Source organism: Chryseobacterium sp. UNC8MFCol (assembly GCF_000482305.1).
Taxonomy (GTDB): Bacteria; Bacteroidota; Bacteroidia; order Flavobacteriales; family Weeksellaceae; genus Chryseobacterium; species Chryseobacterium indologenes.
Genome location: NZ_AXUZ01000004.1, coordinates 1 through 57,671 on the forward strand (window position 1 = coordinate 1; position 57,671 = coordinate 57,671).

Annotated in this window: 50 protein-coding genes (1 of these 50 running past the window's edge); 23 read left to right on the forward strand and 27 right to left on the reverse strand. The window is 36.7% G+C overall.

Features of this window, described 5'->3' with window-relative positions; all coding sequences use genetic code 11:
- The 5 genes from M030_RS23655 to M030_RS0103140 all read left to right on the forward strand — a co-directional run.
- On the forward strand, positions 1–1,467 hold a 1,467-nt coding region (locus M030_RS23655; RefSeq protein ID WP_034722050.1), incomplete at its 5' end, for an RHS repeat domain-containing protein.
- Entirely contained in the window at positions 1,467–1,919 is a 453-nt protein-coding gene (locus M030_RS0103120; RefSeq protein ID WP_027372204.1) for a hypothetical protein, read from the forward strand. The genes M030_RS23655 and M030_RS0103120, both read left to right, overlap by 1 nt.
- A 675-nt stretch (positions 1,920–2,594) precedes the next feature.
- The gene (locus M030_RS24855; protein ID WP_228375178.1) at positions 2,595–4,166 is read left to right on the forward strand and encodes an RHS repeat domain-containing protein; all 1,572 of its coding nucleotides are present in this window, start codon (positions 2,595–2,597) and stop codon (positions 4,164–4,166) included.
- A complete protein-coding gene (locus M030_RS0103135; RefSeq protein WP_027372207.1) occupies positions 4,166–4,618 on the forward strand; it encodes a hypothetical protein in 453 nt (150 codons plus the stop codon). The genes M030_RS24855 and M030_RS0103135 overlap by 1 nt, the downstream gene beginning before the upstream one ends.
- Before the next feature lie 478 nt (positions 4,619–5,096).
- Positions 5,097–7,220, forward strand: coding sequence for a TonB-dependent receptor (locus tag M030_RS0103140; RefSeq protein WP_027372208.1), 2,124 nt, complete (start codon positions 5,097–5,099; stop codon positions 7,218–7,220).
- Between the two features lie 139 nt (positions 7,221–7,359).
- On the opposite strand, the gene M030_RS0103145 is transcribed toward M030_RS0103140, so the two are convergent.
- The 8 genes from M030_RS0103145 to M030_RS0103180 form a co-directional block, all read right to left on the reverse strand.
- A complete protein-coding gene (locus M030_RS0103145) occupies positions 7,360–8,535 on the reverse strand; it encodes a M28 family peptidase (protein ID WP_027372209.1) in 1,176 nt (391 codons plus the stop codon).
- Positions 8,536–8,745: 210 nt separating this feature from the next.
- Positions 8,746–9,921, reverse strand: coding sequence for a M28 family peptidase (locus tag M030_RS0103150; protein ID WP_027372210.1), 1,176 nt, complete (start codon positions 9,919–9,921; stop codon positions 8,746–8,748).
- A 40-nt stretch (positions 9,922–9,961) separates the two neighbouring features.
- Complete coding sequence (locus tag M030_RS0103155; protein ID WP_027372211.1) at positions 9,962–11,155, reverse strand: M20/M25/M40 family metallo-hydrolase; 1,194 nt, start codon at positions 11,153–11,155, stop codon at positions 9,962–9,964.
- A 261-nt stretch (positions 11,156–11,416) separates the two neighbouring features.
- Positions 11,417–11,761, reverse strand: a complete 345-nt coding sequence (rplT, locus tag M030_RS0103160) for a 50S ribosomal protein L20 (RefSeq protein WP_027372212.1) — start codon at positions 11,759–11,761, stop codon at positions 11,417–11,419.
- A gap of 122 nt (positions 11,762–11,883) precedes the next feature.
- A complete protein-coding gene (rpmI, locus tag M030_RS0103165) occupies positions 11,884–12,081 on the reverse strand; it encodes a 50S ribosomal protein L35 (protein ID WP_002979658.1) in 198 nt (65 codons plus the stop codon).
- A 129-nt stretch (positions 12,082–12,210) separates the two neighbouring features.
- Positions 12,211–12,786 (reverse strand): hypothetical protein, encoded by a 576-nt coding sequence (locus tag M030_RS0103170; protein ID WP_027372213.1) that lies wholly within the window; start codon positions 12,784–12,786, stop codon positions 12,211–12,213.
- A gap of 319 nt (positions 12,787–13,105) precedes the next feature.
- Positions 13,106–13,690, reverse strand: coding sequence for a hypothetical protein (locus M030_RS0103175; RefSeq protein ID WP_027372214.1), 585 nt, complete (start codon positions 13,688–13,690; stop codon positions 13,106–13,108).
- 189 nt (positions 13,691–13,879) lie between these two features.
- Positions 13,880–14,701: an alpha/beta fold hydrolase gene (locus tag M030_RS0103180; protein ID WP_027372215.1), complete on the reverse strand. Its 822-nt coding sequence runs from the start codon at positions 14,699–14,701 to the stop codon at positions 13,880–13,882.
- 768 nt (positions 14,702–15,469) lie between these two features.
- Here M030_RS0103180 and M030_RS0103190 point away from each other — a divergent pair.
- The 4 genes from M030_RS0103190 to M030_RS0103205 all read left to right on the forward strand — a co-directional run bounded on the left by M030_RS0103190 (position 15,470) and on the right by M030_RS0103205 (position 19,991).
- The gene (locus tag M030_RS0103190; protein WP_027372216.1) at positions 15,470–16,102 is read left to right on the forward strand and encodes a hypothetical protein; all 633 of its coding nucleotides are present in this window, start codon (positions 15,470–15,472) and stop codon (positions 16,100–16,102) included.
- A 78-nt stretch (positions 16,103–16,180) separates the two neighbouring features.
- On the forward strand, positions 16,181–16,708 hold the full coding sequence (locus M030_RS0103195) for a hypothetical protein (RefSeq protein WP_227533092.1): 528 nt from the start codon (positions 16,181–16,183) through the stop codon (positions 16,706–16,708).
- A 443-nt stretch (positions 16,709–17,151) separates the two neighbouring features.
- Entirely contained in the window at positions 17,152–19,365 is a 2,214-nt protein-coding gene (locus M030_RS0103200; RefSeq protein ID WP_027372218.1) for an ATP-binding protein, read from the forward strand.
- The gene (locus M030_RS0103205) at positions 19,362–19,991 is read left to right on the forward strand and encodes a response regulator transcription factor (RefSeq protein ID WP_027372219.1); all 630 of its coding nucleotides are present in this window, start codon (positions 19,362–19,364) and stop codon (positions 19,989–19,991) included. The genes M030_RS0103200 and M030_RS0103205 overlap by 4 nt, the downstream gene beginning before the upstream one ends.
- 187 nt (positions 19,992–20,178) lie before the next feature.
- Here M030_RS0103205 and M030_RS0103210 read toward each other — a convergent pair whose 3' ends face one another.
- Both M030_RS0103210 and M030_RS0103215 read right to left on the reverse strand, forming a co-directional pair.
- Positions 20,179–20,745 carry a hypothetical protein gene (locus tag M030_RS0103210; protein WP_027372220.1) on the reverse strand — a complete coding sequence of 189 codons (567 nt, stop codon included), beginning with the start codon at positions 20,743–20,745 and terminating at the stop codon, positions 20,179–20,181.
- Positions 20,746–20,859: 114 nt separating this feature from the next.
- Positions 20,860–21,933, reverse strand: a complete 1,074-nt coding sequence (locus tag M030_RS0103215) for a hypothetical protein (RefSeq protein WP_027372221.1) — start codon at positions 21,931–21,933, stop codon at positions 20,860–20,862.
- Between the two features lie 159 nt (positions 21,934–22,092).
- Here M030_RS0103215 and M030_RS0103220 point away from each other — a divergent pair, with 159 nt between their 5' ends.
- Positions 22,093–22,653 (forward strand): hypothetical protein, encoded by a 561-nt coding sequence (locus M030_RS0103220; RefSeq protein WP_027372222.1) that lies wholly within the window; start codon positions 22,093–22,095, stop codon positions 22,651–22,653.
- 81 nt (positions 22,654–22,734) lie between these two features.
- Here the strand turns inward: M030_RS0103220 and infC are convergent, their stop codons facing one another.
- Entirely contained in the window at positions 22,735–23,235 is a 501-nt protein-coding gene (infC, locus tag M030_RS0103225; protein ID WP_027372223.1) for a translation initiation factor IF-3, read from the reverse strand.
- Positions 23,236–23,407: 172 nt separating this feature from the next.
- On the reverse strand, positions 23,408–25,327 hold the full coding sequence (gene thrS, locus M030_RS0103230; protein WP_027372224.1) for a threonine--tRNA ligase: 1,920 nt from the start codon (positions 25,325–25,327) through the stop codon (positions 23,408–23,410).
- A gap of 555 nt (positions 25,328–25,882) precedes the next feature.
- Here thrS and M030_RS0103240 point away from each other — a divergent pair.
- The gene (locus M030_RS0103240; protein WP_027372225.1) at positions 25,883–26,851 is read left to right on the forward strand and encodes a dipeptidase; all 969 of its coding nucleotides are present in this window, start codon (positions 25,883–25,885) and stop codon (positions 26,849–26,851) included.
- Between the two features lie 136 nt (positions 26,852–26,987).
- On the opposite strand, the gene M030_RS0103245 is transcribed toward M030_RS0103240, so the two are convergent.
- Complete coding sequence (locus M030_RS0103245) at positions 26,988–28,532, reverse strand: hypothetical protein (RefSeq protein ID WP_027372226.1); 1,545 nt, start codon at positions 28,530–28,532, stop codon at positions 26,988–26,990.
- Between the two features lie 148 nt (positions 28,533–28,680).
- On the opposite strand from M030_RS0103245, the gene M030_RS23665 reads away from it, so the two are divergent.
- From M030_RS23665 to leuB, 4 genes are read left to right on the forward strand one after another with little or no spacing between them, the layout of a single operon-like run.
- Entirely contained in the window at positions 28,681–29,844 is a 1,164-nt protein-coding gene (locus M030_RS23665; RefSeq protein WP_081806289.1) for a 2-isopropylmalate synthase, read from the forward strand.
- A 29-nt stretch (positions 29,845–29,873) separates the two neighbouring features.
- Positions 29,874–31,262 carry a 3-isopropylmalate dehydratase large subunit gene (gene leuC / locus M030_RS0103255; RefSeq protein WP_027372227.1) on the forward strand — a complete coding sequence of 463 codons (1,389 nt, stop codon included), beginning with the start codon at positions 29,874–29,876 and terminating at the stop codon, positions 31,260–31,262.
- 13 nt (positions 31,263–31,275) lie between these two features.
- Entirely contained in the window at positions 31,276–31,884 is a 609-nt protein-coding gene (gene leuD, locus M030_RS0103260) for a 3-isopropylmalate dehydratase small subunit (RefSeq protein ID WP_027372228.1), read from the forward strand.
- A complete protein-coding gene (gene leuB / locus M030_RS0103265) occupies positions 31,865–32,989 on the forward strand; it encodes a 3-isopropylmalate dehydrogenase (RefSeq protein WP_027372229.1) in 1,125 nt (374 codons plus the stop codon). The genes leuD and leuB overlap by 20 nt, the downstream gene beginning before the upstream one ends.
- A gap of 128 nt (positions 32,990–33,117) precedes the next feature.
- Here the strand turns inward: leuB and M030_RS0103270 are convergent, their stop codons facing one another.
- From M030_RS0103270 to M030_RS0103315, 10 genes are all read right to left on the reverse strand, one after another.
- Complete coding sequence (locus tag M030_RS0103270) at positions 33,118–33,300, reverse strand: hypothetical protein (protein ID WP_034722054.1); 183 nt, start codon at positions 33,298–33,300, stop codon at positions 33,118–33,120.
- Between the two features lie 11 nt (positions 33,301–33,311).
- Positions 33,312–33,917, reverse strand: coding sequence for a DUF4230 domain-containing protein (locus tag M030_RS0103275; RefSeq protein ID WP_027372231.1), 606 nt, complete (start codon positions 33,915–33,917; stop codon positions 33,312–33,314).
- A gap of 3 nt (positions 33,918–33,920) precedes the next feature.
- Complete coding sequence (locus M030_RS0103280) at positions 33,921–34,484, reverse strand: thioredoxin family protein (RefSeq protein WP_027372232.1); 564 nt, start codon at positions 34,482–34,484, stop codon at positions 33,921–33,923.
- Positions 34,485–34,486: 2 nt separating this feature from the next.
- On the reverse strand, positions 34,487–34,954 hold the full coding sequence (locus M030_RS0103285; RefSeq protein WP_027372233.1) for a nucleoside triphosphate pyrophosphohydrolase family protein: 468 nt from the start codon (positions 34,952–34,954) through the stop codon (positions 34,487–34,489).
- 180 nt (positions 34,955–35,134) lie between these two features.
- Positions 35,135–35,551 carry a hypothetical protein gene (locus tag M030_RS0103290; RefSeq protein ID WP_027372234.1) on the reverse strand — a complete coding sequence of 139 codons (417 nt, stop codon included), beginning with the start codon at positions 35,549–35,551 and terminating at the stop codon, positions 35,135–35,137.
- A gap of 10 nt (positions 35,552–35,561) precedes the next feature.
- Positions 35,562–36,272, reverse strand: coding sequence for a glycohydrolase toxin TNT-related protein (locus M030_RS0103295; protein WP_027372235.1), 711 nt, complete (start codon positions 36,270–36,272; stop codon positions 35,562–35,564).
- A gap of 504 nt (positions 36,273–36,776) precedes the next feature.
- Positions 36,777–39,014 carry a zinc-dependent metalloprotease gene (locus tag M030_RS0103300; RefSeq protein ID WP_027372236.1) on the reverse strand — a complete coding sequence of 746 codons (2,238 nt, stop codon included), beginning with the start codon at positions 39,012–39,014 and terminating at the stop codon, positions 36,777–36,779.
- A gap of 182 nt (positions 39,015–39,196) precedes the next feature.
- Positions 39,197–42,127, reverse strand: a complete 2,931-nt coding sequence (locus M030_RS0103305; protein WP_027372237.1) for a reprolysin-like metallopeptidase — start codon at positions 42,125–42,127, stop codon at positions 39,197–39,199.
- A 365-nt stretch (positions 42,128–42,492) separates the two neighbouring features.
- Positions 42,493–42,990 (reverse strand): DinB family protein, encoded by a 498-nt coding sequence (locus tag M030_RS0103310; RefSeq protein WP_027372238.1) that lies wholly within the window; start codon positions 42,988–42,990, stop codon positions 42,493–42,495.
- A gap of 19 nt (positions 42,991–43,009) precedes the next feature.
- On the reverse strand, positions 43,010–44,149 hold the full coding sequence (locus M030_RS0103315; protein ID WP_027372239.1) for an acyl-CoA dehydrogenase family protein: 1,140 nt from the start codon (positions 44,147–44,149) through the stop codon (positions 43,010–43,012).
- Between the two features lie 190 nt (positions 44,150–44,339).
- On the opposite strand from M030_RS0103315, the gene M030_RS0103320 reads away from it, so the two are divergent.
- The 7 genes from M030_RS0103320 to M030_RS0103350 all read left to right on the forward strand — a co-directional run bounded on the left by M030_RS0103320 (position 44,340) and on the right by M030_RS0103350 (position 51,591).
- On the forward strand, positions 44,340–46,223 hold the full coding sequence (locus M030_RS0103320; protein WP_027372240.1) for an endonuclease: 1,884 nt from the start codon (positions 44,340–44,342) through the stop codon (positions 46,221–46,223).
- A 97-nt stretch (positions 46,224–46,320) separates the two neighbouring features.
- A complete protein-coding gene (locus M030_RS25705; protein ID WP_185097377.1) occupies positions 46,321–46,473 on the forward strand; it encodes a hypothetical protein in 153 nt (50 codons plus the stop codon).
- A gap of 186 nt (positions 46,474–46,659) precedes the next feature.
- A complete protein-coding gene (locus M030_RS0103330; RefSeq protein ID WP_027372241.1) occupies positions 46,660–47,265 on the forward strand; it encodes a SatD family protein in 606 nt (201 codons plus the stop codon).
- A gap of 1 nt (position 47,266) precedes the next feature.
- Positions 47,267–47,962 (forward strand): DUF3307 domain-containing protein, encoded by a 696-nt coding sequence (locus M030_RS0103335; RefSeq protein ID WP_027372242.1) that lies wholly within the window; start codon positions 47,267–47,269, stop codon positions 47,960–47,962.
- Between the two features lie 36 nt (positions 47,963–47,998).
- A complete protein-coding gene (gene purC / locus M030_RS0103340) occupies positions 47,999–48,721 on the forward strand; it encodes a phosphoribosylaminoimidazolesuccinocarboxamide synthase (RefSeq protein WP_027372243.1) in 723 nt (240 codons plus the stop codon).
- 141 nt (positions 48,722–48,862) lie between these two features.
- Positions 48,863–50,362, forward strand: coding sequence for an amidophosphoribosyltransferase (gene purF, locus M030_RS0103345; protein WP_027372244.1), 1,500 nt, complete (start codon positions 48,863–48,865; stop codon positions 50,360–50,362).
- 284 nt (positions 50,363–50,646) lie between these two features.
- Positions 50,647–51,591: a glycerophosphodiester phosphodiesterase family protein gene (locus tag M030_RS0103350; RefSeq protein WP_027372245.1), complete on the forward strand. Its 945-nt coding sequence runs from the start codon at positions 50,647–50,649 to the stop codon at positions 51,589–51,591.
- An 85-nt stretch (positions 51,592–51,676) separates the two neighbouring features.
- Here the strand turns inward: M030_RS0103350 and M030_RS0103355 are convergent, their stop codons facing one another.
- The 3 genes from M030_RS0103355 to M030_RS0103375 form a co-directional block, all read right to left on the reverse strand.
- Positions 51,677–52,384 carry a porin family protein gene (locus M030_RS0103355; RefSeq protein ID WP_027372246.1) on the reverse strand — a complete coding sequence of 236 codons (708 nt, stop codon included), beginning with the start codon at positions 52,382–52,384 and terminating at the stop codon, positions 51,677–51,679.
- A gap of 911 nt (positions 52,385–53,295) precedes the next feature.
- Positions 53,296–53,880, reverse strand: a complete 585-nt coding sequence (locus M030_RS0103370) for a porin family protein (protein WP_027372247.1) — start codon at positions 53,878–53,880, stop codon at positions 53,296–53,298.
- A gap of 280 nt (positions 53,881–54,160) precedes the next feature.
- Entirely contained in the window at positions 54,161–54,805 is a 645-nt protein-coding gene (locus tag M030_RS0103375; RefSeq protein WP_027372248.1) for a porin family protein, read from the reverse strand.
- 430 nt (positions 54,806–55,235) lie between these two features.
- Between M030_RS0103375 and M030_RS0103380 the strand changes: the two genes are divergently transcribed.
- The gene (locus M030_RS0103380; protein ID WP_027372249.1) at positions 55,236–57,104 is read left to right on the forward strand and encodes a tail fiber domain-containing protein; all 1,869 of its coding nucleotides are present in this window, start codon (positions 55,236–55,238) and stop codon (positions 57,102–57,104) included.
- Positions 57,105–57,172: 68 nt separating this feature from the next.
- Here M030_RS0103380 and aroB read toward each other — a convergent pair whose 3' ends face one another.
- Positions 57,173–57,671, reverse strand: the final stretch of a protein-coding gene (gene aroB, locus M030_RS0103385) for a 3-dehydroquinate synthase (protein ID WP_027372250.1). It continues 548 nt past the right edge of the window; only the last 499 of its 1,047 coding nucleotides appear in the window; its start codon lies off the right edge, out of view; it ends in the stop codon at positions 57,173–57,175.

Genomic DNA, 57,671 nt, shown 5'->3' on the forward strand with positions numbered 1-57,671 from the left:
ACCTACGATCTCAATGGGAATATAGGCACCCTGAAACGAAAAGGAAGACAATTCCCGGGATACACGGCTCCGGAAAATATGGATGATCTGGCCTACGAATACGAAGGAAACCGATTAACCAAAGTGGATGATCTGTCTCTAAACCCTTCAGGATATCCTATCGGAGGGAAAGCCTTTGGGTATGATGACAACGGAAATATGACTGTGCAGGAAGATAAGGGCCTTACCATCGCCTACAACTACCTGAATTTACCACAGAGCATTCTTTCTCCACAAGGTAACACCTCGTATCTATACAGCGCCGATGGAACGAAGGTGAAAAAGACTGCAGGAAGTAAAGTGGTGGATTACCTGAATGGCTTCCAGTATGAAAATAATGCTTTACAATTTTTCCCAACCTCAGAAGGCTACTTTGATGTGGTAAAAAATAAGTATATTTACAACTATACAGATCATCTGGGAAATGTACGTTTAAGTTACATGAACAGCGGATCAGGAGTAGAGATCATTGAGGAAAGTAATTATTATCCTTTTGGGTTAAAGCATGAAGGGTATAATATACTGACCGGAAATGCTGCGTATCAGTATAAGTACCAAGGACAGGAGTTACAGGAGACTGGTTTCTACTCGTTTAAGTGGAGAAATTACATGCCCGATGTGGGAAGGTTCTTTAATATCGATCCTTTGGCTGAAAAATACACTTACAATTCTACCTACGCATTCCAAGAAAATAAATTGGGAATGGGTGTTGAATTGGAAGGTTTGGAATTACTGAAAAACCATACCGGATTTTTTGCAATTCATGGCAATGCAATGAAAGTTGTTCGAGCTCCGGGATCACAGATGAGTAACGGACGTGCAACATTTACAGCCGCAGATATTGGATTGACTACAAAAGGATATAATCCTAATGGTGCAAGAATATCCGATGGTTCATCAGGTTTAAGATTAAAATCTCATGCTTATAGTGGTCCTACGCCAAACGGAGCAACAATGGAAAATGTACAGGAAACGCCGGAAAGTATGGATAGCCAAAAGTTTACTACTACTAAGAGAGGTTTGGAAATGACCAACAAAATGATAAAGAATTATGATAAGCTTAATACTGCCGCAGGTGGAGCGCAAGAATTGGTCGGTTTAATGGATTTAGCTTCTAATATTCCTGATGCCATAAAAAGCACAGGAGCCTATGTACAGGCTTCCAAAGACATAACAGCAATTGATGGTCAAGCAAAAACAATGGATAGAGCTATAGATTTGATAAATTCTAGTGGAATTGACATGACAACCCAAACAAGGAATGATGTGATAAATTATGTTTTTGATGGAACCGTACCTAATCCTGGAGCAGGACTAATGCCAAACTCTTTGATCATTCAAAATGGAACACAGATTTTAAGAAATAATAAACTGCCAATACAGCCTCTGGATGAGCAAATAAACACTAAAAAATCAGTTTTACCATAATGAAAACAATTAAATATATCTCATTAATCTTAATATTATTAAGTATAAGTTGCTGTGTAAATCAGAAACAAAAAGATGAAGAGGAAATTAAAAATACAATAAGAGAGTATTGGAAAGCGGTCAAAACAAATGATTTACAAAAATGCAATAGTTTGATTTATGATAATGAGACTTTTTTCGGAGTTATTCAAGGAGAATTTTATTTTTTACATGATAATTATAATAAAGTAAATCCAAATGACATTCTATTAAAAAATATTAAAATTAAAGATACTGTTGTCATGTTTGCTGAAAATAAACAAAAGTATGTTCAATATACAATTAAAAAAGAAAATGATACTACTTATTTGAAAAAGCCTTTAATTATAACTTTTATGTTTTATAGACCTGTTGGATTTAATAAAATATATAATCCTGTGATTTTAGAAAACCATATTGGTTGGGATAAGTAATAAGAAAATCCCTCGCTCCCGCATGATTTTATCGTGTGGCAGATAAATAAAAACCTCGCATTTTGCGAGGTTTTTTTATGTTATTTAGCAAACGCCTGTTTAGTTTTAAAATTTTGGATAATGTTGACCCGCTCTGCGAAGTTTGTAACTTCGCAGGAGATAAAAAAAACCACTGCAACTGCGGTGGTTTTTGTGTTTATATGTTGTTCTGTTTTTGTATATGGAAACAGAACAATAGAAATAAATCTTTGGGATAATGTTTAGGTATAGAATAAAAGGGTTGAATTTTTTATTTTTGTAGTAATGAATAAAAAATCATGATGGAAAAGCTAAAGAGTTTACGAAAACAGCGGGGCTATACCCAGGAATATATGTCCAAAATCCCCCCGCCGCCGCACGAATCCTTTCGTGGCATTTTATTAATAATTACTAACCTCAGCTAACGTTAGCGTCTCTCTCGTGTCTTATGAATAACATAAAAACCATTTTCATTTTTGCAATGGTTTTTATCATTTTGAGTGCAAGAAGCTTTGTATTTATTGAGGTAAGCGTCTCATAAACAATAAGCTTTTTGCCTATGAGCTGAGATACAACAACCCGAATTCCCAATACAACGGAACAGCCAGATACAACGGAAACATCTCCCAGGCCGCCTGGATCACCCAAAACGATGCGGTGTTAAGGAATTATTCTTACCAGTATGACGCGCTGAACCAATTAACAGAAGGCCGTCTCTGGGATGCTATGAACTTAGACCGGGGAGAATATACCGAAAGTCTGACCTACGATCTCAACGGGAACATAGGTACCCTGAAACGAAAAGGAAGACAATTCCCGGGATACACGGCTCCGGAAAATATGGATGATCTGGCCTATGTTTACTCAGGAAACCGATTAACCAAAGTGGATGATCTGTCTCTAAACCCTTCAGGATATCCTCTGGGAGGTAAAGCCTTTGGGTATGATGACAACGGAAATATGACTGTGCAGGAAGATAAAGGCCTTAGCATCGCCTACAACTACCTGAACCTACCACAAAATATTCTTTCACCACAAAGCAATACCTCATATCTTTACAGTGCTGATGGAACGAAGGTGAAAAAGACAGCAGGAAGCAAGGTCGTAGATTACCTGAACGGTTTCCAATATGAAAACAGTACATTACAATTCTTCCCGACTTCAGAAGGCTACTTTGATGTTGTGAAAAATAAGTATATTTACAACTATACAGATCATCTGGGAAATGTACGTTTAAGTTACATGAACAGCGGATCTGGAGTAGATATCATTGAGGAAAGTAATTATTACCCGTTTGGGTTGAAACATGAAGGGTATAATATCCTGACCGGAAATGCTGCGTATCAGTATAAGTACCAAGGACAGGAGTTACAGGAGACTGGTTTCTACTCGTTTAAGTGGAGAAATTACATGCCCGATGTGGGAAGGTTCTTTAATATCGATCCTTTGGCTGAAAAATACACTTACAATTCTACCTACGCATTCCAGGAAAATAAATTGGGAATGGGTGTTGAATTAGAAGGCTTGGAATTACTGAAGAATCATACCGGATTTTTTGCAATTCATGGGAATGCAATGAGAGTTGTCCGAGCTCCGGGATCACAGATGAGTAACGGACAGGCAACCTTTACTGCTGCCGGTATTGGATTGACCACAAAAGGATATAATCCCGGTGGTGCAAGAATATCGGATGGTTCATCAGGCTTAAGGTTAAAATCTCATGCTTATAGCGGTCCTACACCAAATGGAGCAACAATGGAAAATGTACAAGAAACACCGGGAAGTATGGATAGCCAAAAGTTTACCACTACAAAAAGAGGTTTGGAAATGACCAATAAAATGATCAAAAATTATGATAAGCTCAATACTGCCGCAGGTGGTGCACAGGAACTGGTTGGATTATTAGATTTAGCTTCCAATATTCCTGATGCTATAAAAAGTAATGGAAATTATATAAATGCAACAAATGATGTTAAAGCAGTTGATTTTCAAGCTACGCAAATGGGTAAAGCAATTAAATACGTTGATGGAAGTGGTATAGACATGACATCGCAAACAAGAAATGATGTTGTAAATTATGTATTTGACGGAACTTTGCCTAATCCCACAGCGGGACTAATGCCAAACTCTTTGATCATTCAAAATGGAACACAAATTATGAAAGCTAATAACGTCCCTATTCAACCACTTAATAAACAATTAAACGCTAAAAAAAAAGTTTTACCGTAATGAAATTAACAATAATATATTCAATTTTATTTTTGTTCTGTATAAGTTGTGTATCACAAGATCAAAAAGATAAAGAACAGATAAAAGAAACAGTTTTAAAATACTGGAAAACAGTAAGAGAGAATAATTTACAGTCATATAATAGTTTAATTTATGATTCTGAAAATTATCCTGGAGTAACAGCCTCAGAATTATTTTTTTTGAACAAACATTATAATGAAATCAACTCTAAAAAAGATTTGTTAAAAAACCTTAAAATAAAAGATACTGCAGATATTTTTATTCCAAGTGTTAAAATGAAATATGTTCAGTATATTATAGTTAAAGAAAATGATCCTGATAATTTGAAAAAGGATCTTATCATAACATTAATGTTTTATAAACCTAATGGACTTAATAAAATATATAATCCTGGAGTTTTAGAAAACCATATTGGTTGGGATAAGGAATAAGATAATAGGAAAAGCCCACGCTGCCGCGCGAATCCTTTTGCGTGGCATTTTTATTATTGACAGTGAAAAAAATAAGTATAATTACCATTATACAGATCACTTAGGAAATGTGTGTTTAAATTACATGAACAGCGGATCGGGAGTAGAGATCATTGAGGAAAGCAGTTATTATCCGTTTGATTTGAAGCAGAAGGGTATAATACTTCAGTTGGTAACGTGGCAATGAGTACAAGCACAATGGGAAGGAAACTCAGGAGATCAATATGTAAATTATGAAGCAAAAGAATTCACTATGATGATTATCAGTTGTAATAAATATTATAATATATATTGATTTATGTGGTTTATTATTTTCTATGAATGTTTCAAATTGTAATATTTTAAGCTGATTCATCGACAAAACTGTTAAAATGACTTAATTTGTCTAGATAATTAAAAGCCTTACTTTTGTTTTAAATTATTCTAAATAACACTAAGTATGAAGAAATCTATTTTTTTAATAGGGAGTTTGATAACGTTTTATCAGGTCGCTGCTCAGGAAAAAGATTCAATAGGACACAACAGGCTCGATGAAGTTATTGTTACAGCATCAAGATCTCCTGAAATTGTAAAAAAGACAGCTTCTACGGTACATATTATCAACAAAAAAGAAATAGCCGAACAAGCGTTGATTTCGCCGGATCTCAGTAATATTTTAGCTTATAAAGTACCCGGATTGGCATTTGGAAATAACCTTGTGAGCAACAGAGGGCAAACCCTGAGAGGAAGAAATGTTCTGATTATGATCGACGGAATTCCACAATCCAGCCCGTTGCGAAACAACGACAGGGAAATCAGAAGTATAGATCCTTCCGTTTTGGAAAGGGTTGAAGTCGTAAAAGGAGCCACTTCCATCTATGGAAACGGAGCTGAAGGTGGTATTATCAATTATATTACTCAGAAAAGTATTTCCGGTAAGCCTTTTTCAGGAAGAACGGTTTTAGGATTTACCAGCCATGATCTTTTTAATAACAAAATGTTCAAATCGGACGGTGGTGCCGGCTACAGGGTTTCACAAAGCTTCTTTGGAAAGGTTGGAAAACTGGATTATCTTGTTAACGGAACTTTTACCCAAAACGGAGTGAAAATAGATGGGGAAGGGCTGGTTCAGAATCCAAGATATGGTTTGGGAGAAACCGCCGTTAGTAATGCTTTTGCCAAGATCGGATATGATTTTAATGATACTAACAGGGTGGAAGCGATGTACAACTATTATTCAAGCCTGCAGGATTCAAAATATATCCTGGATATCGGTAAATACGGAGAGCGTCCTTCTACTGGCAAATTGGGTGAAAGAGAAGGCGTAAAAGAAGGAACGAGATATAATCATAACGGATATTTTAAATATATCAACAAAAATATTTTCCGTAATACAACCCTGAATACAACCTTGTATTTTCAGGATTTTTATACCATCTATGATTATCGGAATGCACCAAGATGGAAAACCGGAGGCCAGTCGGCAATTTTAGAAAAGAAGTACGGATTCAGAGCAGATTTCAACACTGAATTTGGAAAAGATAAAGGATTAAAAGGTTCCTTAACCTATGGTGCTGATCTTCTTAATGAGAAAACAAGCCAGCCATTGGTGGATGGCAGAATTTGGGTTCCCGAAATGAATATGCTGGCTATCGCACCTTTTATGCAGGGAAAATTATTCATTACCGATGATCTGACCGTAAAGGCAGGACTCCGATGGGATAAAATGTCGGTTAAAGTTCCGGATTATACCACTCTGCCTTCCAATAAAGATATTCCGTTTAATGTGCAGGGAGGAAGATTAAATTATTCGAACCTGTCTTATAACGTAGGATTGAGCTATGTAGCCTTTGAATTCTTTCAGCCTTTTACTTCCTATTCCAGAGGATTTAATATCTATGACCTGGGACGGGTCTTGAGAGATGCCAAAAGCAATGTTTTAAATGAAATCAATACCGATCCTGTGGTTATCGACAATTACGAAATTGGATTCAACACCAAGATCGGACAATACGTAGATTTCTCTGCAAGCTATTTTTATAATTATTCCAAACTGGGAGCAGATCTCGTTTCAGTTAATGGTTTCTGGACACCGCTTCGTGCTCCGCAATACATCAATGGAATTGAGCTGTCTTTGAACGTGTATCCCACACAGGGCCTGTCAATAGGAACCAATTATACTTATCAGGAAGGAAAAGTAGATGTGAAAAATGATAACAGCTACGAAAAATATTTAAGCGGGCTGAGAATTGCTCCCGCACGACTGAACTCTTATATTAAATGGAATGATAAAGCTCAGAAATTACAGTTGGGAGCCTATCATATGTATTCATTTAAAAGAGATAAGTTTGAGCCTGCTGCAACAGGGAAATATGACGAAGGGGAAGGCCCTGTGAAAGCTTTCAGTATTTTTAATTTTCAGGGAAGCTATAAGGTCAATAGCCTGATGTCTGTAGGATTGGGAATAGAAAATATATTCAATACTTCATACTTTACCCCGACCTCGATGTATACCGCACGCGACGCAGAATATGTGAGAGGAAACGGAAGATATTATACAGTCTCTCTTAGTTTTAATTATTAACAGAAATACATCCATAATAAATGACCTTTGGAATTTTTCAAAGGTTTTTTATTCGTTCTTAGTTCCGGAAAAATACTAAAAAAGACAGAGCAGTATTCCTGCTCTGTCTCATTAAAAATCTAAAAATAGAATACTTATATCATCTGTCGATCAGAATATTTTTTACAACCGTCTGTTCACCGGCTTTCAGGATTCCGATATAAACTCCTTTTTCAAGACCGGACACATCGATTTTTGTTTCGTTGTTCTTTTTAAGCAGTGATTTTCCGGTCAGATTGGTCATCTCAAAACTAAAACGTGTTAATGCAGGATCCGGCATTTCAATATTCAGGATCGTACTGGCGGGATTGGGGTAAAACCTGGCGGATTCCAGAGAATTCGCTGCTGCCGTCTTATTCACTGTTAATGTGGTAGAAGCGGTTGCGAAATGCTGTAAAGCCCCTACGGCAGCTTTTCCGATATTATAAACATATACAGGATCTACATTGGCAAAAGTATCTTTGGATGTGTGTGGATAGCTGCTTCTTATTCTTTCAAAAAATCCTGTGATAACTTCTCCTTTTTGTTCAAAAGGAATATAATCACTGGCTTCTGCAGGATCAACAGCGGTCTGAAGAGGAGAGTAGAGTGCCGTACAGTTTCTGAGCTGTTGAGTCACGGCAGCAGAGGCAGTATTATTACTGGAAACACCTCCCTGATCTTCATCACAATAGACTGTATTGTTGTTGTTTCCTTTCACGCCACCCACCTGATCAAGGTTAAAGACCAGTTTGATATCCAGTTTGCGGACACCTCCCTGATATACAACGTTATTTACATAATGCGTGCTTCCTATAAGTCCCTGCTCTTCACCGGAAAAATGGATAAACTTGATTGAATACTCGGTAGGGACATCCTTTAATATTCTTGCAGCTTCCAGGATAATAGAAGTACCGCTACCGTTATCATTTACACCTGGCCCGTTGAGGGTGTCATAGTGTCCGCAGATAATAACAAATTTGTTCGGATAAAGTGTTCCGGTTTTGGTGATGATCAGATTTTTAGAAGTTTTTGATCCGTACGTGAATGAGCTTTCTACCATTTGACTTGCCGTATACCCATAAGAAGTATATTTGTTTTTGATCCAATTCAGAGCATTGGTATTAGCAACAGACCCGGTTGTTTTTATCCCTAAATTTCCAAACTCCTGTAGATTGGTAGTGATATTTGTCTGGGTAACCATATCTGCTCTGTCCTTATAAGCCTGGATAAAGGTCTGGGCAGTAATACTCTGTAGCATTACTGAAACACATAAAATTGTTGTGATTTTTTTCATATTAATATTTTAGTTGTGGATTACGAATATAATAAATAAATCCCAAAACTGTGTTTAATTTTTTATAATTGAATGGTAATTTTCATTACTTCGTCAATGATTGTTGCGGTAAGGTTACATTTATTGTTATGATATAAGGTTATTCATAAAAAAACCTTTTGAAATATTTCAAAAGGTTTGTATGTAGAGTGCGGTCAATGAGGGGGAAAATTATTTTTTAACAAGAATCTTTCGCACCACAATCTGATTTCCGGATTTTAAAATCCCGATGTAAGCTCCGTTTTCCAAATTTGAAATATCAATTTCAGATTCGCTGACTTTTTTTAATAGAGAGTGTCCTGCTAAATCTGTGATTTCAAAACTAAAATTTTTTACAATAGAATCCGGGATGCGGATACGAATCATATCTTTTGCCGGATTGGGAGAAATTTTTATTTCTTCCAGTGCGTTTTTTGAGCGTACTTCATCAGTTCCCAGTGTACCGGTAGCGACAGCAAAGTGTTGTATAGCTCCTACAGCAGCTTTACCGATATTATAAATATAAACAGGGTCCGTATTGTCAAAAGTATCATCAGACGTATGCGGATAGCTGCTTCTTTTCCTTTCAAAAAAACCGGTAATCACTTCTCCTTTCTGTTCGAAAGGAATATAATCGGTTGATTCGGCCGGGTCAACAGCGGTCTGTAGCGGAGAGTAGAGTGCTGTACAATTTCTAAGTTCCTGAGTAACTGTAGCTGATGCGGCATTATTGCTGGAAACGCCTCCAAGATCCTGATCACAATACACCGTATTATTAAGATTTCCCATTACACCGCCTACCTGGTCCAGATTGAATACTAATCTGGTATCTAAAACACGTGTATTACCCTGATAGGCAACAGTATTTGCGTAATGTTTACTTCCTAATAACCCTTGTTCTTCCCCCGAAAAATGGATGAATTTTATCGAATATTCCGTAGGAACATCTCTCAGAATCCTTGCTGCTTCCAGGATAATCGAAGTTCCACTACCGTTATCATTAACGCCTGGACCATTAAGAGAATCAAAATGCCCGCAAACAATAACATATTTGTTAGGATATAGCGTTCCGGTCTTTGTAATTACTAAATTTTTGGAACTAATACTTCCTGAAGTAAAAGGGTCTTCTGTAATCTGGCCGGCAGTATATCCGAAGGAAACATATTTACTTTTAAGCCATTCTAAAGCATTGGTATTCGCAGGGGATCCGGTTGTCTTGATTCCCAGATTGGCAAAATCCTGAAGATTTGTCGTAATATTTGTCTGGGTCACCATATCAGCCCTGTCCTGGTAAGCCTGAATAAAGCTCTGGGCTCCCATGTTTTGTGCAATAATTCCTGTTAATAAAAGAACCGCGATTTTTTTCATTCGAAATAATAAAATAATGGCAAACTGATATTTATACGGACTATTTTTCAACAATTATTTTCTTAGTGATATCACCTTTGTCTGTTTTTATGGTGACTGTATACACTCCATTTGTCAATGCTGAAATATCTAATTTATTACGGTTGGCAATATTCATGACTCTGTTTCCTGTCATATCATTGATCTCTACACTGTACGATTGTACCTTTTGCGGCAATTCTATCATGAGTGTATCTTTAACAGGGTTAGGATATATTTTTATGGCGTCCAGTAATTTTTGATGGGCAATTTCAGCTGTCCCCAGATTATCAGAAGTTATAGAAGCTACTGCAAAATGCTGCAAAGCACCTACTGCTGCTTTACCCACATTCAAAACATAGACCGGATCTATATTCGCAAGAGTATCATTTACCGTATGTTCGTTATTACTTCTTGTGTATTCGTAAAAACCGGTGATCGTGTAGCCTTTGGCCTCGAAAGGCATATAATCAGAACTGTATGCATAAGATATAGAAGTTTGAAGAGGCGAGTAGAGGCCTGTACACGTCGCTAATTCCTGTGTAGCAGTATTGGAGGCTGCATTATTTCCGGGTACTCCGCCTGTATCTCTTTCACAGGTAATAGTGGTATTTGTATTTCCTATTTTTCCTCCTACCTGGTCAATATTAAGAACAAGCTTAATATCCAGCTGACGGGTATTTCCCTGGTAGGCAATATTGTCGGCATAATGATAACTGCCTTCCAGTCCCTGTTCTTCTCCGGAAAAATGGATGAATTTTATGGAATATTCTGTAGGAACATCTTTTAATATTCTTGCAGCCTCCAGTAAAATGGAAGTTCCGCTTCCGTTATCACTGACTCCTGGACCAACAATGGTATCGTAATGGCCACAAATGATAACATATTTATCGGGATAGACGGTTCCTGTTTTAGTGATCACAAGATTGGTACTGTTGACTGTTGTATTTCCAATGGTGAAACTGAAAGGATCTTCTGTAATCTGACCAGCCGTATATCCGTAAGAAACATATTTGTTCTTCAGCCAGTTTAAGGTGTTGGTATTCTGAACTGAACCCGTTTTTTTTACTCCAAGATCAGAAAATTCCTGGAGGTTGTTGCTGATATTAGCCTGGGTTACCATATCTGCTCTTTGCTTATAAGACTGAATAAGGCTTTGGGCAGTTATATGTTGTGTAATGACAGATGTCAGTAAAAAAGCAGCGATTTTTTTCATTTCTATATCCAGATTGTTTTTTGATTGCTAATATACCAAATAATCACTGTTTTATAAGATGAAATACAAATCAATTATCTTTGTTTATGTAAATAATTTATTATTATGAATTTTATACTATAAATAAATATTTTTATTGTTTAAAATTCAACAATACTCTATTTTATGTTTGTTTTTTTTACGAGATCTTACAGTATAGATATAACAAAAAATCCCGGATAAAATCCGGGACTATATTGATAACAAAAATAGTATTCTACATTATTTTACTTGATCTACAACAGCTTTGAAAGCTTCAGGGTGATTCATTGCTAAATCTGCTAAAACTTTTCTGTTAAGCTCAATGTTGTTCTTTTTAAGAGCTCCCATAAATTGAGAGTAAGACATTCCGTGCTCTCTGGTTCCCGCGTTGATACGAGTGATCCAAAGGGCTCTGAAGTTTCTCTTTTTCTCTTTTCTACCACGGTAAGCATATTGCATTGCTTTTTCTACCGCGTTTTTAGCTACTGTCCAAACGTTCTTTCTTCTACCGAAAAAACCTTTAGCTTGCTTTAAAACTTTCTTTCTGCGAGCTCTTGAAGCTACGGCATTTACTGATCTTGGCATAATTTAAATTGTTTTTTTGAAATGTGCGACAAACTGTTTCATTGTACTTGGTTGCTCCATTTCAGGGTTAAAATTTTGAATTTGTTTTGAATTCTTATAAACCGAATATAGATTTATAAAAACTACTTAATTGCTAATTGACGTTGAACGCTTTTCTCATCCACTTTAGCTACGTAAGAAGTAGTAGTAAGATTTCTCTTCTGCTTAGTTTCTTTCTTAGTTAAGATGTGGCTTTTGTAAGCGTTTTTTCTTTTGATCTTACCAGATCCGGTAAGAGCAAAACGTTTCTTAGCACCTGATTTCGTTTTTAATTTTGGCATTGTCTTGCTTTTTTATTGTTTTTGTTATCAATATCTGTTTTGGCTATCCCTAAGGACATTAGGAATAATGGTTTGCAAAGATACAAAAAAAATCAATGCAAATTTTTATAATCTGTGATTTTATTGTATTTATAGACGTATAGTAATATCTTCAACATCCACCTGGAATACATCATTCAGATTTTGATTGTTTCCTCCCAAAACAAATTTGATCCTATGTCCTACATAGCCAAATATATCTTTTTTTGAAAATAGCTGAAGCTTCATGTGTGGATCATTCACAAAAAAGTTAACTGTTTTATTGGTATTCCAGATTGGAATTCCATTGTTATAAATGACCATATTTCCGTCATTCTGTGCAATAAGCTGTGTAGAACCACCTTCGGGCCTGTAGCTGTTGGATTTCCATACCGGAGTAGTGCGATTTCCTGCTATCTGGTACAAGACAAGGTTATTATCGTACTGCATGACAAGCTGGTATTTTACACCTTGGTCCTCTACGGTAATGGCCTGCCCTGCGTTGAGTACAGAAGGATGGTATACTTCCTTTATTAAATTTACAGTTGTAGTACCAATACGGGAAGCCTTATCTCCGTTTACTGCGATTTGCTTTTCAGCTGGCATTACGTCATCACGGGTTTCATCCTGAGCACAAGATACCAATAGCATCGAAAGACTTAAGAAAGTCATTAATTTTAATTTCATAGGTTATTTTTTGACAGGAGCAAATATATAAAATTTTGCATTAATTCACTATGTTAAGATTTTAAATTTGTAACAAATGCTTTATTGATGGTGTTTTACAATTTTACTTAACACACTTTTTAGTGTTTATTTATGAAAATGTAAATAGATTCAGTGGTGAATTTTCAATAGTGCAGGGGAATTTAATTATGACTGAAAAAACTCCAATTAATCTTTACCGGTGATTTTTTGTGGTGTTACAGGGATAGAGTAGACCAAAATAAGTTTCCCGCTTCTGTTCAAGAAACGGGAAACATTTATATCTCTGTATTCTATATAATTAATTGAAGTCTTCCACAATTAAATCCTTTCTTTCTTCATTATTTCCACCAAGAATAACTTTAATTCTGTACCCTGAAGGAATGAAAGCTCCTGTTCTTGTATAGAGCTGGATTTTAATGTGTGGCGAGTCCACATGATAGTTAACGGTAGTATTAGAATGCCAGATTGGAATACTATTAACCGGAATACTATTACTAGCATAAATTACCAGATTCCCATCGGTTTGTGCAATAAGTTTCGGCTTTACAACATCGATCCTGTGGGTATTGGAATGCCATAATACAGTTTTGTGCCCTTGTCTTTCTCTGTAAAGAACCAGGTTGTTATCAATCTGCATGATTAATCGATACACACTACCATTGTGCTCCAACGTAAGAGACTCATCTGTGTTTAATACTTGCGGATGCATAGGACCGGATTCTTTGATGAATTTTACAGAGGTAAGACTTCCAAAACGATCGGTATTACTTCCATTTACAGCAACTTGTTTTTCAGTTGGCATTACCTCATCGCGGGTCTCATCCTGAGCACACGATGCCAATAGCATCGAAAGACTTAAGAAAGTCATTAATTTTAATTTCATAGGTTATTTTTTGACAGGGGCAAATATATGAAATTTATATATTAATTCACTATATTAAGATTTTTAATTGATAATAAATGCTGTATTGATGGTGTTTTACAATTGTATTTAACGCACTTTTTAGTGTGTTTTAATAAAATAACCACAGCCGTACGACTGTGGTTATTGAAAATTATAGGTATTATGTTATTAGGATTTGATAAAAGCCAAAAGATCTCTGTTAATCGTTTCAGCTTCTGTGGTCGGCATCCCGTGTGGGAAACCCGGATAAGAAATCAATTGACCATTCTTAAGCAGCGTGGCCGCTACTTTTCCGGTTGTTTCGAACGGAACAATCTGATCATCTTCACCATGCATTACCAGCACAGGAACATCCACACTTTTAAGGTCTTCTGTAAAATCTGTTTCTGAGAATGCTTTAACACAATCGTAATGGGCTTTGATGGAACCGCTCATTCCTTGTCTCCACCAGTTTCTCTGGATTCCGTCTGAAACTTTGGCACCTTCTCTGTTGTAGCCATAAAAAGGGAAGGTAATATCAAAGAAAAACTGGGATCTGTGCTTGGCTGTATTATTTCTGATATCATCAAAAACAGAGATAGGAACTCCATTTGGATTATTCTCGTTCTGAACCATCAGAGGAGTTACCGCACTTACGAGAACAGCTTTTGCAACTCTTCCCTTACCATGTTTAGCTACATATCGAATGACCTCTCCGCCACCTGTAGAGTGTCCTACATGGATAACATCTTTTAAATCCAGGGCTTCAACAAGTTCGGCGACGTCAGAAGCATACGTATCCATATCATGCCCGTAAGGTGTCTGCTCAGATCTTCCGTGTCCTCTTCTGTCATGGGCGATTACTCGGTATCCTTGCTCAAGGAAGAAAAACATCTGTGCATCCCAGTCGTCACTCGATAATGGCCATCCATGATGGAAGAAAATAGTTTGCCCCTTTCCCCAGTCTTTGTAATAAATCTCTGTTCCGTCTTTTAATGTAAGTGTGTTCATAAATTCTTTTTATAATTAATATGAGTGTGTTTGTATTTAAGATGAGAAATCCTCACCATATATTATATTACTCTAAGATACTATATTGGTGAAAATTTTAAAGCAACAGAAAGTGTGATTAACGTTAATTTAACAACTGATGTTCAGGTCGAAATTGGTCCCTGAAGAAAAATAAATGATTACCAATACGTATAATATAGCTGATAACCGGGATTGTATCATTCTTCACATCTTACTAATATTGACGGCTAATATGAGTAACAGATTGCACATGAATACGACAGGATAAAAAGATAACACAATTTTGGTCTGAGTTAAAAGCTATCCGGAATGGAATATTCGTGAAAGCGGTAACACAAAAAGACATACGTACCATAAACTAGAGATATCTTTTATACTTCGGCCTGTCAGAACTCATCAGGTTTCAGGACATATGACCTCACTCTATTAAAAAAATCTAAATATGCTTTCATCCGCAGACTTACATCTTGAAAGAATTTTGCTCCTCACCGCTCTGACTATATTTTTCGGGGCAGGTTTTTCTTGTATGCTCATTATTTTTATCATAAATTCTGTAAAAAAGAAACCGAAAAGTGGGCTTTATTACCTTCTTTGGTTTCTGATCCCCGGAATTACGGTATTAGCTTTGGCAACATTGTATTTGTATATGATGTTAATTTAAAAAGAAAAGAAATACATCAGAATGAATTAACCTGATTCATGATAAAGAAAAAATCAAGAAAACCTAATAGATTAAAAATTACAATTATGATTTTCAGAAAACTACTACCTGTTGTGGCTTGTGTGATAAGCTTGTCCTCTTTTGCGCAAATAAGAACAGCAGTATATTTTTCTTCAGATAAAAAATACAACGAAGTTATTGAGGAACTCGGAAATCCATTATCAGGCAAGCCGGTGCTCATAGCACAATCATTTGTGCCCAACTACGGAAGTTATGTCTGGTTTTTGAACGAAACTAAAGCTGTAAAACCCGCTTACTTCGGTGGAAATCCGAAAGATTTAGAAGCTGGTATTTTTCTGGAAGATCACGGCGGATTACTTCCGCAGATAAGCTTTAAAGACTTTGCCGAAGGGTTGTCTCAACCTCGTTACATGATTAATTTTTGTGAAATCCATGATGCTGATCATGATGGCTTTCCCGAATTTTACCTTACGTATTTTGAAGAATCAGACGGATTGGATGCCAAACCTTTAAAGGTAATTGTATACACGAGTCCGGATAAAAAAAAGTTCTCAAAATCAAAGATTACAGGCTGGATTCCCTTTCAGGAAGAAGATCAGTATCGTGAGCTAAAGGATGAAAATTTCAGGCTATTACCTAAAGAAATACGACTAAAGGCTGAAAAAATACTGAAAGACGCTAAAAAAGAAATAAAGTAAAAAATCACCAATATCAGGGATATTTTTGTGCGGGACCTTTGAGTATCTTTACCCCATAGATTTATTAAAGATAAAGCGGTGAAAAACCTTCTGATTTTAACGTCACTTTTAGCCTTGCCGGGCTGTACAGCTGATACTCAAAAACTGAAAGTTTCGCCTGTTTATACTGAGCTCCAAAGGGTTGCTAAAGAAATCCCGGAAACAGGTAAAACGCACACGTATACAACACGAAAGGAAGTTACAGAGCGTCTGAATCCTGTGATTATAATGCATTCTAAAAATGATAAAACATTAGCCTTCCGGATACAGGGAAATATCAGTTCAGACGGCCATGTGATCAATCAGATCAGAAAAATCCGGTCTAAAAAAGGAGAGCAGAACGGCAATACCGTCACACTGAGATACTATGCTGAGATCAAAAAAATTCCCGGTAAAGAAAGTGCAGATGTCGTGGGATATAACTATATCAAAGATGAAATTTATAAAGTACCGGATGATATTAAAATAATAAAAATAGAACTGTATGAAGGTCATAGCAATAATTCATCGGACATAAAACCAAAGATGATTGCGCAACAAACCTACAATTTCTTTGCAAAAATATAGATTCCGGTGATGCATAGACTTTAATTAATACATATCAGCCAAAGGAAGTGGTGACAGAATATTACAATACTGCAGAGTGCTGACAACCAATAGCCTTAAATAAATACTAATGATGTACTTTTATAGCTTTCTTTTTCACTCATAATGAAATGATCAATTCTTATTTCGGATAAAGACGACAACACACGTATGGGTAAAAACAATAACAAAATAAAATTGAGTGAAGAAGAGGCTATAAAATGAATACCGGGTTTCATTTCTTTCATTGACAGCTTTTGACTTGAAAAAAAGATGAAAATACCCTCGTGAATAAGACTTCTGATTGTATGGTGCAGGCCTCTGTTTGTACCAATTGAAAGAAAAATATCTTCAAAATTGATTGGCAGTATTTACTTATATTTACGTTTTTTATTACACTGAAATTCCATAAAGGTAAGGGTTTGATGCACAGGTTATTATTTATATTCGCTTTGTCTGTTTGTCCGTTTTTTGCACAGGCACAAGATGTTTTAAGCAAATTAGAAAGGGAGTATAGCCATGCATCGGGTAAAACCTCAGAGCAGATGAACCTGGCTCCCAAATATGCTACAGCCTTATTTTTTCACCAGCTTAAATCCAGATCTTATCAGATTTTAGATTCCAATATTGCCCTGGCGACCAAAGAAACTGACGGGAAATATGCTACCATTTTATATGCCGTTCAGGCGATGAACTATCGGCTTGATCATAAAGAAACCGAAGCTTTAAAAAGCCTTGATATGGCAAAAGCCTACAGCCTAAAAACGAATAATAACGAGGCTAAAGGGTATTTCCATTATGCAAAAGGCTGGATTCTGACCCGTAATAATAAAACGACAGAGGCCGTGGCAGCCTACCTAAAGGCCATCGAATATTATGAAAACTCACCCACCACTTCTACATTATACGGAAGATTTGGAAATGTAGCCAAAGAGCTGTCTACCATTTATTCCAATCTTAATGAATATCAGCTGGAAGAAAAATACAGTAAACAGTTTTTGTTGCTGGCCTCTAAACAGAATGATCCCAATCTTATCTTCGATTCATACATGCGAATGGGATATGTATATGAACAAAAGTATGCCCAGAATACATCAGAGATAGATTTCAGAACTAAGGCAGAGCAATATTATTTGCGGGCAATTAATACATTCAACAGAAATAAAGAGGCGATGGTCAATAAAACCAGCCTTTCATATGCAGCGATCAATTTGGCCAATCTATATACCGGTTTTGACAGAAGCAAGGCGATGCAATATGCCCGGTTAGCCAATACCGTTAGCCTTGAGACCGGTGATGCCATCCACATTGCTTCTTCGTTCGGAATCTTAGCCGAGCTGGCTATACAGGATAAAGACTATGATCTGGCCAAATCATATTTTCTAAAAGCCACTATGGAAATTGGAAAAAGCCCGGTCAGAGATCATAATATAGAATTGTCTCTTCTGGAATCTTTATCTCAGATCAGCGAAGAACAAGGAAACTATAAAGAAGCACTGACCTATTATAAAAGCTATGTTGATAAATACAAAAGTATTTATGACCAGGAAAAACTTGATATTACCAAAAGACTCGAATCCCAGTTTGATAAAGAAAGACAGGAGCAAAAGTACATTAAGCTGCAACTGGAAAGTGATAAAAAAGCACAGCAGATTAAGCTGATCAACATCCTGCGGGCTCAGCGTGAACAGGTTTATAACAACTTAAAGCTTGTAGAAGAAAATCAGCGGGAACGACTGAAATTTTCAGAACTTGAATCCGAAAAGAAAGAGCAACAGCTTCGCTTGGCAAAGTTGGAAACCGAACAAAAAAACAGCGATATCAACAGCTATAAAAAACTTCTGGCATTCAAGGAAAAGATCAATACCTACTATATTGTGTTTATTGTCATCTTTATTGTTCTGATTTTCTTATTGCTTTATGCCTATAAACAACGGGTCAAATCGATTAAACAAAGAGACGAGCTGCATGCGCTGGCCCTTGAAAAAGAAAAGCAAAATTCAAAAATCTCTACCCTTACCGCATTGCTTGAAGGTCAGGAACAGGAGCGTGGCCGCCTTGCCCGCGATCTTCATGACGGATTGGGAGGCTTGCTTTCCGGAACCAAACTTCAGTTATCATATTTAGATCCCCATCAGTCTGAAACAATAGAAGAAGGAATATCCAAGTCTATCAACCAGATCGATGGCGCCGTTGAAGAACTGAGAAGGGTAGCCCATAATCTAATGCCTGATTTACTCACGAAATATGGTCTGGAAGTAGCGATTAAAGAGTTTGCTACCCGAATTTCCAGTAGCGGATTGGATATTCATACAGAATTTATCAACTATACCAACTCCATATCACAGGAAAAGCAGCTGATATTGTACAGGATCATCCAGGAATTGGTCAATAACGCTATAAAACATGCCCATACGTCAGAAATCATTATCCAGATAAGTGAAGAAGAAGATATGCTTAACGTTACGATAGAAGATAATGGTAAAGGCTTTGATCCTGCAAGCTTAGACATGAGAAAAACAGCAGGTTTTCATAATATAGAATTAAGGGTCCAGTTTTTAAAAGGTACGATGCATATCACCTCTGAATTGAATATCGGGACCAGTATAGAACTTCAAATTCCCATTCATAATACATGATAAAAGTAGCTATAACAGACGATCACCCGCTTCTACTGGAAGGGTTGAAAAATATTTTAGGAAATAATGATGCCATAGATGTCGTAGATTGCTTCAAAGACGTTTCAGAAATGAATGCCGGCCTGGCAAAACAGACGATCGATATTTTATTGCTCGATATTAATCTTCAGGACACCAACAGCATTGAACTGATAAAGCCTTTAAAGAAAAAGTACGGGAATCTTCAGGTCATTATGCTCAGTGTTCATAATGAACTGCCTGTCATTAACAGTACTCTGGCAGAAGGAGCTTTGGGATACATTCAGAAAAATGCATCCGTGTCTGAAATTCTGGAAGGTATTACGACCGTGTATGCCGGTAATCGTTTTTTATGTTCGAAAACGCAGTCAGTTTTAGATAAAAAATCACCAGACGGATTGCATCAGGTTCCGAAATTAACCCGGAGAGAAAAGGAAATTTTAGCAGAGGCAGCCAAAGGTCTTACCACCAACCAAATGGCAGAAAAACTTTTTATAAGTCCCCACACCGTTGAAAGCCACCGAAAAAATCTTATTGAAAAATTTCAGACTTCCAACCTGAGTTCAGCCATCAAATTAGCCATAGAATACGGTCTGATCATGGAATAGAGTACTCATCATTACGGGTCCATTTTTAGACCTCTGTAGATTTTACAGATTTAAAAATCCATGTGTCTATCGGTAAATCCTGGACCTGACCGGAACCCATTTTATGTATGATACCAACAAAAAGGCCTGCTTACATCGTAAAAGCAGACCTTTTCTATATATAATCAAATAATTAGGTGTGTCATGATTAATCTTTGAATCGCAATGCCGCCTGGAACAGGTTTTTCTTTCCGGTTAAATCATACTCATCATTATAAGCAGGCTCATACATCAAAATATACACTCTGCTGTCAATATCTTTTAAATGGACAGGCTGATCTACCATTACATCATAAAACCTTGTAATAGTACGCGTAGCAGTCCACTGTTTTGAGTTACCTTTAGGATTTTTATCAAATCTGTGATCTTTAGCATCCGTATAATACCAATATGACGGTGCCTGATCCATCAGAAACATTTCCTTGTCTTTGTTATACAGTTCCTCTGCCATACCCGTACTCTGGAACCAAGGTACCTCGGCATTATAAACACCCAGCGCAGCGCCATAAATATCTTTATTCGTAGTGGTACCTACTAAAAAACCTTCAAGGTTATTCGCTGTGACTTCAAACAGGAAAGGCGACTTTTTCAGATCATATACATCGTTGGTTGGCTCAATTACCTTTCCGTCTTGTTTAATAACTACTTTTAACGATTGGGCAAAAATCATTGTACCCAGTAAAGAAAACAGGAGTGTTAAACTTATTTTTTTCATTGTTAATCTTTATAATAACTGGGGCAAAGATATCAGACTTTATCCCTCTAAACACTCGCTGATTTCAGGGGTTTTTATATTATTTTAAACTCAGATTCCAATAACCCGGCGTATTTAAAACAGATGGTCATTCAATTTAATTTTTATGAAAGCAGACTTTTGCTTCTTTCCTTTTGCAACAGCTGAGTTTATGGGATAAACTTCGGCAAAAAAAGTATCATGATCTATCCAGAATGCTTTCTTATCATCAGCTATTTTGAAGCTGGTAAAATTCACATACAAAAGATTTTCCTGTTTTTTAGTTTGCGGTGAGTATTGGGCGATCATAAAATCACTTCCCACATCATTATTGGAAGAGATGCAGGTAACCCAGCTTTTAGTGGGAAGAATCTGGGGATAGCCGTTTGTGCTTAGTTCAAATGTGATTGCATTTTTTACGTTGAAAAAAGAATAGTAAGAATCTAAAACTTCGTCAGAATTTTCTTTGAAAACCTCCAGGTCTAAGAAAGACGATCGTCCTACATACTCATTGGCAAGAGGTCCGGTTTCTGTAGATACATTTTCGTCTTGTGTAATGATTTCTTTTCTGTTATTGGCAAGGTATGTCCAATTGTGGCCCTGCAGTTTTATATTCGGGTTTTTCACCAATGTTTCATCGATCCGGTATTTTGAGCTGGCTGTAAATTCTTGTTCTGAGATCTCAGAAATACTACCGAATTTCTTAAAAGATTTATTTTTAAAATCATCCGATTCCTTGAAAGTACTGCTTCTGATGGCATAAAGATCCACATCTTTTAAAGTAAGCTCAAATGCTGCCTTGAATTCTGATTTCAGCACAAATGCTTCAATGCTGTTTGAAATAGTATTATTAATGCTGTAATGAATAGAGTAGAAGTCATCAAACTCTTCAAATCCGTAGTAATTATCGATTTTGTTGTATGCCACTTTCAGGTGTGCGGCTTCTTGATCCGGAGCTACAAAAAACCGTACAGAATCCAGTTTGGTCAATAATTGAAAAGGTACATCCTGTACATTATCCACACCTTTTATTCTTTTAAAATCGGTTAGTGTTATCTTTTTTTGCGTAATTTCAGTTTTCGCCTTGTGGGTATCTGATGTTGTCTTCTGCTGGTTACATCCTGCAAGAACCACCACAGATGATATAAAGAATTGGTTTACGATTTTCACTTTGTATATTTAAGGGCAAATGTATCAGTATTCAGGTCTGCAGCCAACAAAATATATGAATTTGGTCGATAAATAGCTGAAAACAGGGAGGTAAAGTATGGTATATTTTGGAGAATTTTACAAATAATAAATTAACTACCGTAAATTATTTTAGATTCAATGAAAAACGTAATAACCACCTTTTCAGCTGCAATGGTTTTGTTAGCTTCCTGTTCAACATCAACAGAAAAAAAGCAAAATAATGAAGATTCCACAGTGGTCAAAACAGAAACTTCATCAACTCCCGTGCTCAAAAAAAATAAAATTTCAGATGACGTGATACCGGCCGATTTTTCAGAACTGGTTCCTATTGATGTACTGGATACAAAAAGCAAGAATGTATATGAAAAATATGGTGTTGAGTTTTCCGGAAACTGCTATTCATGTGATTTAGCCAACTTATCGGTAACTAACAAAAGAATAATATGGGCTAATGTCTGTGATGAAAAGGACACTTTTGAAATCAATGATTTTTCTTTTATCAATGAAGGAAACAAAACTATTCTGAAAACGGCGGAAAGAACTTATATTCTTACACAAACAGATAAAGCTCCTGTTTACGAACTGGTTGTAGAAGGTAAAAAACTGGAGTTGAAAAATAAAAGACTATCCCGTTTTTTTACCACCAAAAAAGCTTTACCTCTTTTTAAAGAACATGATTGTGGAGATTTTGAAGGGTAAATATATCTTTTCAATAAACCTAACATATATAAAAAAACCTCAAATCACTTTGAGGTTTTTTTATATTAAATAACGATTGAATTATTTTGCTGGTTTTTTAGGACTCATCATCATAATCATCCTTTTTCCTTCAAGTTTAGGAAGCTGGTCTACCTTACCAACATGCTCAAGCTCCTGAGCAAGTTTTAAAAGCAAGATTTCTCCCTGATCCTTAAAGATAATCGAACGTCCTTTAAAAAATACGTAGGTCTTTAGCTTTGAACCTTCTTCAAGGAATTTTTCGGCATGCTTCTTCTTAAATTCATAATCATGGTCATCAGTCTGAGGTCCGAAACGAATCTCTTTTACGACCACTTTTACCTGCTTAGCCTTAAGTTCCTTTTGCTTTTTCTTTTGCTCATATAAGAATTTTTTATATTCCAATACTCTTGCAATGAAAGGTTCTGCCTTATCCGAAATTACTACCAGATCCAATTCCTGTTCTGCAGCAATTTGTCTTGCTTTGTCAATTGGATAAATTCCCGGCTCTACGTTATCGCCCACCAAACGAAGCTCTCTCACACGAATTTTATCGTTGATCAAGTGAGCGTCCTCTTGTACAGGACGTCTTTGTGGGCCCCTGTTGTTAAATCTTTGTGCTATTGTATTATAATTTTATTGGTTAATTACTAAATTTAATTGATTCAAATATTTAAAAATTGAAAGATTCCCAAAATATTTTAACCTTCGAATCCTTCAATCTTTTATTTTAAATTTATATGGCTGCTTCTTTTTTAAAGTAAGCAACGAAATCCTCCAGTTTCATTACTCCAAGATCTCCTTCACCACGTCTTCTTACAGAAATCGTGCCTTCTTTTTCTTCATTTTCTCCTACCACAAGCATGAAAGGAATCTTCTTCAATTCAGCATCACGGATCTTTTTACCCGTCTTCTCATTTCTGTCATCAATCTGACCGCTAATATCGTGATTTTCCAAAAATTGTGAAACTTTTTTTGAATAATCTACATATTTTTCACTGATTGGTAGAATAATAAACTGATCAGGGCTTAGCCACAACGGGAAGTCACCTGCTGTATTTTCAAGCAAGATAGCGATAAAACGTTCCATAGAACCAAAAGGAGCTCTGTGGATCATTACCGGTCTGTGCTTCTCATTATCATTTCCGATATAGTGCAGATCAAATCTTTCCGGAAGGTTATAATCTACCTGGATTGTTCCTAATTGCCATTTTCTTCCTAAAGCATCTTTCACCATAAAGTCAAGCTTAGGACCATAGAACGCTGCTTCACCGTATTCAATTACAGTTTTTAAGCCTTTCTTTTGAGCCGCATTGATGATGGCACTTTCCGCTTTCTCCCAGTTTTCATCAGAACCGATATACTTTTGTTTGTTTTCAGGATCCCTTAGTGATACCTGAGTCACAAAATCCTCAAATCCAAGAGACTTGAATACATAAAGGGTAAGGTCAATTACCTTTTCAAATTCTTCAGAAAGCTGGTCCGGAGTACAGAACAGGTGAGCATCATCCTGAGTAAACCCACGAACTCTTGTCAGGCCGTGAAGCTCTCCACTTTGCTCATATCTATATACTGTCCCGAATTCTGCATATCTTTTTGGTAAATCCCTGTAACTCCATTGTGAAGTCTTATAGATCTCACAGTGGTGCGGACAGTTCATTGGCTTCAATAAGAATTCTTCTCCTTCATTCGGAGTTTTGATCGGCTGGAAGCTGTCTTCTCCATACTTATCCCAGTGACCGGAAGTTACATATAATTCTTTTGCTCCGATGTGTGGAGACATTACAAACTCGTAACCTCCTTTTTTCTGAGCATCAGAAAGGAAATTCTCCAGTTTTCTTCTTAAAGCAGTTCCTTTTGGTAACCATAAGGGTAGACCGGCACCTACTTTTTCGGAAAATGCAAAAATTCCCAGTTCTTTACCTAGTTTTCTGTGATCTCTTCTTTTGGCTTCTTCCAATCTTTCAAGATATTCAGTAAGGTCTTTCTGTTTAGGGAAAGAAATACCATATACTCTTGTCAGCTGAGGATTTTTTTCATTTCCTCTCCAGTAAGCTCCTGCAGCATTCAGAATTTTAACGGCTTTTACAATTCCTGTATTCGGAATGTGTCCTCCACGACATAGGTCTGTGAAATTATCATGTGTTACAAAAGTGATTTCACCATCGTTCAGATTAGTGATCAGCTCTACTTTGTAAGGGTTGTCTGCATAGGTTTTTAAAGCATCCTCCTTAGAAACCGGGTACAGAGAGAAGGTTGATCCTTTTTTAGCGTTTTCAAGGATCTTCTTTTCAATCTTTTCAAAATCTTTTTCAGATAAACTTTCATCCCCGAAATCTACGTCATAATAGAATCCGCTTTCAATAGCCGGACCGATAGTCAACTTAGCATTAGGATAAAATTCAAGGATCGCCTGCGCCAAAAGGTGGGCAGAAGAATGCCAGAAAGCTTTCTTTCCAAGATCATCATTCCAGGTCAAAAGCTGTACCGTAGAATCCGTGGTTATAGGGGTGGTCGTCTCTACCTGTGTACCGTTAACAATTGCGGAAATGGTATTTCTAGCCAATCCCTCGCTTATCGATTTTGCCACATCTAGAGGAGTAACTGCTCCTTCGAATTCTTTGACACTATTGTCTGGAAGTGTAATTTTTATCATTGTTTACTAAGAAATTTTAAGATGCAAAAATACGCATTTTTTACATAATATACTATATCAACATCTATTTTAGAATGATAATTAATATAATCCTGTCAAAGAATTTTATGTTTAAAGTTTTGTGTGTGATGATACAAGACGGGATGAAGAAAATGGCAAAATAACAGGTATGTTTACTATCTTGCTTTTATTTTGTTTTTAAGTTGCGATATATCAATAATTTACAAACAGAATAAAGGTTGCTCTTTTACCCATAATATTTCACGGAACGATGCCACCAATTGCAGAGTGCAGTTTTTGATATCATTGCATTACAAAAACATCTTAAAGTCGATAGATATTTTAAATAATTTCCACTTATTATTAATATGACAAAAGAACATTAATAATAGTATTTTAATCTTTTCGGAAAGTCTTAAAAAAGACACAGGCTATGATTCATATTGTCAGCAATATAAGATCCGGAGGCACTGTATTTCCTGATAAAGAATCTCTGAAACACTATAGAAAGACCTGGCAAACTCTAGATTTAAGTGAAAAATATAAATACCAATTATGATAAATATTGATTTACATTGTGATCTCCTATATCATTTATTAAGAACGAATACAAGTATTGATGACAGGGAAATAGGATGTTCTTTGCCTTACCTGAAAGAAGGAAATGTAAAACTTCAGGTAATGGCCATTTATTCGGGAACTGGGAAGGATAGTACGCAGTATGGATTGCAACAAAGTCGGTTGTTTCCGGGATTGTTGGAGAATAAAAATTTTTTCCTTTTTAACAATGAGAATTATAAAGAACAAAAAAATGAAAATCGGGTAGGAGTAATTGCTTCTATAGAAAATGCATCATCTTTTTGTGATGAAAATGAAAATCTGGATTCCGGTTTTGAAAAGCTAGAGACAATCATTGAAAACACACAAAAGATTTTATACATAGGAATTACCCATCATACTGAAAACCGATTCGGAGGCGGCAATAATTCATCGGCAGGACTAAAAGATGATGGAAAAGTCCTGATGGATTATATTGCGGATAAAAACATTGCGATTGATTTGGCACATACCAGCGACCAGTTGGCTCATGATATCTTTAACTATGCTGATCAAAAAGGATATTCAATTCCTATTCTGGCCAGCCACTCCAATTACAGGGCAGTCTACAGGAATAACAGGAATCTTCCTGATGAATTAGCGAAAGAAGTGATCAGAAGAAAAGGACTGATCGGGCTTAACTTCATCAAGGATTATGTTGATCTTGAACATCCTGAAAGGCTCTACGATCATATACAGTATGCGCTTGATCTCGAAGGTGAAGACAGTATAGCTTACGGTGCAGATTATTTTTACTGGAAAGATCATCCGGACACTTCCCGTCATCCGTTCTTTTTTCCTGAACATGCTGATGCTTCAGTATATCCGACCATCAATAAAGAAATAGAAGAAAGATTTTCCCATAAATTAGCAGAAAAAATAAGTCATCAAAATGCATTGAATTTTATAGAAAAAATCTGCCAATAAATTGATTTTTAATAAATAACAATGTTTATATTCCTGAGGAATGACAATATAAGTTAATATCACCTATATTTATGAATTAACATTATGTTGTCATTCTGCAGGAATCATACTCTTACAATCGATTTCAGAGGATCTGTTAATTTTTTCTTTTATACTTTACTTTTTGCTTAATGATTTCAATTACATCTACGTTTTGAACTTTTGATTGTATCCATCCGTGGATGTCAATATAAAACAATGACCTTCGGTAATATTCATTATGAGAAAACTCTTCAAGCTTTTGATCAAAAACTTCAAACGCCTTCTGTTGTTGGTTTAAAACCTGATTGTTAAGATTTTTAAAGAATTGAATACTCTCAAAATGGAAGTCTTCCGGTTTTTTCATCTTTTTGGCAAATTTCAGGGTCGAGGCCACAAATTCATCATAATCTTCATCATTTCCAGATTCATGTTTAGCCATTAAAATCAGAATTCTTGTGTGAAACAGCAGGTCTTCCTGTACATTTCCTTTTGATTCAATAACCCTCATACAATACTGAATCGCTTTCTTGTACATTTTACTTCCGAAAAACATGGCAGCCATCTTAAGATATAAAATCATAAAATGGTGTTCGTCGATTCTTTCGCGAAGCTTTTCCATTTTAAGTTCTATTTCGGGAATAAGCTTGGTGCCTGTGAAAAATTCACCCTTGACGAAGTGAATATTCATCAATGTATTTGAATGAGTAAGGAAGATCAATGATTGCAGATTTTCATTTTGGGCAAAACTTTCAGCATGTACTGTTTTACTGAAATTTTCAAAATGTTCTTCAAGAATATCAATATTTCCGTATAGAAACAGGATCTTCAAGAGATAAGTATTTCCTTTAATATACCATACAGGGTGACTGAAAATCATTTCAGGCTTTTTATGGAACATATCCACCCATTGATAAGCATACTTTAAGGTATATTTATAATCCTGGAGAAGCTGGTTTTTCCATACGTGGGCTTTAAAATACCATAATTTCTCTGTAAAATTCAGATTTTCAAACCTAATTTTCTTGATCTCCTGATTGAAAATATTCATAACTTCTTCGCGATCAGTATCATTTTTTACATAACCGTGAGTTAGCATTTCACTGTATAATTTCAGGGAAAGATTGGATAGTTTTGTGGTATACCGGTTCTGCCTGCTCAGCTCCTGAGACTCTCTGATCAGCTCATCAGCACGGCCTTCAAAACTTCTTGTAATGAATTGGGATTCAATTACTTTTTCCAGGTCGATTACTTCGGAAGCAATACTTTTCTCATCCAGTTCAAGTGCTGTCTGTTTCGTTTTATCTAAAATTTTTAAAGCCTGTCTGTAAAGCCCTTTTTGATATAAAATATTAGCAAAATCAAGCTGTTCCCGAAGCTGAATTCTATAGTTTTGATGGCTCGGGTTCATGCGGAGGCTCACAAGAATCTGCTTATAGAGGTGCGCTTTCAGATTTGAGAGTTGCTGCTTTGTAGAAATCTTTTTTTCAATGATGATACTTTCGTCGTATTCTTTCATTTTATCCATTTCGGAAAACAGCAAAAGAAACTTGGCATCTACGTTAATCCCGAGACGGTTTACATACAACTTAAACTGACGTTTTTCTGAGGTGGTCAATGACTTTACCAATACAAACAAAAAATCTTTCTGCAATTCTGCCATTGTAAATTTTTGGAATTTAAATATTTAATTATCAGGTAAATATGTTCGTTTTTCAAACAGTTGAATATTGTAATTTTCTAAAAAGAGGAAAATCGAAAAATATTACAAGCTGTAGTTTTGGATCAAAATTAAGTAAAAAACTTCATTTATGAATTCCGAAAAAATTGAAATTTTTGATACCACGCTGAGAGATGGGGAACAGGTTCCGGGATGTAAACTGAATAAGGAACAAAAACTGATTATTGCTGAAAGGCTCGATGAGCTAGGGATTGATATCATTGAAGCAGGATTTCCAATTTCCAGTCCGGGAGATTTTGAATCTGTTTCTGAAATTTCAAAACTCGTGAAAAATGCCAGAGTTTGCGGATTGACAAGAGCCAACAAAAAAGATATTGATGTAGCAGCGGAATCTTTACAATTTGCAAAAAGACCAAGAATACATACGGGAATCGGAACTTCAGATTCCCACATCAGATATAAATTCAATTCTACAAGAGAAGATATCATAGAACGCGCAGCAGAAGCAGTAAAATATGCCAAAAGATATGTAGAAGATGTAGAATTTTATGCTGAAGATGCCGGCAGAACAGATAATGAATATCTGGCTCAGGTATGCGAAGCTGTTATAAAAGCCGGAGCTACAGTACTAAATATTCCCGATACTACGGGATATTGCCTGCCTGAAGAATACGGACAAAAGATAAAATACCTTAAAGAAAATGTAAAAGGCATCGAAAATGCGGTGTTGTCCTGTCACTGTCATAATGATCTTGGACTGGCCACTGCCAATTCTATTGCCGGAGCAATCAATGGAGCTCGGCAGATTGAATGTACCATCAACGGACTTGGGGAGAGAGCAGGAAATACAGCGTTGGAAGAAGTCGTCATGATTCTGAAGCAGCATAAAGACCTGAACCTCCATACCAATGTTAATTCCAGGATGCTGAACGAAATGAGCCAGATGGTTTCTGACCTGATGGGAATGTCTGTGCAGCCCAACAAAGCGATTGTAGGAGCCAATGCTTTTGCACACAGTTCAGGAATTCACCAGGACGGGGTCATTAAAAACAGGGAAACTTATGAAATCATCGATCCTGCAGAAGTTGGAGTAAATACTTCCTCTATTATTCTGACGGCAAGAAGCGGACGTTCTGCTCTGGCTTACAGATTCAAGCATATCGGCTATGAGGTTACCAAAAATGAGCTTGATTATTTATATGAAGAGTTTTTAAAAGTTGCCGATATGAAAAAAGAGATCGGTAATGATGATCTCAACCTGATGATGAATGCCTTCAGCAGAAAAATAGGATAGGGTTTGATTTAAATCAAGATAAAAGTAAAATGAACAAAGACAAAAAGACACTTTTTGATAAAGTCTGGGATGCTCACGTAGTGGAAAGTGTTCCAGATGGACCGCAAATTATATATATTGATAAACACCTGATTCATGAGGTAACCAGCCCTCAGGCATTTGCAGAACTGGAATCAAGGAACCTGGAAATATTCAGACCGGAGCAGATTGTAGCCACCGCAGATCACAATGTACCTACATTGAACCAGGATCAGCCGATCAGAGATGAATTGTCAAGAAATCAGGTTCAGCAACTCACAGAGAACTGTACAAAAAATCATATAGAGTTATTTGGTTTAGGGCATCAATACCAGGGTATTGTCCATATTATTGCTCCTGAATTGGGAATTACTCAACCCGGAATGAGCATTATGTGTGGAGATAGTCATACCTCTACACACGGCGCTTTCGGAAGCATTGCTTTCGGGATCGGAACAAGTCAGGTGGCACAGGTTTTTGCCAGCCAGTGTCTGTTGCTTAATAAGCCAAAGTCAATGAGAATTACCGTTAACGGGACGCTCAATGAAAATGTACAGCCTAAAGATGTCATTCTTTATATTATTTCAAAAATAGGAACAGACGGAGGAACAGGCTATTTCTGTGAATATGCAGGAAATGTATTCGAAGAAATGTCCATGGAAGGAAGAATGACTGTTTGCAATATGAGTATTGAAATGGGAGCTAGAGGAGGAATGATAGCACCTGATGCTACCACTTTTGAATATGTGAAGGGAAGAAAATATGCACCGTCAGGAGAAGAATGGGCGGAGAAAGTGGCATACTGGGAAACATTAAAAACAGATGAAGGTGCTCCTTTTGATAAAGAACTCAGCTTTGATGCAAAAGATATTTTTCCGATGATCACCTATGGGACAAATCCGGGGATGGGAATTTCCATTCGTGAAACGATTCCGGTACCGCAAAATGAATCAGAAGAAAAAGCCTTGCAATACATGGGCTTGAAAGCCGGGCAAACTCCTTCTAATATTACAGTTAATTATGTATTCATAGGAAGTTGTACCAATGCAAGAATTGAAGATTTCCGTTCTGCAGCTCAGTATATTAAAGGGAAATCAAAATCGGCAGCAGTAACAGCACTGATCGTGCCGGGATCACAGCAGGTGGTCAAACAGATTTATGAAGAAGGTCTGGATAAAATATTCAGTGACGCGGGATTTCAGATTCGTCAGCCGGGATGTTCAGCATGTCTGGCGATGAATGATGATAAGATTCCTGAAGGAGAATATTGTGTTTCTACTTCCAACAGGAATTTTGAGGGCCGGCAGGGGCAGGGTGCCAGAACAATACTTGCAAGCCCGCTTACAGCAGCGAAAGCAGCAATTGAAGGTAGAATCTCAGCTTTTGAAAGCTTAAACTAAACAGAAAAATTACATGCAAAAACTAATTATAATAAAATCGACTGCAGTTCCTTTGCCTGCGGAAAATATAGATACAGATCAGATTATTCCGGCAAGGTTTCTTAAAAGTATAGACCGGAAAGGGTTTGGAGAAAACCTGTTCAGGGATTGGAGATTCAATATTCACACCGGTGAACCTAATGCAGATTTTGTTCTTAATAATCCAAAATACAGCGGAGAAATTCTGGTGGCAGGAAATAATTTCGGATGTGGCAGCAGTAGGGAGCATGCCGCCTGGGCACTAACCGATTATGGATTTAAAGTTATCATTTCCAGTTATTTTGCTGATATTTTTAAAGGAAATGCTCTGAATAACGGGCTTCTTCCGGTAAAGGTTTCCGAAGGTTTTTTAAAGGAAATTCTGGAAGGAATCACTGAAAACCCAAACAATCAAATAGCTATTGATGTAGAATTGCAGTCTATCAGTTTTAAAGATACCACTGAAACCTTTGAGCTCGATTCATATAAAAAAATATGCCTTTTAAACGGGTATGATGATATTGATTTTTTAATCAGCAAAAAACAGGCGATTACTGAATTTGAACTAAAAACACAGAAAAAAAATGAGCGACAAGTATTTTAAAATTGCAGTACTTCCGGGAGACGGAATTGGCCCGGAAATTATTAACGAAAGCATCAAAATATTAGATGTCATCGCAGAAGTTTTTGAGTATAAGTTTCAATTTGATTATGGATTGATTGGAGCGGATGCTATTTTTAAAACCGGTGATCCGCTTCCTGAAGAGACTTTGAAAATCTGCAGAGAATCTGATGCCGTTCTTTTCGGAGCGATAGGAGATCCTTCTTTTGACAATAATCCCGAAGCGAAGGTAAGACCGGAACAAGGTTTATTAAAACTCCGCAAAGAATTAGGATTATTTGCCAATCTTCGCCCTTTGAAAACCTATGCTTCACTGATTGAGAAAAGCCCGTTGAAAAGAGAAATCATTGAAGGTGCCGATATCCAGATATTCAGGGAATTGGTGAGCGGAATTTATTTCGGAGAAAAATTTACAGATCCTGAAGGGAATTATGCTTATGACATCTGCAAATACAGCCGTGAAGATATTCTTCCTATTGCCCACATGGCATTCCAGGAGGCTCAGAAGAGAAATAAAAAGCTGACGCTTATTGACAAAGCTAATGTATTGGATACTTCAAGATTATGGAGAAAGATCTGTCAGGAAATTGCACAGGAATATCCTGATGTACAATTAGACTATATGTTTGTCGACAACGCAGCAATGCAGTTGATCCTTAACCCAAAACAATTTGACGTGATCCTGACAGAAAATATGTTTGGTGATATTATTTCTGATGAAGCAAGTGTTATCGGCGGTTCAATCGGATTGCTTCCGTCTGCTTCTGTAGGAGAGAAGAATGCTTTATTTGAACCTATCCACGGTTCATATCCACAAGCGAAAGGAAAAGGGATCGCGAATCCGGTTGCTTCCATTCTGAGTGTAGCGATGATGCTGGATCATCTTAACCTGAAGCCTGCCGCAGATAAGCTGAGACAATCGGTAGAACATGCTATTGAAAATAAGTATGTCACTATTGATCTTAATACCAAGCAATATTATTCTACTAGCGAGGTAGGAAGCTTTATTGCGGATCATATCAGATATTCTGAAAAATCTTATTATAATTTTGAAAATGTAAAAATCGGGAAATCAACCATCGTATAGATCAATTATAGTTCACTTAGATAGATAGTTAGAAGAAAGGTTCTGCCTCGTACGAGACAGAACCTTTCGCTTTTTATTCAACATTGTTATTGCAAGTAATCTCAACGTAACAAATCCTTCTGTGATATTTAATCTTTTGTATTATCCGTTTTTCCTGATTTGTTTTTAGATGCCTTTTGAACATCTTCTTTATCAATATCAGGTGGGTTGGTTTTCTTTGATGACGCAGGAATATTCTGGAAATCCTGATTCTGTTTTTTTGTTTCTGCGCTACTTGCAGATTCTTTCTTTGTGATACCTTTTGAGTTCATAACCTGAATTTTTAGAGTCCAAGAATACCGATCTTTCCGGTTTTATCTTCTATCGTATAATTCAAAGCCTTTGCCAAAACAAAAATATTATCAAGATTTTCCATTAATTGTTTACGTCCTTCAGTTCTCAATTGGTTTTGGTCAATTGATTTAACCGCAGTTTCTTTAGCCTTTTCCGTTACTCCTTTGATATCTTTTTCAGAAATTCTGTTGAAGAAAGAATCATCTAAAGACTGAATTTCGACACTTGGAGTGATTCTGATATCGGCATCGGGAAGTTCTGTAATAACCAATTTTTTATTGATGGAATCCACTTCGATCTTCATTTTGTTAAGATCATAAGAAACCTGTGCATTGGTTTTGGTATAGGTGATAATGCTATTGCTTGAAACTTCCTTCCCAAATACTTCATAGCCCATTTTGGTTTTCTGCATGCTTGAGATATTCTGTTCCATCACTACCATCTTATTCATTTTGGCAATCTGGTTGGTCAGAATGTAATAATCTGACTTCTCCGTTTTTCCTCCAAGATTTAAACAGGATTTCAGGCCAAAGAACAAAAGCAAAACTGCTCCCGCACCGGCTACAAATGATATGATAACTTTATAATTTCTCAAAATCTATTTAAAAATTTCTTTGATTACTGAGGTGTCGTTCTTTTTCAAAATTTCTGCAAGATCTCTTTCGATATATCCTGAAGTGGGCATCTCTACAATTCTTCCTACTTCATGGCCATATTTTTTAAGAATGATGGTAGGTACTTTCTGTATATTATAAAGTCCTTCGTCACCCGTTGGAGATTCCTTCTTACGATTAACAGCAATGATGGTTAATTTGCTATCCGGATAGCCTACTTCTTCCAATATTTTCATCAACCTTGGGAAGTCTCTATGACTGTCTTCGCACCATGTTCCCATGAAAACGATAATATCATATAAACCGATCTTTTCCTTTTTCAGCTCGCTGATGGCTTTTTGGTCAAGAGCATATTCGTCATGTTCTTTCACATACCAGTCCGCATAGGGAGCTTTCAGAAACTGTGATTTAGATTGATGTCCCAGAAGCATTTTACCGTCTTTCTGAGAATCAACTTCGCGGTTGATAACTACTTTTTGGGCACTCACTTGCTGAGCAGCAAAAAAAAGACTTGAAACGGCAACAAAACGGGTAACAAATTTTTTCATATTTATTTTTCGATGATTGATTTTAAATCAGCAGGAGAGTAGTATTTATTTTTTAATACTTTATGATCCGCCTGTCTGTATACATTGAATTTTTCTCCTGACTTTTCATAAAAAGATTCCACTTCCTTTGCTTTATAGAATTCAACAGTTTCCTTTGCCTGTTCTTCATTATCACATGCTTTCGACATATTGGAACGCTGAACTTCGTTGAATAGTTCTACAAATTTGTTGCCAAGCCCGAATTCAAGCACTGCACCGCTCAAAACATATTGAAGATCACACAGAGCATCCGCTATTTCTACAATATTATTATCTGCAATCGCCTGCTTAAGCTCATTCAATTCTTCCTGTAAAAGCTCTACTCTAAGGTTGCATCTTTCGGGAGAAGGAATTTGCGGGGTATCTAAAATAGGGGCTTTGAAAGTAGTATGGAATTCTGCTACTTGGTTCAGACTATCAATTTTATCCATGAATTTTTTTATTTCCTACAAAGATAGAAAACGATTTGTAAATTTTGAAATGTCACGCTATGAAATGTCGGAATATGGGCAATCACAGGGTAAATTACTTTTTATAAGAAAATCCACAACCTGAGATTGTGGATTTTATACTTAGAACTTATTTTATTGTCAGTATTCAAAAATAAATTATTACAATTCTTTGTATTTCCATATTCCTGAAATATTCAGAATGGTTAAGCCCGGTTGCTTTTCACCATATCCAAAGACACAGATGTATTTTGAATGGCAGGTTTTACAGGCCGTTCCAAAATATAAACTGGGTAGATCATCTACCGTCACCTCTCCAAAGTGAATCATACGTGGGGAAGTTTCAGAAACCATTTTATTATTTAAAAGTTCACTTTTTGAGAGTACATGATCTCTGTCATAAATCTGAAAAATGGGAAATCCTGAAGTATAGGGAATGATTTCAATGCTGTTTTCATGATTACAGTCACAACAAATAAATTGGGTGACAACGGATGGAGAGGTTTCTTCATTTGTGAAAACGTTTTTTGCTACAAGTGCTTTTTTACCTAGGCTTATTTTTTTTGATATTGAATACATTTGATTTTATTTAAGACTGAATGACAGTACCTACTAAATTGTTATATTTCCCGCTGGGACTTTTTTTAATGGTGACTTTTATATATCCTTCTTCGGCTAATTTGTTCCATGTTTTCGGGTATCCCGTTGTGATATCAATAGGGATTTTCCACATAGTTTGCTTTCCGTTACCGGTTTGGCCAAACCATGGAATAATATCAGCTGTTTGCGACTTAAAAGATAAGGAATTATTCAATACATCGATCTCATAGTAAAAATCATAGCTGTTTTCCGGTTGATTAAGGGCTCTTTGCGTGAATGTGTACACATATCCGTTGATGATAGGGCTGGTAAAACTTCCTCCCAATGTAGGAACTCCGGATCCGTTATATGCTCCGACCGCTCCGCTGTATCTGTCAAATTTTTGGCCTGCTGATAAAGGAACATCGTCGACAATATTGTATCCTCCATTTGCCGGCGGCCATCCTCCGTTTAGTTGGTTAGCCTTAAAAAGAGCTTCAAGTTCGCCCCATTTTCCTTGTTTGTACAAATCAAATGCCTGATTTCTGATAGATTGACTGACTGTTCCTTTCGAGTCATACGTTAATGCAAATTCATCTGCATTTTTGTAGTATACGATTTTAACGGGGTTTGTATCGATAATCTCATCATTATCCGAGCTGCAGGCTACAGAAAAGAATGTCACCGTTACAAGAAAAAAGTACTTCAATAAATGTTTCATATGTAAAATTTTAATAGTTTAAAAATCTTAGAGAACATTATTCAGACACACATTGACAACCGTTATTAATTGAAAAACATTCACTTTTCCCTATCTTTTCGTAATCCGTTTTTGAGGTGTTGATTATGCTCTGCTGATAAAAACGATTTATTAAGCAGCTTTTACGTGAGAATTCTGGTAGAATGATTATGAAATCACATAATAAATAAGACAGTACTATTACAAGCCGCCATAATGCTTTTAAATGCTCCCGGGGATGAACAGTACAATACCAGAAAAATATTGAAGTGTAAATTTAAATTAAAAAATTAAGATATAGAATTATTTTAATCAAATAAATAGTAATAATTAAATTAATTTTGATTATTAATTTAATATATGTTATAATTGAATAATATGAATGCTTAGTATGTATTTTATCTAATTTTAATAAATAGGTAACCGCAATATAAAAAAGCTACCTCCAAAAGAAGCAGCCTGTGTACATGATATAATTTGATATGATTAATTCTTAATGAATTTTTTCCTAAACTGATCAAGATGAATGAGGTAAATGCCGTTTGCCAGGTCACTGACGCGTACAGTTCCGTTTTGGAGTGTTCCTTCTTTTACGAGTCTGCCTGACATATCATAAATTTTATATGCTGAATCAGTGATGTTGGTAACGGTCAGGATATCCTGCACCGGATTAGGATAAAGATTAATTTCCGACGATCCTGAACCTGAATCACCCGTTATAGGTTTTCCATCGGATGGTGTAACTGAGATATCAGCAGTATTAACGTTAAAGAAAATATGGTGACTCCCTTTTACCATAATCCTTCCTGAAGTGGTAGAAGCATCCGGAATTGTAACGGCACGCATCCCGTTGTTGGGGATCCCGGACACAAGTGTTGTCCAGGAATTGCCACTGTCGGTAGACCAAAGAATATCAACATTGGTAGCATTGATACCGTTGGACGTCGTTCCTGCTACATTCCAGGTGACGGTTTGGGAACTTCCGCCCGTATAAGTTACAGGTGTATTTTGTGAAGTAACAATAAATGGTCCTGCTCCCCCTGAGACCGTAATCCTGGTGTCGTCTGAATTATTTCCTGCGCCTCCTGTTTTGTTATCACGTACTGTAAATCTGAAGTTTAAATTTCGTGCTACGGATGGCAAAGCTTCTACATTGATTTCATCGCCAGCTGTAATCGTTTGTCCCGCCAAAACACTGGACATTCTCGGAAAATATCGTATAGGAGAAGTACTCGGGGTCCATGATCTGAATAAAGGACCATTGATTTTAGTTTCTACCGCAGCCGAACTAAAACCGGTCTCAGTAGAACTTCCCTTATCCATTTGCTCCCAGATGTAAGTCAGAGGATCACCGTCTGCATCTGCTCCCGATCCGGTTAGCATGAAAGGAGTGCTTTTAGGTATCGTATAATCTGAACCTGCATCTGCGATTGGAATTGAATTTCCTGTAGCAGTATTTACAGAACATGTATTCGCTTTAATGGTGTTGGTGATCTGCTCAATGCTTAGCGCATGAAAGAACGGATCAGATTTTTTCTGAACATCAAAGTTGGTAATACCTGCATAGCCCATAATGGTGGATCCTGATCCCGGTTCTACGGGTTTTAAACCGGATTGGGTAGTGTAGGACCACGTGTGGTTTCCGCCAAACTGATGCCCCATTTCGTGGGCAACAAAATCAATATCAAACGAATCTCCCGACGGAATTCCATTAGAAGGTGAGGTATATCCGCTTCCTTTGTAAGCATTGGGATATGTAATTCCCTGGTAGACATAGGTAGACATATCATCACTGCATATACAGCCGATACATCCTGCATTTCCGCCACCGCCGTCTCTTCCGAACAGATGCCCAATGTCAAAATTGGCATTGCCAATAGTTGAACTTAACGTATTCATAAGCTGAAAATTCCAGTTTTCCATCTGGGCAGAAGGTGAATAAGGATCTGTCGCAGCATTGGTATAAATGATGGCATCATTATTCGGGATAAGGACCATTCTTGCGGCAAATTCATTTTGAAAAATACCATTGACACGGGTAAGGGTATTATTCATCGCTGCAAGAGCCTGAGCTTTTGTCCCTCCGAAATATCCGGCATATTCTCCTGTACATGAAAGAGCCAGTCTGAATGTCCTTAATGTAGCATCATTTGCATTTTTGGCTGTTGCAGAAATTGCTGATCCTTTTTGTGCAGATTCAAGGACTGTACATTCAAAAGTATTTAAGTTGTCTTTTCTATCGGATTTTTTATATACGATATAAGAAGATAAATCTTGTGTATACGGTTCAATAAAAACGGCTGATTTATCACTGTAAATTTCCATTGATGAAAGACCTAAGGAAGAGATACTGAAAAAAACACTGGAGGTCTTATCTATACTTTCGCCGGTGTACGATTTGATATCCGGGTATTTTGCTGCCAGTTCAGGATCAAAATTTGAATTTTCGATAACTTGAAAGTCTTCCATTTCTCCTTTAGAATTAGGAAAGGAAATAAGAATGTCTGACTTTTTACTACCTGCAGTTCTTTGGCTGGCCTTTGATAATATATTTTTTAATGCATGGATATCCAGTTTGTATATTCTTGGATTGTCAATATCAGCTACGTTTTTAAAGACAGGTGAAGGGGTCTTCAGGGATCCTCTGGTCCATAAACGGTCTGTTTGAGCGAATGACATACCTGACAAAGCAAGCATTCCCATCATCAATAATTGTTTTTTCATGTAAGAGTGAATTTTTCACTTGTGTCCCGCAAAGCTAATAAAAAAATAACAGGAAGAGAATATTTTAAGAAGAAAATTAAATGTAGATCACGCTGAAACTATAGTTTTTTTAAATTGTCAACTTACAAAAAAAAAAGCTGCCCTCGTACGGGCAGCCTTCACATCGTTTAAATTTAAAGTTCCTAATTCTTTACAAATCTTTTAGCACTTTCTCCGACCTGAATCATATAAGCACCTTTAACAAGACCACTTACATTCACAGAACTTCTCTGAAGTTTTCCTGAGTCAATAAGTTTTCCTCCCATGTCGAAGATTTTATAATCCTCTGAGGTTGTATTGGAAATGTATAAGATATCTTTTACAGGATTAGGATATAGCTTAATATCAGTGATCAGATCTTTTGTATTAGTCAGGTCACCTTTTCCTGAAGAAACGATATTAAGAGTGTAATCTTCTACCTGCCCGTAAGTATATGCTTCGCAAGATGACGTAGGAATAGAACTGTACTTCATCATCACTCTCATTCTCGTAGAGCCGATAGTTGCTGTTGACGGAATGGTAACAGATCCTGTAACCGGAGAAGTTGTTGATCCTGCTTTTGACCAAACCAGTTCACCACTGTCAGCAAAGCTTCCGTTACCATTGTAGTCAATGTAAACAGCATATGCTTCACTATATTTTGTAGAAGTCCAGACTGGTGTGATGGAAAGGGTATATGCCGTACCTCTGGTAACATTGGTGGAAACCGAAGTAAAGTCTTCATAACCAGCTGTTCCTGTTGAAGTATTATTGATCGTTCCGAATTTCACATTTCCGATTCTTTCGTCAGCCGTGTTGGATGCTGAAGAAGAGCAGTAAGTCACCGTTCCTCCTGAAAGGGTTGTTACAGTCACTGTATTGCTGGCAACAGAAGCATTTCCAGCTGCATCTTTGGCTTTAACAGTGAAAGAATAAGTCGTAGCCGGACTTAATGAAGTCACGGTGTAGGCAGTAGAAGCTGTAGAGCCTATCAAAGATGACCCCTGATACACATCGTATCCTGTAACCCCTACATTGTCTGTAGCCCCTGACCAGGAAAGATTCGTTGTGGTAGCTGTAGTTCCCGAAGCGGCAAGGGTAGGTGGAGTAGGCGCAACCGTGTCAGGGGTTCCTGATCCTGCGTTGACACTGATATTGGCATTATTAACATCGAAGAAAATGTGATTGGAGCCTTTCACCATAATTCTACCTGTTGTCGTTGTAGCATTGGGAATGGTTACCGCTTGTGAACCATCGTTTGGAGTTCCTGCCAGTAGGGTAGTCCATGTATTTCCGCTGTCTGTAGACCATAAAATATCTACATTTGCGGTATTGACTCCGTTAGCGGTAGTTCCGGCAACATCCCAGGTTACATTCTGGGAACTGCCTCCTGTGTAGGTGGTTGCTGAGTTTTGTGAAGTTACTGCAAATGGACCTGCAGTGCTATTTACTGTGATTACCGCATCATCAGAATTATTTCCTGAGCCTCCTGCCTTATTATCACGAACGGTAAATCTGAAATTCAACGTTCTGGCTACCGAAGAAAGAGCCTCAACTGTGATTTCTGAACCTGCCGTAGTAGTAGCGCCTGTTAATACAGAAGCCATTCTCGGGAAATATCTTACCGGTACCGTTGTCGGAGTCCATGATCTGAAGTTAGGTCCTGAGGCTTTTGTAGCACTTGCTGCCGAGCTTGCTCCTGTCTGAGAAGAGGAAGCATTGTCCATCTGTTCCCAGATATAAGTTAAAGAATCTCCGTCAGCGTCAGTGCCTGTTCCGGTTAATACGAATGGAGTCCCCTTAGGGATTGTATAGTCTAAACCTGCATTTGCGGTAGGAATTGAATTTCCTGTATTGGTGTTAACGGAGCAGGTTTTAGCCTTGATATTATTGGTGATCTGCTGGATGCTTATGGCATGAAAGAATGCATCTGAGTGCGGCTGAACATCCTGACTTGTAATTCCCGCATATCCCATGATAGTGGATCCGGATCCCGGTTCCATATTAGCTCCCGTACCTTCATTACTCATAGAAAAAGTGTGGTTTCCTCCAAATTGATGTCCCATTTCATGGGCTACATAATCAATATCAAAGTTATCTCCTGATGGAATAGCATCGGCAGGAGAGGTGTAACCGCTTCCTTTAGATCCGTTGGTACAGATACATCCGATACAGCCTGCATTTCCTCCGCCTCCTGATGCACCAAACAGGTGTCCGATATCATAATTGGCTTCTCCGATTACAGACGTTAGGGTGCTTTGAAGCTGTGAATTCCAGTTGCTCATTCCTGATGATGGAGAATAAGGGTCAGTGGAAGCATTAGTATATACAACAGCATCATTGTTAGCGATAAGAACCATTCTCGCTGCAAAATCTTTTTCAAAAACACCGTTTACACGGGTCATGGTATTGTTCATAGCGGCTAAAGCCTGAGCTTTTGTTCCTCCAAAGTACGTTGTATATTCTCCGGTACATGAAAGAGCCAGTCTGAAAGTTCTTAATTTTGCGTCATCTGCATTAGGCCTTGCTGAAAGACTTGAATTGCTTACTCCTTTTTGAGCTGCATCAATTACAGTACATTCAAATTTGTTAAGATCTTCTTTTTTATCTGATTTTTTATAAACCACATAGGTTGAAAGGTCTTTTGAATAAGGTTCGATAAATACTGCTGATTTGTCGCCGTAGATCTCCATAGAAGATAAACCTAATGATGAAATACTGAAATATACCGTAGAGTTCGGATCATCCAGGCCTTGGCCTACATAAGATTTGATGTCCGGATATTTTGCTGCCAGCTCGGGAGCAAAGTTGGAATTCTCTCTCACCTTAAAGTTTTCCATTCTGCCATCAGAATTTGGAAAAGAAATGATGAGTTCTGATTTTTCGCCCACTGCCAATCTTTTTGGAGCTTTAGCAAGAGCGCTTTTTAATCCGTTGATGTTCAGGCTGTAAACCTTAGGATTTGTAATGCCGGATTTGTTTTCAAAGATCTCTGCTGAGCTTTTTCTGGAGTTTTCAGACCAAAGACGGTCAGTCTGTGCGAAAGAAACGCCCGTAATGAGGAGCATCCCAATCAGGGTTAATTGTTTTTTCATATTAAATGTAAATTTTGGTTGTGGAATACCAAAACTAATGAAAAATACGTTACGAAAAACATAATTTTTTAAGAATAATTTAGAATGCTGCTTTAAAATATTATGCAATACATTGAATGTAATTGAAAAAGCTTATTAACACAAGAAAACTGAAAAACCTAAATTGGATTTTAATTTCAATAAAAATGAAATTGATACATATTATTATTAATTTATTAAAATGAGACAATAATATTTATGAAATAATTAAAATATCACTGCTAAAATTAGCATTATAATATTGTGTTGGATTACAGAAGTACTAGATTTGATGCTAAAAAAAGCTGCTTCAAAATGAAACAGCTTAGTTTTTTTATCATTCAAAATTAGATTCTATCATCCGCAGTAGGGCCATAAAGTCCCGGAACTGTATTCCCGGTTGATCGTAAATATACTACCAGCTCTCCTCTGTGATGATACAAATGATTGTAAAGAAAACCTCTTATAACCTGTACTTTAGGAGAGGGAGGAAAAAGAATATTTCCGTTCATCACCATTTTCCATTCGTTAAAGTATGTATTTTCATCAGAATCTTCAAGCACTTTTTGTGCCTTGGCGACATTTTCTTCAAATTTTGCAAGAATATTTTCAGCTTTGGAAATATCCCCTTTGTCATACACATATAAACCCATATCAAAGGTATCCTGATTGAAAGTGGGCTCATACCAATTGTATACTTCTGCAATATGAGAGGCCAGCTGACCGGTAGTCCAGTTCTTTTCAGATGGTTTCCAGTCTAAAGCGCTGTCAGGGATTGCTTTTAAAATTTTCCTGGTGTTTTCCGCTTCATGCAGAAACTCACCTAAAAGTGCCTGTTTAATCATTTGTATAGAGAGATTAAGATTATTTAGTAATATCTCTTCCGATCACCAGTCTCTGGATTTCAGAAGTTCCTTCTCCGATAGTACAAAGCTTAGAATCTCTGTAGAATTTTTCAGCAGGGAAATCTTTTGTATATCCATATCCTCCGAAGATCTGAACCGCATTGTTGGCAATTCTTACACAAGCCTCAGAAGCATATAATTTTGCCATGGCACCTTCTTTTGTCATTTTCTGCTTAGCATTTTTTAAGGTAGCAGCTCTTTGAATCAGAAGTTCCGCAGCATCAATTTCTGTGGCCATATCCGCCAGCATAAAGTTGATTGCCTGGAATTCAGAGATTGCTTTTCCAAACTGATGTCTTTCTTTAGCATATTTTAAAGCAGCTTTGTAAGCACCTCTTGCTGTACCTAAACTTAAGGCAGCGATAGAAATTCTCCCTCCGTCCAAAATTTTCATTGCTTGTTTGAAACCTTCACCTACTTCACCTAAACGATGAGAATCCGGTACACGGACATTATCAAAAATAAGTTCAGCTGTTTCTGAGGCACGCATTCCGAGTTTATTTTCTTTCTTTCCGGAAGTAAAGCCCGGCATTCCTTTTTCTAAAACAAAAGCTGTAGAATTGTTTTTTGCTCCTTTTTCTCCTGTTCTTGTCATGACTACAGCGATATCTCCTGAAATAGCATGCGTAATGAAATTTTTAGCACCGTTGATGATCCAGTCATCGCCGTCTTTTACGGCTGTGGTAGACATACCTCCTGAATCCGAACCTGTATTATGTTCCGTTAATCCCCAGGCTCCGATTACTTTCCCGGAAGCCAGCTGAGGAAGCCATTTGTTTCTTTGCTCTTCATTACCGAATTCATAAATATGATTGGTACAAAGCGAGTTGTGTGCTGCTACAGAAAGTCCAATTGACGGATCTACCTGAGAAATTTCATCAAGAATTGTAACATATTCATGATATCCCAAACCGGAACCTCCATATTGCTCAGGAACTACGACGCCCATAAATCCCATTTCTCCCAACTGGTGAAATAGGTCTTTTGGAAATGTCTGGCTCTCATCCCATTCCATAATATTCGGACGGATATTCTTTTCTGCAAATTCTCTAGCTGTCTCCGCTATCATTTTGATGTTGTCAATAGTCTCTGTATTCATATAGATAATAGTTAGTTCTCAAAGATAATTAAATTGGCGGAATGCTAAAAAATTATTTTATTCATAATATTTTATACCTTAATATGATAATTGCTAGTTTTTTATATTCTAAAAAATAATGGTTTCTTAATAAAACATTCTCTTCTAAAGTGTTTTTATTTTAATATTTTAGAGGTCCAATTTTTAAGGCATGAAAAAAATTCTACTTCCTGTTATTTTTATTTCTTCTTATATGGCAGCTCAGGCTCCTGCCGGATATTATAATGGCACTGCCGGATTAACCGGTTATGCCCTAAAATCTAAGCTGCATGATATTATTTCTGAAAAATCTATAAGCTGGCATTACAGTACTCATCTTCCCAATCTTTATAACCAAACAGATCTCGATGTTTACTATGACCATACTCCGGCAGACAATACCAGTTTTCTTTTGGATATTTATTCTGAAATACCGAACGGCCCGGATGCGTATGAGTATACCAGCAGTCAATTAGGGGGTGGCAGCGCAGAGGGTACAGGATACAACAGAGAGCATATGATGCCTCAAAGTACATTCTACAGTAACTATCCCATGTATTCGGATCTGTTCTATGTAATTCCTACTGATGCTAAAATCAATCAGATGAGGAGCAATTATCCTTATGGAATTGCCAGTACAGTTCCGGCTAACATTCTGGCTACCTTTACCAATACTTCTAAAATAGGGAAGAGCGCTATTCCCAACTTGGCCTATACAGGATATGTATATGAACCTATTGACGAATTTAAAGGCGATGTGGCAAGGTCCATACTTTATTTTGCGTTAAGGTATGAAGGAAAGTTGGGAACTTTTAAATATACAGCTAATGCTAATCCTACCTTAGACACCAACCCATTTGACGGAACTGAAGAAAGAGCTATGGATCCGGCTTATCTTGCCATGTTAATTCAATGGCACCAGCAGGATCCTGTTTCATTAAGAGAAATCAACAGAAACAACGCGGTTTATGCCCTTCAGAAAAACAGAAATCCTTTTATAGACAATCCAGGATGGGTAGATGTAATCTGGAACCAAACACCGGATGTTATTGCTCCTCAAGCGCCTTCCAATCTTACTTCTACTCAGACAAGCGCTTATTTCACAAACTTAAGCTGGGCTCCAAGTCCTGATGCTGATGTTATTGGATATCAGGTGTACCAGAACGGTACTTTAGTAGCTTCTACAAAAAGAAATTCTATCAGTATTGATCATCTGACCCCCTCAACAACCTATAATTACACTGTAAAAGCATATGACAATGGATATCTTCAATCTTCTGAGAGTAATCCAGTATCAGTAACCACACTGGCTACTGATATTTACGCTAAGGATCTATATATTTCGAAATACCTGGAAGGATCAACCAATGAGAACAGAGCTCTTGAAATCACCAATAAAACAGGACACCCTGTAGATTTGAATAATTACAGATTGTCTATTCAATTACAAGGACAAAATAACAGCCTTTATTTTCCAGCTCCATTTGAAATGGAGGGTACCATTCAAAATAATGAAACATTTGTGGTGATAAACCCTTCTGCTGCTTTCTCATGTTTTGCTAACGGACAGGCAAAATTTGTAACAGCGGCTCCTCAAATGACATTTTATGGATATAATTATCTTGAATTAAGGTATAAGTCTACTACAGTAGATGCATTAGGTGTCGTAGGACAAAATAATTCCACGAATCTTAAAGATGTTTCTTTATACAGAAAGTCTACTATCAGCCAGCCTACCAATACATTTAATATTAATGAATGGGATGCTTATCCCATAGATTACTGCCAGAATCTAGGAACACTTTCCACTACGGAATTTATTGCATCAAAAGATAAAAAGTTAGGAATATATCCCAATCCGGTATATGATCGTCTTTTTGTAAACGGAGATACTGAAAAGATAAAAATAGCCCAAATTATTGATTTTTCGGGAAAAGTGATCTTTACAGAGAAAGATCCGTTCAGACACAAGAAAGAAATTTCTGTACAGGGAATTTCAACAGGAACTTATATCTTAAGGCTGGACGAGCATACTCAACAATTTATAAAAAAATAGTAAAAAATACATAAAACTCATATCTTAATGATACCCAACCTAACAGGTTTTTGAAACCTGTTAGGTTTTATTTTTTTTAGAGATCCTAGTCTTAACCTTGCCGGGACTTCAGACCCTGGCAAGGTTGAAATTGGCCCTGACAGCAGCGGCTCCCCAACAGCTGGCAGCAGGAAAAGAAAAGAGAGAGGAGTATGAGCGGATAGCAGGAAGCAGATCCTCAGACAAAAAATCAATAAAAAAGTTGAGTTAATATTCAATTTATCATGAAAATTTTTCACTCTATTTTACTTTTTCATAATTTTTACATTTGACATAACGTCTTAGAAACCTTATGATTACTACAATATTGATATAAGCAGATTCACTAATAATTAATATCTATAAGTGTTTCTGCTTATATTTTTTATTTATAAGTAATTATGCTTATATTTGCAGTATGATAGCGGTCATTACCGGTGATATTATAAATTCACAGCATGCGGATACTGAGGTTTGGATTACCAGACTTAAAAATCTTCTCGAAAAATGGGGGAGCGTTCCTCACACATGGGAAATTTACAGGGGTGATGAATTTCAGTTCAAATGCAATATTGATGACGTTTTCTGGCGGTTTCTAGCCATAAAATCTCTTATTAAAAGTCAGGAAAATTTAGATGTAAGAATGGCCATAGGTATTGGTGAAGAGAGTTTTTCTTCCGAAAAAATTACCGAGTCCAACGGGACTGCCTATGTAAATTCCGGAAGGTTACTGAACGACCTGAAAAATGATGGTCATACCGTTGCGATTAAAACATCGAATGAGGCTGTAGACAGAGATCTTAATATCCTTCTGAAATGGTCATCAAAAGATTTTGATAACTGGACGATGGCCACCTCAGAGATTATCCATGAAATGATTATGAATCAGGATATCACCCAGGAAGACCTTGCCAAGAAATTTACTATTTCACAGTCCTCGATAAGCCAGAGACTGAAGCGAGCCAACTATGAGCTCATCGTAGAAACCAACCAGTATTTTAGAAAGAAAATCTCAGAATTATAGCATGATCTTTATTAAACTCATATTGGCACATCTACTCGGAGATTTTACTCTTCAGCCAGACTCTTGGGTTGCAGATAAGGAAAACTATAAACTAAAAAGTAAATTTTTATACCTTCACGTTCTCATTCACACGGTTTTAAGCCTTATTTTTCTTTGGGACTTACAGCTTTGGTGGGTAGCAATTCTGGTGGGTATTTCTCATTTTATTATTGATACGGCAAAGCTTACTTTTCAAAATGTCAAAACAAAGAAAAGATGGTTCTTTATCGATCAGGTACTGCATGTTCTGGTGATCGCAGGTATTTCTTTTTATTTCGGAGAATTTGATATCAGCTTTCTGCAGAACCAGGAATTTTTGAAAATCATAATGGCAGCTTTGTTTCTGACAACGCCAGCTTCTATTTTCATTAAACTCCTTTTATCATCCTGGACGCCCTCTCCGGATGGTCCCAACACTATTCAAACCGAATCTTTAACAAGTGCCGGAAAATATATCGGAATTTTAGAACGTTTACTGGTTTTCACCTTTATTATGGTGAATCACTGGGAAGGCGTAGGTTTCATGGTGGCTGCAAAATCTGTTTTCAGGTTCAGCGACCTTGCACAGGCAAAACAGAGAAAGCTTACAGAATATGTATTGATAGGTACATTGCTGAGTTTTGGACTGGCTGTCTTAACAGGAATAATAATTAAATAAATCAATAAATCTAACTACAATTTAGAAAGTAAAATTATGAGTCAAAAGAAAGAAATGTTGTACGAAGGGAAAGCGAAACAAGTATTTGCTACCGATAATCCTGATGAAGTAGTAGTACGTTTCAAAGACGATGCTACAGCATTTAATGCTCAAAAGAAAGGCCAGGTTGACCTGAAAGGGGAAATGAACAACGCCATCACTACTCTTATTTTTGAATATTTAAATGAAAAAGGAATCAAAACTCATTTCATTAAGCAATTGGACGAAAGAGAGCAATTGGTAAGAAAAGTATCAATCATTCCTTTGGAAATGGTCGTGAGAAACTACTCTGCAGGAAGCATGGCACAAAGATTAGGGGTTGAAGAGGGAATCAAATCTCCGGTAACGATCTTTGATATCTGCTATAAAAAAGACGAGCTGGGAGATCCGCTTATCAACGACCACCACGCGGTGTTCCTGGGAGCAGCTACTTACGAGGAGCTTGATGAAATGTATGAATTAACATCAGACATCAACGAGATCCTTATTGACCTTTTTGATAAAATTAATATCATCCTGGTAGATTTCAAAATCGAATTAGGCAAAACTTCAGATGGCGAAATCATCCTGGCAGACGAAATTTCTCCTGATACCTGTAGACTTTGGGATAAAGACACCATGAAGAAGCTTGACAAAGACAGATTCAGAAGAGACCTTGGAGAGGTAACTGAGGCTTATGTAGAAATATACAACCGTCTTAAAAATCTTTTACAGAAGTAAGATTCAGATACCGGATTTCAGATATCGGATGTTAGTACTGAAAATACTTTGTTAGTTAAAAACAAAATTAAAATGTGAAGTCAGCTTTTAGTCTGAGGTCTGAAATCTGACATCTAAGATCTATAATTAGAAAAAATAGAAATGAAAAGTTTAGACATTCATAAAAGTGAATATTTAAAACAGTTTGAAAACCAGGTTTACGGAAGAAATCTGTTCAGAACTCAGGAAGAGGAAAGACTGGATGCTCCGAATGAAGAATGTGGTATTTTCGGATTATATTCAGATAATGATCTGGATACGTTTTCTCTTTCACAATTCGGGCTTTTTGCTTTGCAGCACAGAGGTCAGGAGGCTTGTGGTATTTCCGTCCTGAAAGAGGGGAGAATTACCAATATGAAGGATGAAGGCCTGGTTTTAGATGTTTATAAAGACATTCAGGAACCTGAAACTTTTATGGGAAATTCTGCAATCGGTCACACCCGTTATACGACTGCAGGAGATAAAAAGAAATATAATTTCCAGCCATTTTTCGCAAAAAACGAATATGACCAGATTATACTTTCTATAGCGCACAACGGTAACCTTACCAATGCGAAAGAATTAAAAGCAGAATTAGAGGCTGAAGGCGTTGTTTTCAGGGCAACTTCCGATTCTGAAGTGATCTTAAGACTGATCCAGAAAAACCTTGATCTTGGACTTCGTGGTGCAATTAAGGCAACTATGGAAAAAATTGAAGGTGCTTATTCTGTAGTAGGAATGACCAGAAACAAATTCTTCGCCTTCAGAGATTTCAACGGGATCCGTCCGCTGGTTTTAGGAGCTATTGATGAGAAATCATATGTGGTGGCTTCTGAATCTGTAGCTCTGGATGCTGTAGGAGCTCAATATGTGCGTGATATCCTTCCTGGAGAGATCATTTATACAAATGAAAACGAACCCGGAAAGCTGAATTCTTACATGATGGATGAAGCAAAAGGGAAACAAAGAATCTGTTCTTTTGAATACATCTACTTTGCAAGACCTGACTCTACTTTAGAAAACATTAATGTATATGAGATCAGAGAAAAGTCCGGTGAAAAGATCTGGGAACAGGCTCCGGTAGATGCCGACCTTGTAATAGGTGTTCCTGACTCGGGAGTTCCTGCTGCTATCGGTTTTTCTAAAGCTTCAGGAATTCCATTCCGTCCTGTATTGATCAAAAACAGATATATTGGAAGAAGTTTCATTGTCCCTACCCAGGAAATGAGAGAAAGGGTAGTCAACCTGAAGCTGAACCCGATTATTTCTGAAATGAAAGATAAAAGAGTGGTTATCATTGATGACTCTATCGTTCGTGGAACAACCTCAAAGAGATTGGTTAAAATCTTGAAAGATGCAGGAGTAAAAGAAATCCACTTCAGAAGTGTTTCCCCACCTATTATTGCCCCTTGCTATTTAGGGATCGATACTCCTTCAAAAGATGATCTGATCTCTGCCAATATGACTACAGAAGAGCTTAAAAATTATTTAGGCGTTGATTCGTTGGAATTTTTAAGCATAGACAATCTAAAGGAAATTTTAGGATCTGCCAACCACTGCTTCGGATGTTTTACAGAAGAATATCCAGTAGGAAAAGGAGAGGAGATAGAATTATTCAATTAAAATATTTCTAAAATCAAAATAGAGAGCCAGGCATTTGTCTGGCTCTTTTTTGTTGCCAGGTTGTTAATTAGGATATCGAAGATCGAGTGAAGAAATATTGCCCTATCAATAACATGAACTAACTTAACTTTTCCTAATTCCTTAAAAATATTAACGGTTTAAAATTTTATGGTCTTTTTAAAGAACCAGCTTATCAGGTTATGAAATATAGCACAATCTTAATATTCATGTATTATACAGGACACAAGTAAATTTTAATTTTACCGGATTAAAATCTTAGGTTTATGAAGAACGCATTCTTAGCAAGTATTTGTTTTGTCGGTATTCAGTTATATTCAGGTCAGTCTTTCGATAATCAGGCTCATCGTGGCGGCAAATCACTGTATCCGGAGAATACAATTCCGGCCATGAAAAACGCTTTAAAAATGAATGTCACCACCCTGGAAATGGATCTGGCGATCACAAAGGATAAAAAGGTAATTCTTTCTCATGATGCTTTTCTTTCACCTGAATTGGTTACCAAGCCCGATGGAACATATATTCCGGAAGATTCAGGATTTTATTATAAGATTTATGACATGCCCTATGCTAAAATTAAAACATTTGACGTTGGTTTAAAGAAACTGGACCGATATCCGGACCAAAAGAAAATGAAGGTGCAAAAACCCCTTTTTTCCGAGGTAATTGACGCTTGTGAGGCTTATGCCCGTGAATTGAAAAGACCATTGCCATTTTATAATATTGAAACCAAAACACGGCCGTTTTCAGATAATATTTTTCACCCCGAACCCAGAGAATTTGTAGATCTGATGATGAAAATTATCACTGACAAACACATCCAGGACCGCGTAATTATCCAGTCATTCGATCCCAGAACATTAGAAATCATTCACAAAGAATATCCCGGAGTAACGACCGCTTTACTGGTTGAAAAAGTAGATGATAAAAAGCTTGCGCAACAACAGATGCATTTTAAAAACATACCGCTTGAAAAGTTCAAGCTATATCCTGATCATCTTAACGGTGTAGCAGGAGATTTGAAATTTTTAAGCTTTACTCCTACCATTTACAGCCCGGAACATCATCTTGTTACTCCGGAAATGGTCAGAGAATGCCATGCATCAGGAATGAAAGTTATCCCATGGACAGTGAATACCAAAGAAAGGCTACAGGAATTGAAAGATATGGGGACTGACGGAGTGATCAGTGATGATCCCAGAATATTTTAAATTAAAAATGGCCGGAAGAAATTCTTCCGGCCATTTTATATCATGCAGAAATCTGCATTTAAAGTTAAAAAATTGGTTTTTTTACTTAGAACTTGTAGTTCAGACCCAACTGGAATACTCTGTTGTTGTTTTCAGCGGCAGGTCTGCTCTTATCAATTTTAGTCAAGCTATTTACATATCTTGCACTAATACCGATGTTATTAGTAATATCATATCCAAGACCTAATCCTAAACCGAAGTTGAATCTGTTGATTTGATCTTTGTCAAGATCTTCAGAGTGAGATTCTGTTCTTGTTGTAGTAACACCTCCTGTTGTAGTAGAAACTGTAGATTCACCTTTGTTTTTCCCATTGATGAAATAGCTGAATTCAGGTCCTGCCTCAATATAGAATTTCTCTGTTGGTCTCATTTGTAGCATTAAAGGAACTGAAATATAGTTCATAGTTACTTTATCTTCTCCTTTTGTTTTAGTAGTAACTGAACCTACTGTGTTTTCTGTAGAATAGTTTACAGCTCTGGCACCCATTTGGTTATATAATACCTCTGGCTGTAAGCTGAATTGTTTAGAGATTGGAATATTTACGAATGCACCAGCGTGGAATCCTAGCTGTTGGCTGTTCATTCCAAAACTTTGTGCACTGAAGTAGGCTGAGTTTCCTCCTGCTTTAATACCAAATCTCACTGGTTGAACGTCGCTTTTTAATGGAGATGTAGCTACCGTTTTTGTTGTTGTTTCCTGTGCGAAAGCTAATGTACCAGCAGTTAATGCTAATCCTAAAAATAACTTCTTCATAATTTTATTCTTTTAATTTTTTTACTATTTGCTTGTTGTATGATTTATCAATCAGACTTGAATTATTTTGCAAATAGCTTGCCAAAGTCGAAAAAGTCTCATCTGCAGGGCTATGAGAGCTGTTTTTCAAAGATGTTTCTTTTGTACTTTTAAGCTTTTTTTATGAAAAAATATGTAATGCAAATTTATGTTTCGTAAACATTTTTAAATTATAACGGGTTTTAGGTGTATAATTTTAATATGATTCTTTTTTTTAAAAAAATCATATCTGTAATCAATATAAATAAGCATTTGCAGATTTTCAATACAGTGGGAAATATATTTTGTATTGTATTTGAAAATCATTGAAACAAGAAGAAATTCTGCCAAAATGTTTATGTGATTGAAATCCAGTGTAATGAATCATTTCGAATAATAGTTTTCTAATAGGAGCTGCCTTTTTCCCATACCAATCGTGCGGTATTTTTACACAATTGTTTTAAAAAACTATAGAGGCTGGGGTGGAATATGTATGTAAATATATTCGCCTGCCATACTTTACGAAAGCGAAAAAGTCAGGCCTAAACAAGCAGACCTGACTTTTTCTATTGAAATCAAAATGTATTTTACTCGGGTTGCAGCACGAAATCTTTACCTACCATTTGTCATTGATGAACTAAAAATTTTTAATCAAAAATAAATATCTGGAATATTCCTGTTCTGAAATAAATTATTGTATTTATGTCAATTGTATTCATCATAAATAAAATACAGGAATTAAAAGATGGTACTGCGGAATGGGATACAATCTTAAAGTGATAGGCAAATTTCTTGCCAAAGATGTTGATTTAAAAAAAAAATATACACAAAAAAGCCGGATTATAGAATCCGGCTCTCTGTAATTATAAAATTTGTTATTGAAAACAAGCTTATTAGAATTTATAAGCCAGTCCAACCTGGAATACTCCGTTTTTAGAAGAATCACCACCGATTCGGTTCTTAACAACGTCAGTTAATCCTGCAACATATCTTACGTTAACTCCGATGTTAGGAGTAAAGTAATATCCTGCTCCAAGACCTAATCCGAAATCAAAAGTTTTGAAACCGTCTTTAACATCTACAGAACCATTGTTGTCTTTTCCTTTAGCACTTACAAGGAAGCTGAATTGTGGTCCTGCTTCTACATATAGGTTAGGAAGTGCATTGTACTGCAACATTACCGGTACAGCGATATAATCCATGTTCAATTTAACATCGCTGTTAGCTTTCGCTTTAGCACCCATACCGCTGTATAATACTTCCGGTTGTACAGAGAAGTCTTGTGCTACAGGAATGTTTGCGAAAACACCACCATAAAATCCAGCTTTTGAATTGGTATCACTGTTAGAAAGGCTTGAAACATTAAGACCAGCTTTTAATCCAAATCTAACCGGAGAAGATGCTGTATTTGATGAAGTTTTTTGTGCGAAAGTAAAAGTACCTGCTACGAGTGCCAGGCCTAAAAAAATCTTTTTCATAAGTTTTTATTTAATAGTTTTTAAGTTTTATTTAACAGTTTGTTTATTAGCAAACACCGTGCCAGAAATAATGTTGTTTTATAATTTTATATAAATAAGCAGATTGTGGCGAAAAAAGTAAATAACAAATATTAACAGATATGATTAAATTCTAATTATCACAGATTTGTATTTATATTTTATTTTACTTGTTTTTAAAATTCTTGCATAAAAAAAAGATCAGATTATAAGTAATCTGACCTTTTATTGAATATAAAAATTTGTTAGTGAGCGTTGCGGCTTATTTAAATTTATAAGCCAATCCTACTTGGAATACATTGTTTTTTACAGCATCACCTGAATTGTTTTTATAAATATCAGTAAGACCTGCTGTATATCTTGCGGTAATTCCTAAGTTCTGTGTGAAATAGTATCCTGCACCAAGACCGATACCGAAGTTGAACGTTTTGAAGTCATCTTTATTAAGACTTGCTACCTGCGAACTGGTGTTGCTGTTGGTAGAGCTTTTGAATTTATCATTAGCACTTACTAAGAATCCAAATTCAGGTCCTGCTTCAAGATAAAATTCAGGAGTTGCGTTGTACTGGAACATTACCGGTACTGCAATATATCCCAGATTTCTTGAATATTCATCTTTATATTTATTTCCTACGATTGAATACTCTCTTGTTACTTTTGAACCTAAGTCATTATAAATAACCTCAGGTTGTACACTAAATGAACTAGCTAGCGGGATGTTGGCAAATACACCGGCGTTAAAACCGATTTTAGATTTAGAATCACTCAAATCAGCTCCGTTTGAAAGGGAAGATACGTTCATTCCCCCTTTAATACCAAATGTTGCTGCCCCTACTGAAGAAGGTGTTTGCTGAGCGAATGCTAATGTTCCTGCAGTTACTGCCAATCCTAAAATTAACTTTTTCATAACTTTAATTTTTTAAATTTTACTCTTTCTTAATTTTAAATTTTACTCTGTTTCAACATTTTTAGTTGAACGCAGAATATCTTTCAAATTACTTGCCAAAAATATTTTTTATGACTTAAATCAATAAAAAATCTGCTCTCTGTTTAAATTATTTCATATTTAATCTGTTGAATTTCAAACGAATATATAATTAAATAAACATTTGTTTAGAGAAGCTCTAAATTGACAATTTTGTTAAAAACGGAAGTAAGAAATAGTGCGCAGCCCATAATAATGTTCAAAAACCTTAATGCAGATGACGAAACAAAGTATCTTTAAACAATATTTGCTTTATTTTCTTTACTAATTTTGTCATCCTCATAAAATGATAACCTGATACTCTTACAATAATGATTGATTGAATTTGTAAGAATTACTTAATGTCTACAACATGAAAAAATGCACACAGCTGTTGGTATTCCTTTTTTTTGAAACTGCTTTGCAAGCCCAGGTGGGAATCAATACCACGACACCTGATCCGTCCTCAGTACTTGATGTTTCTGGTTTTGACAAAGGGATTTTAATTCCCAGGATTGCGTTGACAGGAAGTCTGGATACTACGACAATACTGTCAAGAACGAATTCTTTACTGATTTATAACACAAAAGATATCAATGATGTTCATCCAGGATACTATTATTGGAGCGCAGCCGCAGGACGATGGACAAAAGTGCTGGATGATTTAACGCCGATTGTCATGACAGGATGGAGCCTCACCGGAAATTCAGGGATGGTAAACGGAGTGAATTTCATAGGAACTTCAGATAATGTGGATGTTATTTTTAAGAGGAATAATATTGTATCCGGAGTCTTAAATACTACGAATACAATTTTTGGAGTCAACAGTCTGACAGCGAATACATCAGGACTTAATAATACTGCGGTAGGCGTTAATAATTTAATCTCTAATACCATAGGAAGCATGAATACAGCGATAGGGGCAGAAGTCTTGAGCAGCAATAAGACCGGGATACAGAATACCGGTTACGGATACCGGGCTTTATATTCGAATCTCGACGGAAATAATAATGTTGCCAACGGCTATTTTTCACTCTTTTCTGCTAAAAGTACCATAGGTAATATAGGAATTGGGGCAAGCTCACTCCGCGAGCTTATCTCTGGAGACTATAATATAGGAATAGGAGGGGACGCTTTTAGAATGATTCCCGGTGGTAGGGGAAATACGGCGATTGGCGGATCTGCAGGATATAATTTGAATACGGCAAATAACTACAATACTTTTATAGGCTTCCGGGCCGGAGCAGGGCTTGTTTCCGGAAAATCAAACACCATTATAGGAGCTAATGTGACCGGACTTCCGGCTTCGCTTTCAAATAATATTATAATCGCTGATGGTGATGGCAACCGAAGGATTAATATTGACCAGAACGGAAATATCGGTATTGGAACCGATACTCCAAAATTCCCGCTCGATATCCGGTTGAAGACCTCTGTATGGCCTTTAGCGGCATCAAGTCTTACGTATTACGGAATAAATCCTGAGACAGGTTCATCCGACGGAACTTTAACTACTTATCCGAATTATACCAATGATATAGGTGCTTTCAATAGCAATACTTCTATTTATGCAGATGGAAATATCATTTCGGTAGGGAAATTGAGTGTGGCACAAACTTCACTGTTTTCAGATAAAAGGATCAAAAATATCATAGGGAAATCAGATAATGCAAAAGATTTGATGACCCTACAGAAGCTCAGTATTACAGACTATATCATGAAAGATGAAACATTGTATGGTACACAAAAATTTAAAAAGGTAATTGCTCAGGAGGTGGAAACAGTCTACCCGCAAGCAGTCAGTAAAAGTGGTGTAAAGACTTTTATCCCCAATATCTATCAATTGGCAATACAAAACGGTAATATCCTTACGGTTGAAAAGTCATTTGCCATTTCCAAAGAAGATAAATTGCTTAAAATCTATGATGAAACAGGGGAAATTATTTTGGAAATTCAAAATACTACTTCCAATAGTCTCACTGTGAATTTAGGGGATAAAAAGCTTAAAGGCAGACTCTTTGTCTACGGAACTGAAGTTTCAGATCTCAGAACAGTAGATTATGATGCTTTATCTATGTTGAATATCTCTGCAACCCAGGAGCTGGCAAAAAAAATTGAGGCATTGGAACGTGAAAATGAAGCATTGAAACAAGTCAACAGAGAAATACAGTACAAACAATCTCTTTTTGAAGAACGGTTAAAGCAGTTGGAGTTGTCTTTTCAAAAGAAAAATAACTTATAAAGGAAGTCATAAAAAGCCTGATTTAAATGATCAGGCTTTTGTAGTTTTATGAAAAAGAAATATCTGACTTAGAAATCATTGAGTTTTCTATAAAAATGTAATGATTCCAGAATATTTTTCTGGCTGCATTGATGGTCATATATACATGATCCGATCCCTGAAAGCAGCGAAAAATTGATTTTACTGTCGGTATTCTTTTTATCATTTAAAAGTAATGCAGTGATGTCCTCATCTTTAAAGTCACTGATATCAAGGTAAGGATAGTATCTCTGGATATTTTCAATAATAATCTTTGAATCTTCCTCCGTGATAAGACCTTCCAGGTATGCCAGGTGTGCTTCGGAAATCATTCCCATGGCAACGGCTTCACCATGCAAAATAGGATTGCCTTGCTGCAGGCATAAACTCTCAACTGCATGCCCGATCGTATGTCCGAAGTTGAGTGTTTTTCTGATATTGCTTTCATGGAAATCCTTCTCTACAACATCCTGTTTGATGTTCATAGAAGTCTGGATATGAGGAATTATCGTTTCTACATCCAGTTTATGGATCTGTGTCAGTTGATTC

Coding starts and splice junctions, on each gene's coding strand:
- M030_RS0103120 (WP_027372204.1), top strand. CDS start 1,467: ATGAAAACAATTAAATATATCTCATTAATCTTAATATTATTAAGTATA.
- M030_RS0103135 (WP_027372207.1), top strand. CDS start 4,166: ATGAAATTAACAATAATATATTCAATTTTATTTTTGTTCTGTATAAGT.
- M030_RS0103140 (WP_027372208.1), top strand. CDS start 5,097: ATGAAGAAATCTATTTTTTTAATAGGGAGTTTGATAACGTTTTATCAG.
- M030_RS0103145 (WP_027372209.1), bottom strand. CDS start 8,535: ATGAAAAAAATCACAACAATTTTATGTGTTTCAGTAATGCTACAGAGT.
- M030_RS0103150 (WP_027372210.1), bottom strand. CDS start 9,921: ATGAAAAAAATCGCGGTTCTTTTATTAACAGGAATTATTGCACAAAAC.
- M030_RS0103155 (WP_027372211.1), bottom strand. CDS start 11,155: ATGAAAAAAATCGCTGCTTTTTTACTGACATCTGTCATTACACAACAT.
- rplT (WP_027372212.1), bottom strand. CDS start 11,761: ATGCCAAGATCAGTAAATGCCGTAGCTTCAAGAGCTCGCAGAAAGAAA.
- rpmI (WP_002979658.1), bottom strand. CDS start 12,081: ATGCCAAAATTAAAAACGAAATCAGGTGCTAAGAAACGTTTTGCTCTT.
- M030_RS0103170 (WP_027372213.1), bottom strand. CDS start 12,786: ATGAAATTAAAATTAATGACTTTCTTAAGTCTTTCGATGCTATTGGTA.
- M030_RS0103175 (WP_027372214.1), bottom strand. CDS start 13,690: ATGAAATTAAAATTAATGACTTTCTTAAGTCTTTCGATGCTATTGGCA.
- M030_RS0103180 (WP_027372215.1), bottom strand. CDS start 14,701: ATGAACACACTTACATTAAAAGACGGAACAGAGATTTATTACAAAGAC.
- M030_RS0103190 (WP_027372216.1), top strand. CDS start 15,470: ATGATTTTCAGAAAACTACTACCTGTTGTGGCTTGTGTGATAAGCTTG.
- M030_RS0103200 (WP_027372218.1), top strand. CDS start 17,152: ATGCACAGGTTATTATTTATATTCGCTTTGTCTGTTTGTCCGTTTTTT.
- M030_RS0103205 (WP_027372219.1), top strand. CDS start 19,362: ATGATAAAAGTAGCTATAACAGACGATCACCCGCTTCTACTGGAAGGG.
- M030_RS0103210 (WP_027372220.1), bottom strand. CDS start 20,745: ATGAAAAAAATAAGTTTAACACTCCTGTTTTCTTTACTGGGTACAATG.
- M030_RS0103220 (WP_027372222.1), top strand. CDS start 22,093: ATGAAAAACGTAATAACCACCTTTTCAGCTGCAATGGTTTTGTTAGCT.
- thrS (WP_027372224.1), bottom strand. CDS start 25,327: ATGATAAAAATTACACTTCCAGACAATAGTGTCAAAGAATTCGAAGGA.
- M030_RS0103240 (WP_027372225.1), top strand. CDS start 25,883: ATGATAAATATTGATTTACATTGTGATCTCCTATATCATTTATTAAGA.
- M030_RS0103245 (WP_027372226.1), bottom strand. CDS start 28,532: ATGGCAGAATTGCAGAAAGATTTTTTGTTTGTATTGGTAAAGTCATTG.
- M030_RS23665 (WP_081806289.1), top strand. CDS start 28,681: ATGAATTCCGAAAAAATTGAAATTTTTGATACCACGCTGAGAGATGGG.
- leuC (WP_027372227.1), top strand. CDS start 29,874: ATGAACAAAGACAAAAAGACACTTTTTGATAAAGTCTGGGATGCTCAC.
- leuD (WP_027372228.1), top strand. CDS start 31,276: ATGCAAAAACTAATTATAATAAAATCGACTGCAGTTCCTTTGCCTGCG.
- leuB (WP_027372229.1), top strand. CDS start 31,865: ATGAGCGACAAGTATTTTAAAATTGCAGTACTTCCGGGAGACGGAATT.
- M030_RS0103270 (WP_034722054.1), bottom strand. CDS start 33,300: ATGAACTCAAAAGGTATCACAAAGAAAGAATCTGCAAGTAGCGCAGAA.
- M030_RS0103280 (WP_027372232.1), bottom strand. CDS start 34,484: ATGAAAAAATTTGTTACCCGTTTTGTTGCCGTTTCAAGTCTTTTTTTT.
- M030_RS0103285 (WP_027372233.1), bottom strand. CDS start 34,954: ATGGATAAAATTGATAGTCTGAACCAAGTAGCAGAATTCCATACTACT.
- M030_RS0103290 (WP_027372234.1), bottom strand. CDS start 35,551: ATGTATTCAATATCAAAAAAAATAAGCCTAGGTAAAAAAGCACTTGTA.
- M030_RS0103295 (WP_027372235.1), bottom strand. CDS start 36,272: ATGAAACATTTATTGAAGTACTTTTTTCTTGTAACGGTGACATTCTTT.
- M030_RS0103300 (WP_027372236.1), bottom strand. CDS start 39,014: ATGAAAAAACAATTATTGATGATGGGAATGCTTGCTTTGTCAGGTATG.
- M030_RS0103305 (WP_027372237.1), bottom strand. CDS start 42,127: ATGAAAAAACAATTAACCCTGATTGGGATGCTCCTCATTACGGGCGTT.
- M030_RS0103310 (WP_027372238.1), bottom strand. CDS start 42,990: ATGATTAAACAGGCACTTTTAGGTGAGTTTCTGCATGAAGCGGAAAAC.
- M030_RS0103315 (WP_027372239.1), bottom strand. CDS start 44,149: ATGAATACAGAGACTATTGACAACATCAAAATGATAGCGGAGACAGCT.
- M030_RS0103320 (WP_027372240.1), top strand. CDS start 44,340: ATGAAAAAAATTCTACTTCCTGTTATTTTTATTTCTTCTTATATGGCA.
- M030_RS0103330 (WP_027372241.1), top strand. CDS start 46,660: ATGATAGCGGTCATTACCGGTGATATTATAAATTCACAGCATGCGGAT.
- M030_RS0103335 (WP_027372242.1), top strand. CDS start 47,267: ATGATCTTTATTAAACTCATATTGGCACATCTACTCGGAGATTTTACT.
- purC (WP_027372243.1), top strand. CDS start 47,999: ATGAGTCAAAAGAAAGAAATGTTGTACGAAGGGAAAGCGAAACAAGTA.
- purF (WP_027372244.1), top strand. CDS start 48,863: ATGAAAAGTTTAGACATTCATAAAAGTGAATATTTAAAACAGTTTGAA.
- M030_RS0103350 (WP_027372245.1), top strand. CDS start 50,647: ATGAAGAACGCATTCTTAGCAAGTATTTGTTTTGTCGGTATTCAGTTA.
- M030_RS0103355 (WP_027372246.1), bottom strand. CDS start 52,384: ATGAAGAAGTTATTTTTAGGATTAGCATTAACTGCTGGTACATTAGCT.
- M030_RS0103370 (WP_027372247.1), bottom strand. CDS start 53,880: ATGAAAAAGATTTTTTTAGGCCTGGCACTCGTAGCAGGTACTTTTACT.
- M030_RS0103375 (WP_027372248.1), bottom strand. CDS start 54,805: ATGAAAAAGTTAATTTTAGGATTGGCAGTAACTGCAGGAACATTAGCA.
- M030_RS0103380 (WP_027372249.1), top strand. CDS start 55,236: ATGAAAAAATGCACACAGCTGTTGGTATTCCTTTTTTTTGAAACTGCT.